The sequence below is a fragment of the Ruegeria sp. HKCCD3925 genome (assembly GCF_057221175.1).
Genome location: NZ_JBWVBI010000008.1, coordinates 57,205 through 112,874, shown reverse-complemented (window position 1 = coordinate 112,874; position 55,670 = coordinate 57,205). Strand labels below are relative to the sequence as shown.

Sequence of the window (55,670 nt, the reverse complement as noted above, 5' to 3'; positions counted from 1 at the left end):
GGTGTTCGGGCCAAATACGTCCCAGATCGTCGAACGATTCGGGTCATTCAGTTCGCGTTCCTCTGTCGAGCTGCCATCAGCGGTCAACACACTTGCATCGCCAGGCGGTGGCCCTCCGCAGGCTGATAAGGCAGCCGTTACCATGATCAAACCTGGAATCGTAATACGGCGCATCGTTGGAAGGTCCCGTGTCACTTGTTTTGCTCTGTCGAGTGATACTCCTAGACAAGGACCCGTACAGCAACAACCCTATTCTTTTATGATCGACTCGCGCGAACCGCACGATCCGTTGAATTCGACTGTGGCATCCTTGCACCAATTTGGGCCGAATGACGTCTTTGCGTTTATGCCAAGCTTGCGCAACGGGGGCAAAAAAAGCGAAACGGTGTCCGTGCTGAGACGCGTGCTTTGCATGTGTCGAGTAGAAAATCTTTGAAACCGAGGGAAACAAGATGAAAAAAGTTCTCTTCGCAACGACCGCACTGATTGCAACCGCAAGTGTTGCAGCGGCCGAAGTAAAGTTCAGCGGTTACGGCCGCTTTGGTCTGGGATACCTGGAAGACCGTACAGGTACCGTTGACGCAATTGGTGGTGGTGAAGCGACCGGCGTAGAAACCGACGAAACCATCCTGGTCTCGCGCTTCCGTCTGAACATCGACGGAATCGTTGAAACTGACGGTGGCGTTCGCTTTGAAGGCCGTGTTCGTCTGCAGGCAGACGAAGATGCCGGCAACGGCGAAGCAAACTCCGCTGGCCTGAACGGCGCACGCTTCTCGGTCATCTTCGGTGGTCTGCGTGTTGACGCCGGTAACGTAGCCGGTTCGTTCGACAACTTGGCAAACTACTACGGTAACGAGCCTGGCCTGGAAAGCTTCATTGGTCAGTACTCGGGCGTCGACTATGACTTCCTGGCGTACTCGTCGACCGGTTCGGGCGCAAACGCTGTGTTCTTCCAGTACGCAGTTGGCGACTTCGCCTTCGGCGCGTCGTATGACCAGCGCACATTTGCTGACGAAGCTGTTGCGGGTGCGGACACTGATGATGCAGACCGCTGGGACATCAGCGCGACCTACACCTTCGGTAACGTGACTGCCGCTCTGGCCTACGGTCAGACCAGCGGTCTGGGCGATGCCGACAAGCAGAGCCTGACCGTTCTGACCCTGGGTGCAGAATTCGGTGACTTCTCCGGTACTCTGTTCGTCGCAGACGATGACGTTGCAAACGATGACCGCAACGGCACCGCATACGGTCTGTCGGCAGCCTACAACCTGGGCGCGGCAACCACTCTGACCTTCGCTTACGGTGACGGTTCGGCAGACGACGATCTGCAGCAGTACGGCATCGGTGCCATCTACGACCTGGGTGGCGGTGCATCGCTGCGCGGTGGTATCGGCAACCAGAAGCGTGGCGACGGCGACAGCCAGCTGCGTGCCGACTTTGGTGCTCAGTTCAACTTCTAAGTTGGTCTGAACCACAAGGTTCAAGGGCAGGTCTTCGGACCTGCCCTTTTCTTTTGCCGCAACATGGTGTTTTGCTGCTGCAAACGCAGAATGAGGAACCCATGTCGCTGCAAGAAATCACCGATCGAATAGCCAAAGCTGAATCTGCGGAAGGACGCGCCGAAGGCTCGGTGCAATTAATTGCGGTTTCCAAGGTGCAACCTAACGACCGGGTCGAAGCCGTGTTGAAACAGGGCCACCGGTGTTTCGGAGAAAACCGTGTGCAGGAAGCCGCTGGCAAATGGCCTGCATTTCGCGAGAGTTTTCCGGACATCGATCTGCATCTGATCGGTCCATTGCAAACAAACAAGGCACGGCAGGCGATTGATCTTTGCAATGCCATCCATTCAGTTGATCGACCAAAGCTCGCCAAAACATTGGCGCGATTGGCACAAGAAATGGGTAAGTGCCCCGATCTTTTTATACAGATCAACACAGGCGAAGAGGATCAGAAGGCCGGTACTCTCCCACAAGATGCTGATGCGTTCATTGCAGAATGCCGCGGCATGGACCTGCCCGTCCGAGGTTTGATGTGCATTCCACCGGTTGAAGAGGAGCCCGCGCTGCACTTCGCGCTATTAGCAAAAATCGCCGAGCGGAATGGGCTGGAGGGTTTGTCGATGGGAATGAGCAGTGATTTTGAATCGGCAATCGCCTTGGGTGCCACACACGTCCGTATTGGGTCTGCCATATTCGGGGCGCGGGTTAAGCCTCAGGGATGATCAGCCGTGTGCCCGGCGTGATTTTTTGGGCAATCCAACGTAGGTGGTCGCGCCTGAATGCGATGCAGCCTTCGGTCGGAAACCGTGGGCGTCGCCATTGATGCAGGAAGATGGCCGATCCCCGGCTGGGTTCTGAATTGGGATAGTTCCAATCGGTTATCAAGATCAGGTCATAAAGCGGATCTGGGCGACGCAGTTTTTCGTGACTGAAATCATGAGGCGCCCGCACCAAATGGTTATACGCATCGTCCTCTACGTCGTCTGACCATAAATCGCGCGGTCCGATCGGTCGTGCCCAATGCGCCGGCCGTGGCATTCGGTCTGCGCGATAGAGCATACCCACAATGTGATGCACACCTGTTGGTGTTGTTCCGTCACCTTCCTGCTTGGTTGGGCTCAAGCCCCCTTTGCCTATAGCGCAGGGGAACAGGTGCCCGAGAAACCGAATGCCACGTGGTGTAAGAACCAGATCGCTTGGTGTCACAGCAGGTGGCCTGACTTTGCCGCTTTGGTCGCCAGATACGCGCGGTTGAAATCTGTTTCACCTACTTTCAACGGAACACGTTCGGTGACGGCGATACCTGTGCGTTCCATCATCGCGATTTTTGCAGGGTTGTTGGTCAGCAGACGGACCGAATTGAAGCCCAGCGATTTCAGGATATCCGAGCCGAGCCTGAAATCCCGTTCATCGTCTTCGAATCCAAGCCGGTGATTGGCCTCGACTGTGTCAAATCCCTGATCCTGAAGAAAATAGGCGCGCATTTTGTTGGCGAGCCCGATCCCACGTCCTTCCTGATTCAGATATAGCAGGACACCCGCACCCTCGTCCCCCATCTGGGCCAAGGCCCCGCGCAGTTGCGGGCCACAGTCACATTTCAGGCTGCCCATGAGATCGCCAGTAAAACAGGCCGAATGCAGCCGCGCGAGGACGGGCTTGTCGCGGTCGGGGCGACCGATTTCAACCGCGTAGTGTTCCTCTCCACCATCTTCGGGGCGGAATACATGCAGGCGCCCGGCCTCCGACACTTCCATCGGCAGGCGTGCGGCGACGACAGGGTGCAGAGCACTGCGATCTGTCAGATGTGGCGCGGCCCGGGCATGGTCAATGCAGGTCAGACCATGATCTGCCGCAAATTCGCGCCCGTCTTGAATAGGGGCGACGACGGCGGCCGGGAGCAAGTGCGCCGACTTGGCCAACGCAATAGCGATCCGGTGCAGATTTGCGCTGCCTTGCCGTTCGGTCATCAGCGGGCCCTTCATCGGGGCGTTCAGATCATCGGACGGGTCGGCCACCGCCTGCACCCAGCTCAGCCCAGCATCCGCCGGGATCATGACGCGAGCAAGATCGCCGTCATATGCACGCGCTTTAAGTGTTTCAGCGCGCCGAACCGTGATGGCGACAACGGGATCCCCGCCCAAGCCGCGCAAATCGGCCAACCTTTGCGGGCTCAGGGTCTCGGTGGCGAATGCGAGTACTCCAAATCCCAGTTCGTCGGTCAGAACAACGGGAACACCCATACGCAGGTCAGCCCGCGCCCGTGCCAGCAATTCGGTGATGTCGGGAGTGAGACTCATGCAGTTTACCTTGAAACGATCAGACCCTGTCCTACCCCGATCACTGGAAAATGTGAAACATTTCCTCGGCGTCAGACACGAGGGCGTGAGACGACTGCAGTAAATCTTGCTGATTGCATTCTTCATACGCAAGTGATGGAAAAGGCTTAGGAGGACCGTACATGGCTCAGCTCAAGAAAATCCTGCTGGTGGATGACGACGAAGACCTGCGCGAAGCGCTCAGCGAGCAACTTGTCATGACCGAAGACTTTGACGTGTTCGAGGCGTCCGATGGCGCGTCGGCAATGGAACGCGCGCGCGAAGCAATATACGATCTGGTGATTCTGGATGTCGGCCTGCCGGATACCGATGGCCGTGAGCTGTGTCGCCTGATGCGCAAGCAGGGCGTCAAAAGCCCGGTGCTGATGCTGACTGGGCACGACAGCGATGCTGACACGATCCTGGGCCTTGATGCTGGCGCTAATGATTATGTCAGCAAGCCTTTTAAATTTCCGGTTCTTCTGGCCCGGATTCGGGCCCAACTGCGCCAGCATGAACAATCCGAGGATGCGGTCTTTGTTCTGGGGCCCTACACCTTCAAACCGGCCATGAAGATGCTGATGACCGAAGATGATCGCAAGATCCGCCTGACCGAGAAAGAGACTAACATTCTCAAGTTCCTCTATCGATCAACTGACGGCGTCGTTGCACGTGATGTTCTTTTGCATGAGGTCTGGGGTTATAACGCAGGCGTTACAACGCACACGCTTGAAACCCATATCTATCGTCTGCGTCAGAAGATTGAACCCGACCCGTCGAATGCGCGCCTTTTGGTCACAGAATCGGGCGGATATCGCCTTGTTGCTTGACTAATGGTGGATTGACTTGGATCAAAGTGATACTCTGTAGGTATCTTTAGATTACTCCCAACCCGCGCATGTCCGGGTTATGACATGCACCTCCCTGTTGGACTGCCGGGCCTGATGGCCCGGCTTTTTTTGTAGGGTGCAACTGTATCGTGCAGGGCGATATCGGCACCGGGCATCCGATTTCATTCAATGAAATCGGACCGGAAACTTTGCAAGTTTCCGTCACCGCCGGGTCAGGCAACATTGCTTTGTTTTTCGATGGCACCTCGCTTGGCGCCGCGCTAACCTGCGGCAACTTCGACAAAGGAACCCCCGGATATGCCCTTCACCCTTGCCACATGGAACATCAATTCGGTCCGCCTGCGCGAGCCTATCGTTCTGAAATTGCTGCAGGAAGAGGCCCCGGATGTGCTGTGTCTACAGGAATGCAAATCGCCGGTCGACAAAATCCCGACCGAAGGGTTCGCCGAGCTGGGCTATACGCATATGATTGCGCGGGGCCAGAAGGGGTATAACGGCGTCGCCATACTGTCGCGCCTTCCGCTTGAGGAAGTAGGGGATAAGGATTTCGCGGGTCTGGGTCATGCGCGACACATTGCGGGGCGGTTGGAGAATGGCGTAACCATTCATAATTTCTATGTCCCCGCTGGGGGCGACGTGCCGGATCGCGAAGTGAACGAGAAGTTTGGCCAAAAGCTGGATTACCTCGCTGACATGCGCGATTGGTTCCATGCGGAAAAGCCGAAAAAGTCCATTCTGGTGGGCGATCTGAATATTGCGCCCCGCGAAGATGATGTCTGGTCGCACAAGCAGTTGCTGAAGGTGGTTTCACATACGCCGATCGAGGTTGAAACGCTGGCCGAGACTCAGGATGCAGGTGGCTGGGTCGATATCACCCGGCAGGATATTCCCGAGGGCCAGCTATACAGCTGGTGGTCTTATCGGGCACGAGATTGGGATGCCGCCGACAAGGGACGCAGGCTGGATCATGTCTGGGCTACGCCCGATATCTCGAACGCGGGTCATTCCAGCCGCATTCTGCGCGACGCGCGCGGATGGGAAAAACCCAGTGATCATGCCCCGGTATTTGCCACGTTTGACGTCTGACCGAAGCAAATTCGCCGAACTCTCCCCTTGGTTTCTGCCGCATTGGACTGCATATAGGGCGCAAGTTCGAACCAGAGAGTATAAGCCATGGACCTTCTGAACGGCGCAGGCAGCCCCCAAGCCACTGATCTGATTAAAGACGGGACCGAGGCCACCTTCATGGCCGATGTGGTCGAAGCCTCACAAGAGGCGCCGATCATCGTTGACTTCTGGGCGCCTTGGTGCGGCCCCTGCAAAACGCTGGGCCCGGCGTTGGAAGAGGCCGTGACCGCTGCCAAGGGTGCGGTCAAGATGGTCAAGATCAACGTGGACGAAGCGCAGATGATTGCAGGACAACTGCGCATCCAGTCGATTCCGATGGTCTATGCATTTCACAAAGGCCAACCGATCGACGGGTTTCAGGGCGCTTTGCCAGGGTCCGAGATCAAGGCCTTCATAGATCGTGTGATCGAAGCCGCGGGCGGTGAAAGCCCGGGTGGTCAACTAGATGATGCTGTGCAAGCTGCCGAAGAAATGTTGACCGAGGGGGCCGCTGTAGACGCGGCACAGACTTTTGCCGCCATACTGGGTGAAGACCCCAATCACGCTGCCGCTTATGGCGGGTTGGTGCGCGCGCATATTGCATCGGGGGATCTGGATCAGGCTGAGGCGATCCTCAATGGCGCTCCTGCCGAGATTTCCACTTCACCAGAGGTTGAAGCGGCCCATGCGCAACTGGAATTGGCCAAGCAGGCTGCAGATGCTGGTCCGGTAGGTGAGTTGACTGCAACAGTTGAGGCCGAGCCAGACAACCATCAAGCCCGTTTCGATCTGGCGCAGGCCCTGCATGCCAATGGCGATGTCGAAGAGGCAGTGGCTCAACTGTTGGAATTGTTCCGCCGCGATCGCGAGTGGAATGATGGGGCAGCAAAGGCGCAGCTCTTCACAATTTTCGATGCGCTCAAGCCCAATGACCCGATTGTTCTGAACGGGCGGCGCAAGCTCAGCTCGATGATATTTGCCTAATCCCCGATCAGAACTAAACTCGGGTACATGATGCATCCTGCCGATTTGCCGGAAACGGTATCCGTTTTCCCTTTGCCCGGAGCGCTGCTGCTGCCACGGTCTCGCCTGCCGCTGCATATTTTTGAGCCGCGCTACCTACAGATGCTGGACGACGCGCTGAAAACGCAAGAACGCCTGATCGGGATGGTGCAACCGAATACCTGTCAGGGGGACGAAACTAAGTTGCACCAGATTGGATGCGCTGGACGGGTCACCCAGTTTTCCGAGACCGAAGACGGCAGGTATCTGATTACGCTGACGGGAATCTCTCGGTTCAGGGTCAAATCAGAGTTGGACAGTTTCACCCCGTATCGCCGGGTTTCGGTGTCTTGGGACGGGTTTGACCGTGATCTGGGCAAGGCCGAGGTAGATGACGGTTTTGATCGGAACAGGTTCCTGCGGCTGTTGGAACGGTTTTTTTCGTCCCGTCAGTTGTCCACCGATTGGGACACAATGAAAGATGCCGATGATGAGCTTTTGGTCAATTCCCTGTCCATGATGCTGGAATTTGACCCGGAGGAAAAGCAGGCTTTGCTTGAGGCCCCTTGCTTACGCACCCGGCGCGAAACCTTGGTGACATTAATTGAATTCGCCATGCGCGGCGGATCGAATGAGGAAAAACTGCAATGAGCGATACCGAACACGCCTTTGACCGCCATATGCTTGAGGCGTTGATTTGTCCGCAGACCCACACGACGCTGCACTATGATGCCGAACGGCAAGAGCTGGTGTCAAAAGCCGCCGCTCTGGCCTTTCCAATCCGCAACGGTATTCCAGTGATGCTAGTGGATGAGGCCCGAGAGCTGGACTAGATCGGGTGGCCCTGCAGCAGTTTCGGCAGGTCTCCGGTCAGACCTGCAGCCTCGCGCACGAAACCTCGGCGCAGCCCGGGCAGCGATCCGACGATACCCATTCCAATATCCCGACCTATGCGGAGCAGGGGATTATCGTTCGAAAACAGCTTGTTGAACACATCAGTCGCCATCGCAAGCGAGGCTGTGTCGAACCGGCGCCACTCTTGATAGCGCTCCAGCACAAGCGTTGATCCGATATCCTCGCCACGTCGTCCCGCAAGGGTCAGAACCTCGGCCAATGCACCTACATCACGCAGACCTGCGTTCAGGCCTTGCCCGGCGATAGGGTGCATGCCATGGGCGGCGTCTCCGACCAAAGCCAACCGGTCCGAGATGAAGGAATTGGCGATGGTCAGGTTCAACGGGTATGTGAACCGGTCACCCTGCAGGCGGATATCCCCCAGGAAATCACCAAAGCGCGGGCGCAGAACTTGTAGGTAATCTGCCTCGGGCAGCGCATTGATCTGCGCGGACGTATCAGTGCGTTCGCTCCAGACGATGGAACTGCGGTTCCCGGTCAGCGGCAGAATCGCCAACGGGCCGGGGGGCATGAAGAACTGATGGGCGATACCGTGATGCGGTAGCTCGTGTTCAATGGCGCAGACCAGAGCGGTCTGGCCATAGTCCCAGCCGGTTCGCTTGATTCCGGCGCGCATAGCGGTCCCGCTGCGGCGGCCATCGCAACCCACCAGAAGGCTGCCGGACAAGGTGGACCCGTCATCCAGTGTAAGTGTTGCCCCGTTTGCCGAGATGTCCTGAGACACGACCGTTTTGCCGCTGATTTCGGTAATCCCGTCTTGTTCGGTCATGGCCTCCAGAAAAGCCCGCCGCAGGTGGCGATCTTCGACCATATAGCCCATCGGGCCTTCTTCGATCTCGGCATGGTCGAAATGCATAAAGAACGGGGAAGGTCCGGCACCGGCATGACCATCCGTTACTTTGATCTCCAGCATAGGCTGGGCGTGCTTTTCCACCTTTTTCCAAACGCCTATCGCGTCGAGCAGACGTTGCGACGCCAATGCAAGCGCATAAGCGCGCCCGTCGAAGGCCGCATTCTTGCGCACTTTCTCTGCCAGAGCGTCAACAACCACGACTGAATGCCCGGTCTGGGCCAGCGCCAGCGCAAGGGCAGGGCCGTTCAGGCCACCACCAACGATCAGGATATCGGATCTGTGTTCCATGTGCTGCAATATGCGCGCCCTTTCGGGATTGTCCATGTGCGGTCCTGTCGCTACCGTCCGATCACGGAATTACTCGGGAGGGGACCGGATGCAAGACTGGCTGACCATGACGGCATGTGATTTGGGCCGTGGTATCGGAATGGGGCAGATCGATCCGGTTGAACTGACAGAAACTTATCTGAGCGCGATTGACGCCCATCCACATCGCGATCGGATCTATGCCCGGGTGACCCACGATCGCGCCCGCGCCGAGGCCCTTGCGGCGCAAGAGCGGGCCAAGCTTGGCCTGCGGCGGTCTTTGTTGGATGGCGTCCCGATCAGCTGGAAAGACCTGTTTGACACGGCAGGCGTAGGGACCGAGGCCGGTTCGGCCCTGTTGGAAGGCCGCGTGCCCGAATCCGATGCGCAGGTAGTGCGGAACGCGACCGCGATGGGTACGGTCTGTCTGGGTAAAACGCATATGAGCGAATTGGCGTTCTCGGGTTTGGGTCTAAACCCTGTGACGGCTACGCCTCCATGCGTGAATGACGAAGAGGCCGTACCCGGAGGTTCGTCCTCAGGGGCAGGGGCCTCGGTGGCGTGGGGGCTTGCTGCAGGCGGCGTTGGCTCGGACACGGGTGGATCGGTGCGGATTCCCTCGGCCTGGAACGATCTGGTGGGGCTGAAAACCACGGCGGGGCGCGTTAGCCTTGAGGGCGTCGTGCCGCTGTGTCTGAAATTCGATACCGTTGGGCCGCTGGCGCGATCAGTTGAGGACGCCGCACATATGCTTGCCGCGCTTGAGGGCACCGCCCCGGCTGATCTGCGCGGGGCGTCATTGATCGGTCGCCGCTTTGCTGATTTGCAGAACGTCGCCAAGGACGATCTGCGCGAAGCTCCAGCCAACGCCTATGATGATGCGCTGGCGCGCCTGAAAGAGGCCGGGGCCGAGATCGTTCCGCTTGACGTGCCTGAGCTGAACGAAGCGATGAGCCTGTCGGGCGTGCTTTATACAACCGAAGCCTACGGCTTGTGGCGTGATGTGATCGAAGCGAACCCCGAGGCGATGTATCCCGAAATCCTTGAACGGTTCCGAATGGGCAAGGCCTATTCCGGCCCCGATTACGTGGCCGCTTGGTCGAAACTAACCGCTTGTCGACAGGCTTGGGATGCGGCCACTGCGGGCTTTGATGCCGTGCTTGCGCCGACGGCCCCGATCCTACCGCCCAATCTCGACCGGTTGATGAATGATCATGACTACTATGTTACCGAAAATCTCTTGGCTCTCCGCAACACCCGGATCGGCAATCTGATGGGGCTTGCGGCACTGACTTTGCCCACGGGAACACCCGGTTGCGGGCTGATGATGTTGGGCTATCCGGGGTCGGAAGAGGCCTTGTTACGGCTCGGGTCAGCAGCCGAAAGCGCTTTGACCTGAATGCCACAATCCCCTGATTCGGCACCTCTTTGTCTGGACGAAGCCCGGGTCGATCTGTAATCTGCCATAAAACGGGGCGCAAAATGACCCCGAAATTGAGGCAGTATCATGAATTTCCCCGAGCGGTTTTCGAACCTACCGGAATACGCATTTCCGCGTCTACGCGCCCTGTTGGATCATCATCAGCCGGGTGGTGAAGTCGTTCACATGACCATTGGCGAGCCCAAGCATGATTTCCCATCTTGGGTGACCGACGTGATCATGGAAAACGCCGCCGGGTTTCAGGGCTATCCCCCGAACGAAGGCTCACCTGAATTGCGCGCAGCGATCACGGGTTGGATCAACCGCCGCTATGGTGTGTCGATGGATGCAGATGCCAATGTGATGGCACTGAACGGCACGCGCGAGGGTCTGTACAATGCCGCAATGGCGTTGTGCCCTGAGAAGAAGAACGGACAGCAGCCAATCATCCTGTGCCCGAACCCGTTTTATCAGGTTTACATGGTCGCCTCGATTTCGGTCGGCGCGCAGCCCTATTTTGTACCTGCAACCGCTGCGACCGGCCATCTACCGGACTATGCAGGCCTGCCCGAAGAGATTCTGAACCGCACTGCAGTGGCTTATATCTGCTCACCCGCGAACCCTCAGGGGGCGGTCGCCTCGCGCGATTACTGGGTCGAGCTGATTCAATTGGCTGAAAAGTACGATTTCCGCATCTTTGCCGATGAATGCTATTCCGAAATCTACCGCGACGCCGCGCCGGTTGGCGCGCTGACCGTTGCGCAGGAACTGGGTGCTGACCCCGAACGTGTCACGCTGTTCAACTCTCTGTCCAAGCGGTCGAACTTGGCCGGGCTGCGGTCGGGGCTGATCGCAGGTGGACCTGAAACAATCAGCCGTGTCAAACTGTTGCGCAGCTATGCGGGTGCCCCTTTGCCCGCCCCGCTGCAGGCCGCCGCCGCCAAGGTTTGGGCGGATGAAGCGCATGTGCAGGAAAACCGCGCGCTGTATCAGGAGAAATACGCCGTCGCGGATGAGGTTTTCGCAGGCGTACAGGGCTACATGCCGCCCGAGGCCGGGTTCTTCCTGTGGCTACCCGTCGAAAACGGCGAAGAAACCGCATTGAAGCTTTGGCAGGAAACCGGCGTACGGGTTCTGCCGGGCGCATATCTTTCTCAAGGTGATCCGGGGCAAAACCCGGGCGAGCAATTTATCCGGGTCGCGATGGTGGCCCCAAAAACAGAGATGAAGCGCGGGCTGATTACACTCCGCGACTGCATCTATTCGTGAGGTACGAGGGCAAAATGGCATCATATAACGCGCGAAACCGTGACCCGCTGCTGGACAGCAACACGCAAGCCGCCATTGAACGGCGTAGCAAAGAACTGATCGGGATCGCTTTGATCCTGTTGGGGTTGGCCGCTGCAGCGATGATCTGGTCCTATACGCCCGATGATCCAAACTGGATGGTTTCGACCGATGCGCCTGTGCAAAACTGGATGGGGCGCGTCGGGGCCTCAATCGCCGCACCGTTGTTTATGATCGTAGGCTGGGGCAGCTTGGGCGTTGCTCTCGTTCTGATCACATGGGGTGTGCGCTTTGCGGGTCATTTAGGTGAAGACCGTGCCATTGCCCGCCTGATTTTTGCGCCGATCTGGATCGCCGTTCTGGCTGTCTATGCAGCGACTCTGGTACCGGGTGCTGAATGGCGGGCGACGCACAGCTATGGCTTGGGCGGTCTATTCGGCGATACAGTGATGGGCGCGATTTTGACTTTGTTGCCGATCTCATCGCATTTCCTGGTCAAGCTGATGTCGCTGGCGATGGCGGTCGGTATGCTGGCTCTGGGTGTATTCGTGTTGGGTTTCGGCAAAGCGGACGTTCGCAATGGCTTCCGGGCGTTTCTGTTGGGACTGGTCATGGCCTATGATCTGTTGATGAACGCGCTGGGACGCGGGGCATCGGCGACAGCGCGGGCAGCACGGGACCGGAAGGCCCAATGGGCCGAGCGCAAGGCCGAACGTGCAGTTCCGGTTCAGGCGGATTTTGACGACGACCTGGCCTACTCTGATCCGGTCTTTGAAGACCCTGAGGTTGAAGCGCAGGAACCTGTCGCCAAGACAGGCCTTCTGGCTCGGATGCCTTCCCTGATCCGTCGCCCTGACCCAATGCCCGAGCCTGAGTTGGTCGAAAACGTTGCGGTCGAAGGGTATTACGACATGCCGGGTGAGGATCGCATCCGGTCCAAGATTTCCGCCGCTGTACGCAATCGTAAAGTGGCCGCTGGTGTGCTAACGCCCGAACCCGATCCCAACTTGCCATTGACCAAAGGGCGGGGCAGGGGACCGGACCCGTTGATTTTGAACTCTGGCGCGGCAGGCGAGTTGCCGCCCGAACCCCCGATGACCTCTGCAGGTTTGCCACCCGAACCACCGCTGACAGCAGGATCTGATGTTGATGCGCTGGCGGCTGACTCCGAGGCTGATAATTGGATGCAGCAGGACTATGTTTCCGAACCGGACTATGATGATGAGACCGTGTTTGATGATGCCCCCGAACCCGCGCTCCAACCGAGACAGGCTGTCAAGATTCCTGTCGCTGAGCCGCGTAAACCTGTAGTAGCTCAACCGGTCCGACGCACTCCTCCGCCTTCGCGCAGGGCGCAAGCCGAAGCACAGCCGACACTTTCTTTCGAGGAACGGCATTCCGACTTCGAACTGCCACCGCTGGGCCTTCTGTCCAACCCTGCAAGCATCCAACGCCATCACCTAAGCGATGAAGCGCTCGAGGAAAATGCGCGGATGCTGGAAAACGTGCTGGATGACTACGGCGTCAAGGGTGAGATCGTCAGCGTCCGCCCCGGTCCGGTTGTGACCATGTACGAATTGGAGCCTGCACCGGGTTTAAAAGCCAGCCGTGTGATCGGTTTGGCTGACGATATCGCGCGCTCAATGTCGGCTTTGTCCGCGCGGGTTTCAACTCTACCGGGGCGCTCGGTTATTGGCATTGAACTGCCCAATGAAAACCGTGAGATGGTGGTGCTGCGCGAAATTCTCGCCAGTCGCGATTTCGGCGATGGTAACCATGCGCTGCCCTTGGCGTTAGGCAAGGATATCGGCGGTGAGTCCGTGGTGGCGAATTTGGCAAAAATGCCTCACCTCTTGATCGCTGGTACGACCGGTTCCGGTAAGTCGGTGGCAATCAATACGATGATCCTCTCGCTGCTTTATAAGCTAACGCCGGATGAGTGCCGCCTGATCATGATCGACCCCAAGATGCTGGAACTGTCGGTCTATGATGGTATCCCGCACCTGCTCTCGCCCGTTGTGACCGACCCGAAAAAGGCGGTTGTGGCCCTGAAATGGGTCGTGGGCGAGATGGAGGATCGCTATCGCAAAATGTCCAAAATGGGCGTGCGCAATATCGCGGGCTACAATGGCCGCGTGAAGGATGCGCTGTCCAAGGGCGAGATGTTCAGCCGCACGGTCCAGACCGGCTTTGACGATGAAACCGGCGAGCCAATGTTCGAGACCGAAGAATTCGCGCCCGAAGCAATGCCTTATATCGTTGTGATCGTCGACGAGATGGCTGACCTGATGATGGTCGCGGGCAAGGAGATCGAGGCCTGCATCCAGCGTCTGGCGCAGATGGCGCGGGCTTCGGGCATTCACCTGATCATGGCGACGCAGCGTCCCTCGGTCGATGTGATCACCGGGACGATCAAGGCGAACTTCCCAACGCGGATTTCGTTCCAGGTGACCTCGAAAGTCGACAGCCGCACCATTTTGGGCGAGATGGGTGCCGAGCAACTGCTTGGGCAGGGCGACATGCTGTATATGGCGGGCGGGGCGAAGATCACCCGTTGCCACGGTCCGTTTGTCTCGGATGAAGAGGTCGAAGAAATCGTCAACCACCTGAAACAGTTCGGTCCGCCGGCCTACATGAGCGGCGTGGTCGATGGCCCGGCTGAGGAAAAGGCTGACAATATCGACGCTGTTCTGGGCCTGAACACGGGTGGCAACACGAACGGAGAAGACGCCCTTTACGACCAGGCAGTGGCGATTGTGATCAAAGATCGCAAATGCTCGACGTCCTACATTCAGCGAAAACTTGCCATTGGCTACAACAAAGCTGCGCGGCTTGTTGAGCAGATGGAGGACGAAGGCGTTGTTTCCGGGGCAAATCACGTTGGAAAACGCGAAATCCTCGTCCCCGAGCAGTAAGATATTTAATAACAAGGGCAGAACGCCTATCTGGGTCCTATGAAACAGATTGCTTTTGCCCTTGCTCTGACACTGGCTGCGCCCGCCGCGTGGGCGGCTGAAAAGCTGCCACTGTCGCAAATCTCTAACTACCTGAACCAGATGAAGACGGTTCAGACCACATTCACGCAGGTGAATGATGACGGATCGCTTAGCACCGGTAAGCTGTGGCTCGAGAGGCCCGGAAAAATGCGGTTCGAATATGATCCGCCCAACAGCGCGGTAGTTTTGGCGCGGTCGGGGACGGTGCAGATCTTTGACCCGAAATCCAATCAGCCGCCCGAACAGTACCCGCTGAAACGCACACCGCTGTCACTGGTGTTGGCGCGGAATGTCAATCTGGGGCAAGCCAATATGGTTGTTGGGCACGATTTTGACGGGACCGCCACGGTTGTGACGGCTCAGGACCCCAAGAACCCGGAAAGCGGGCGGATCGAGTTAATGTTTACATCCAATCCGGTTGAGCTGCGCAAATGGGTGATCCACGATAACGCTGGAAGTCAAACGACCGTACTGCTGGGGCCGTTGACTGAAGGCGGAAACCTCGATTCCAGCGTGTTTTCAAGCAAAACCCGTATCAGGTCAGACGATCGCTGACCTGACAGGGTTTGTTTAGTAACGGCAGTTCGCCAGCTGCGCCTGATACAGTTGCGCTCGGGCGTCTACATCATTCGCAACGTTCAACAGCCAAGATTTGCTGTTGTAGCTGCCGCGCGCGTAGCCGGTTTGCCCTTCGTGATAGGCCAGGTATTGGTTACGCGCGTCGGTGGGATGAATCCCGTTCCGCTCATAGCTTTTGTTCATGTACCAGCCAATGAAATCCGATGCATCACGGATGCGATCCCGTTTGGCGCGGCGTTTGCCGGTTTCGCGCTGATACTGCTCCCACGTGCCATCAAGTGCCTGACCATAGCCGTAAGCACTGCTTTGGCGACCCATCGGGATGACGCCCAGCACGTATTTGTGCGGTGTGCGCGCATCTGCGCGATAACGGCTTTCTTGGTAAATCGTGGCCATCTGAACGTGAACGGGGACACCCCATTTGCGCTCGGTGCTTTTGAAGGCCTTGATATAATCGGGTTTTTCGCGCGCAATGCTGCACGCGTCATTCAGTCTGCTCGGTGGCTGTTTGGACCCGCCACCACAGGATGCCAAAAGCAGCACCCCGAAGAGTACGAAAAGAATTCTGCTCATGTGCCTCGTGCCTTTTTTCTTTATTCTAGCGCAGATTGAGCTCTGAGGAAATCACAATCGTTACAGAATAATAGCGAGAATTATCGGTAATGCGGCGACCGACAATACTGTCGAGACCATGACCATGCCTGCAACCGCGTCGGAATCCACATCAAACCGCTCTGCCAGCAGGTATGAGGTGACGGCGACCGGCGCACACATTTGCAAAACCAGAACTCCGAAAGCTACAGGACCCAGTCCAAAACTGATGGCAAGAGCCCAGCCCAACCCGAAGCACACCGCGAGTTTCAGCAAGGACAACCATATAGCCTGTTGCAGCTTCTGTGTTGTCAGGCGTGCAATCGCGACCCCAAGGGTGATCAGCATCATAGGCACCGCCATCTGGCCCAACAGTTCCAGCGTGTTGGTTAGAAACAGTGGCGTCTGCCATCCACGCCACAGAAACAATGCCCCCAGCAGCGTGGCCCAGACCATCGGCTCGCGCAGAACCTTGCCAAAGGCGCCGCGCCCCGCGACCAGATAGATACCGTAGGTAAAAGAAAACAGAGCCGTAACGGCCAAAAAGATCACCGCGAAACCCAACCCAGCCTGCCCAAAGGCAAAGATGCACAAAGGCAGGCCCAGATTCCCAGTGTTACCGAAGATAAGAGGTGACAGATAGGTCCGCTGCTCAAGCCCTGAGGCACGTACAATGACCCAGAAAACCACCGCCAAAGCAACATGTGATGCAATCGCAGCGAGCGTGAAAACGGTCAATTCACCGCCAGGAATGTCGGTTTGCATCAAAGCTACGAAGATCAGGCTGGGCACTGCAAGCGTCACCGCAAACCGCGTGACAAATTGCAGCCGATACTCGAACCCGAGCTTGACCCACGCAAACCCGATCCCGGCCAGAAGGAACACTGGGGCAACGATTTCGAACACTGTTAGGAGTAGGTTCACAGACTGTTTCCCCGAATTTCAGCTCATTGGTTGGCTTTTCTGCCCGAAAAGATGTACTAAATGCTTTGGGGGCCGAAACAATGCTAAAGACACAAGCCAAGTACCGTCTGGGACAGGTGGTTCGACACCGTAGACACCCTTTTCGAGGGGTTATTTTTGATGTCGATCCGGAATTCTCGAACTCGGAGGAATGGTATCAGGCCATACCCGAAGATAGTCGCCCGCTGAAGGACCAGCCGTTCTATCATTTGCTGGCTGAGAATGATCAATCCTTCTATGTCGCTTATGTTTCAGAACAAAATCTGGTTGAGGACCAATCGGGTGAGCCGGTAGACCATCCCGATATCCCCAACATGTTCGGCCCGTTTCAGGATGGATCTTATCCGCTGCACTTTCAGTTGAACTGAATATGTCCGTCATAATGGCGTGTGTCAGTAGCCTAATGCGCAACCATCTTTACGGGGATCGCTAGCACCTTCCAGAACTCCGTTTGAACAGATTCGAATGGCTTGCGCACCACCCAGAGACGTTTCCGGTATTTGGACAGTGTGCCCCATATCGGATAATTGTTGCAGAACGGCATCGGAATAGCCTCGCTCAATTTTCAGAACGCCCCCATCTGCAAATGCCCGAGGCGCATCGATGGCTTCCTGCAGCTCTATGTCGAAATCCGTGAGATTTGACACTAACCGCGCGTGTCCGGTTGGTTGATAGGCACCTCCCATGACACCAAAGGGCATCGCGATGCGGCCTTGGGCGCGCAACATTCCCGGTATGATTGTGTGCATTGGTCGCTTTCCACCGGCAAGCTCATTTGGATGACCGGGTTCGAGGTTGAAACCCGCCCCCCGGTTCTGCAGCAAAATGCCGAACTTTTCCGAAGCGATGCCCGACCCGAACCCGTGGTAGATCGAATAAATAAGTGAAACGGCCATGCGATCCCGGTCAACCACGGTGATATAGACGGTGTCTTTGTGAACAGACTCGGTCAAGGGAGCGGCGGCAGCCATGGCGCGTTTCGGATTGATCAGCGCGGCAAGTTGGGCGGCTGTCTCAGGTGCAAGAAAATGAGCCATCCGCGTGCTGTGGTCGGGATCGGCGATGAAACGATTGCGTGCGTCGTAGGCCAGTTTGCTGGCCTCGGCTTCGATATGTACGCGTTCAGCCCCCCAAGGGTTCATTGCGGCCAGATCGAAGTGCTTCAAGATATTCAGCAACAGGATTGCCGTCGCGCCCTGACCATTCGGTGGGTGCTCGACCAGTTCGACACCGCCATAATCTCCGCTGACGGGCACAGTTTCATCGCTTTGCACGGCCGCGAAATCCTGCGCAGTCTGTACTCCACCCAGATCGGACAGGGCCGCAAGCATGTCATCGGCAATCTCACCAGAATAAAATGCCTTTTGACCGTGTTGGGCCACGCGCCTAAGAACTTCTGCCTGACCGGGTGCGCGAAAAACCTGCCCGGTTTGCAGGGGTTTGCCGTCAATCAGATAATGATCACGGGCCGCGCCTTGCAGGGTGGATGCGCTGTTCTTCCAATCAAAGGCAACGCGTGGAGCCACCGGAACACCTGACTCGGCATAATGGATTGCGGGTTGCAGGATTGCTTCCAGGCCCAGCCGACCTTCGGTTTTTGCTAGACGGCAGAATGCCTCAACCGCTCCGGGAATTGTCACGGCATCCGGGCTGGTCTCGGGAACCGAATTTGAACCGCGATCCCGCAATGCCTGTGCATCCGCTGCTGCCGCGGCCCGACCCGAACCGTTTAGTGCGCGAACCGTCTGCTCGCCTGCGCGATTGTACAGAACAAAGCAATCTCCACCCAAGCCGGTCATTTGCGGCTCGCAAATTCCCAGAAGCACTGCGCCTGCAATGGCTGCGTCCATGGCATTGCCGTCCTGCTGCAGAATATCCAGCGCGATTTTGGCGGCCAACGGATGGGACGTTGCGCACATCCCTTCGGTTGCCAAAACTTCAGAACGGCCTGTCTTGTGAAAATCGCGCATGGGTCTTTCCTTCTGCAAACACGCAGACACTAAGCCGCAGCTGGGAATTGTCCAATGCTATCAGAGGAAGGAGGTCCTCGGCGCCGCTCACTGGGTGGGGGCTGTGACGCTAGGCGCCGAGGGAAGCTATCTGAGCTACCCCTTACTTATGACCTTTGTTTGCGGCGCGACAATGGTTCGATCTAGGCCTTATTGTGGCCATTTGATGCCTGCTAGGGCATCTCGTCAAAGTCGAACCGCAAGCAGAGCAGGTTCCCGCCGCTTTTGCGTTCATATTGTATGTCGCTGGCAAGTTGATGAATCAGGTGCCAGCCAAAGCCGCCCTCGGGCAGGTCCTGCAAAGCAGTGTCGACAGATGGTGGAGTGCCGCTCGGTATCCGCAATTCGGGCATCGGGTCGCCGGTATCGATGATCTGTATCACCAACTTCTTTGCACATAATGAGCAATCGATTTGAATGTCAGCGGCGGCAACCCCGGCATAGGCATGTTCGACCACGTTGTTGATCGCTTCCGTCAGCGCGATTCTTACGTCATCTGCTTTGCTTTCCGGCAATCCCTGCGCCGCCAGCCGTGCGCTTAACGCCGCGATCCCTGCGCTGGCCTGCACTTGTGTCGCGGGAAAGCTCACCTCCAGGCAGTTTTGTTTGCAATTCGAGCACACGCTGTTCCACCTCTGCCGATCGTCAGTCTGCACCAGCGCCGATCGCCTCATCCAGCGATTTGAACAGTCTGAACACGGTGTCCATGCGGGTCAGGCGGAACACTTTTTCAACGATCGGGCGCAACCCGGCCAGATCCAATCTGCGCCCTTTTTCCAATTGTTTCATCGAGGCGACAATGGCGCCCAGACCGCTGGAATCGATGAATTCAACAGAAGACAAATCCAACACCACCCGTTTGGCATGGGTTTGGGTTTCCGCGCGCATATCTTCCTTGAATTGAATCGCCATTGCGGCATCAATTCGATCACAATGAACGGATATTATCTGTGTCTCGCCGGTGATCTCGCTGCTGAGCCCCATGTTCGTCCGCCTTTGGCAATGCAAAATGATGGTAGAAATACGCTAGACGGTAATTCTTACCATTCGGTATCCATAGGCTGGAAAGTTCAAGGAGATTTCGGATGAACGAGGTTGTGATAGCAGGTGCCGCGCGTACACCAATGGGCGGATTTCAGGGCATGTTTGACGGCGTCGCCGCTGCTGATCTGGGCGGTGCTGCTATCCGCGCAGCGCTGGAGGGTGCTGGCGCTCGGACCGTGGATGAGGTGCTGATGGGCTGCGTCCTGCCTGCCGGCCAGGGACAGGCCCCGGCGCGTCAGGCTGGGTTTGCCGCCGGTCTGGGAGAAGATGTACCTGCCACAACGCTCAACAAAATGTGTGGTTCAGGCATGAAGGCAGCAATGATTGCGTTTGATCAGATCGCTTTGGGCCATACTCAGACCATGGTCGCTGGCGGGATGGAGAGCATGACCAACGCGCCCTATCTGTTGCCCAAGATGCGCGGTGGCGCCCGGATCGGACATGGGCAAGTGGTTGATCACATGTTTCTGGACGGGCTCGAAGACGCCTATGACAAAGGTCGGCTTATGGGCACGTTTGCCGAGGACTGTGCCGAATCCTATCAGTTCACGCGCGAGGCGCAGGACGAATACGCCCTGCGATCGCTTTCGAACGCGCTGTCCGCGCAGGAAAATAATGCGTTCGACCAGGAAATTACACAGGTCAAGATTCAGACCCGTAAGGGCGAGGTTGTGCTGGAGGCGGATGAGCAACCAAAATCGGCGCGGCCCGAGAAAATACCCACGCTGAAACCTGCATTTCGCAAGGACGGAACGGTTACGGCAGCCAATTCTTCTTCGATCTCGGATGGCGCAGCCGCCCTTGTGCTTGCCTCGGCAGAGGCGGCAGAACAGCAGGGCCTGACCGTGCGCGCACGGATTCTTGGCCACGCCAGTCACGCGCAGGCACCGGGGTTGTTCACAACTGCTCCGGTTCCGGCGGCGCAGAAATTGTTGGGCCATATCGGTTGGAAAAAAGAGGATGTCGATCTGTGGGAGGTTAACGAAGCCTTCGCCGTTGTACCCATGGCTTTCATGCACGAAATGGGCTTGTCCCGTGAGATCGTGAATGTGAATGGCGGCGCATGTGCGCTTGGCCACCCGATAGGTGCCTCGGGGGCTCGGATTATGGTCACGCTGCTCAATGCGCTGGAAAAGCGAAATCTCAAGCGCGGTGTCGCTGCAATCTGCATTGGCGGCGGAGAAGGGACGGCCATCGCAATAGAACGCGTTTGACGCTTTGTCTTTTTGCAAATACTCGGGGAATTGGCGGCAGCGCCCGCAGTTCCCCGGATGCAAGGTCTACCAACATGAAAGCCGACTACGACACACTCGCCAAAACCATAGCCGCCTTGACCGACGGTGAAACCGACGAGGTTGCATTGATGGCTACGGTGGCATGCGAAGTGCATCACTCGGACGACCGATTCGACTGGACAGGGTTCTACCGCGTAACTGAGCCCGAAGTGCTAAAGATCGGGCCTTATCAGGGGGGGCATGGCTGCCTAGTAATCCCTTTTGAACGCGGTGTGTGTGGTGCGGCTGCCCGTACAGGGCAAGTGCAATTGGTTTCGGATGTAGATGCTTTCCCCGGCCATATCGCTTGTGCGTCATCCACTCGGTCCGAGTTGGTTCTACCAGTGCGGGATGCGAATGGTAACGTGATCGCTGTCTTTGATATCGACAGCGACCAGCCCGACGCGTTTACCAAAGATGATGCGACTGCACTTGGTGCTATTCTAACGGATGTATTTGCGCGTTAGAGGGTTCCGAGCTATCGCAAAAATGCGCCAAGATCTCGGGACATAATCAGATAGCAAAGCCCGGCCTGAAACGCTGTGATCGTGTATAGCCAAGCCGAGAAACCGAGCTTGCGGGTCTTGTGCCCGAAGATCCAGCGCCCCAGTAGCGCGGCCAAGCTGCCTCCTAGTGCCGCCAACCATAACAAGCGCCGCTCGGGGATGCGTCGCCTTCTACGGCGCGCGCGCAGCTTATCCCAGCCAAACGCCATCAAAGTCAGGGCATTAATGACCCAAAGATAGATTACGGCAATCCACATGGACCGTGCATAGCCAACTAAAATTGCAGAACCAAGTGAAAAAATGCTTGGAAATTTCACCGATTCGAGGCACCGTGAAAAAGTAACAGAAAATTTCACGCAGACTCGGAGCGCAACTTGAATTCGCAAGCCCCTCATAGCGCATCCCTCGGTGCCGATCTGCGCGCACTGCGCAAGGCGCGTGGGCTGACTCTGACCGAGATCGCCAACCGATTGGATCGGTCCGTTGGCTGGCTCAGCCAAGTCGAGCGTGACATGTCCGAGCCGTCGATTTCGGATCTACGCCAGATTGCCGAATGTCTGGGTGTGCCGATGTCGATGCTGTTTGCCCATTCCGCTGCGCCGGTGGATGAGCAAGGGTATATTGTGCGGGCAGGGTCCCGTCGCCCGATGGGCTCTGGCGAAGAAGGGTTGATCGAAGAACTGCTTTCGCCTGACCTGACCGACGATTTCGAGATGGTGCATTCGACCTTTGAGCCGCATTCTCAGATGCAGACCCCGGCAAACCGGCCGACGCAGGAAGTCGGCTATATGGTTTCAGGCCGTCTGGAACTGACGATCGGCTCGCGCAGCTTTCAGGTCGGCCCCGGCGATAGCTTCCGGATCAAGCACGAGCCCTACACTTGGTCCAACCCCTTTGATGAGCCCGCTGTGGCCATCTGGGTCATCGCCCCGCCGGTGTACTGATGAGTTTTGAGGCCTGGACCATATTCGCTCTGTTCTGGGTGGTGTTCGTGACCACCCCGGGGCCGAATGCGGTCAACTGCATCTCAAATGGGATGAGCCTGCCGTTCTCCAAGGCTATGTTGGGTGTCTTGGCTATTTTGACTCAGGCGAGTGTGTTCCTGATCCTCTCGGCTGTGGGAATCACAGCGTTGATTGCCGCGTCGCCAACGGGTTTCTTTGTCGCCAAACTTATCGGGGCCGGGTTTCTGATCTGGATGGGCATTCGCGGTTGGATGAACGCAGCGAAACCCGCTCCGGCATCAGAGCGTCCGGCAAGACATGTTTACTTTCACGCGTTGGCTGTTGCTACGATCAACCCCAAAAGCGTCGCCGGATACCTTGCGGCGTTTTCGCAGTTTGTACAGCCGGATGTACCCATCTGGCAGCAGATGGCCGTGATCATGCCGACGGCTCTGGTCATCACGACGCTCAGCTACACGGGGTTCACGATGCTGGGTGCCCTCATGGGTAAGGCCGCACTGGGGGCGGTGTTCAATATCTGGGTGCGACGCGTAATGGCGACCTGTTTCATCATTTATGGCGTTTTGCTGGGAGCCAGCTCAACGCCTACAGCGAGGGGGTAAGGATATGCATACCGGATCATGTCTGTGCGGCGCGGTCGCTTTTGTTGTTGACGGAGACCTCACGCCACCAAATGCCTGCCATTGCGGGCAGTGTCGCAAACAGTCGGGTCATCTGTGGGCCTCGACCGTAACGCATCAGGACAATCTCAGCTTTACCAGCAGCGAAACGCTGGGCTGGTATCGCGCTTCCGACATTGCCAAGCGCGGATTTTGCCGCGCTTGTGGCTCGTTCCTCTTCTGGCAGCACAATGACGAGGACACGATCGCAATTTCCGTGGGCTCATTGGATGAGCCGACCGGGTTGAAACTCGCCCAGCACATCTTTGTGGCGGACAAGGGCGATTACTATGACATCAAAGACGATCTGCCCCAGCGGGCACACTAATAGGGAACCAAACACATGAGTGATTTTCCAACCAAGGCCCGTGTGGTCATCATCGGCGGTGGCGTTGTTGGCTGCTCGTCGCTTTATCATCTGGCCAAGAAGGGCTGGACCGATTGTGTTCTGCTGGAAAAGAACGAACTGACCGCAGGCTCGACATGGCACGCTGCTGGTAACGTTCCGACCTTCTCGAATTCATGGGCGATCATGAACATGCAGCGCTATTCGACCGAGCTGTATTCGCGTCTGGCCGATGAAGTCGACTATCCAATGAACTACCACGTTTCAGGCTCGATCCGTCTTGCGCACAGCAAAGAACGGATGCAGGAGTTTGAGCATGCCATGTCCATGGGCCTGTATCAGGGTATCCCGATGGAGATGTGGACCCCGGAAGAAGCCAAGGAACGTTATCCCTTCCTTGAGACCCATGATCTTGAAGGCGTTCTGTATGACCCGACCGATGGTGACATTGACCCCGCGCAGCTGACCCAGGCTCTGGCCAAAGGCGCGCGGGATATGGGGCAGAAGATCATCCGCTTCTGCCCCGCAAACGGTGTGACACAGCATGATGACGGCACTTGGACCGTGCATACCGAAAAGGGTGACATTGCCTGCGACTATGTGGTGAATGCCGCCGGTTACTACGCGCAGCGAGTCGGGGAATGGTTCAAACCCTTTGGCGGCCGAACCGTCCCGGCAATGGTCATGAGCCATCAGTATCTGTTGACCGACGAAGTTCCCGAAATCGAAGCGTGGTCGAAAGAAAATGATGGTAAGAAGCTGCCGCTGCTGCGCGATGTCGATATCTCCTACTATTTGCGGCAGGAGAAGAACGGGTTCAACCTTGGTCCGTACGAGCCCAACTGCAAGGGTCACTGGATGACCGAGGATGACCCGATGCCCGAGGATTTCAGCTTCCAGCTGTGGAATGACGATCTGGATCGGATCGAGGACATTGTTACTGACGCTATGGAGCGTGTACCGCTGATGGCAACCTCGGGCGTTGGTCGCGTCATCAACGGCCCGATCCCCTACGCGCCGGATGGTCTGCCATTGATTGGTCCGATGCCGGGTGTGAAAAACGCCTTCGAGGCACACACCTTCACTTTTGGCATCGCGCAGGGTGGCGGTGCAGGCAAGGTGCTGGCCGAATGGATTGTCGACGGCCACACCGAGTGGGACATGTGGGCGGTCGATCCACGTCGTTACACCGACTACACCGATCAGGACTACTGCAATCAGAAGGGCATGGAAGTCTATGGCAACGAGTACGCCATGCACTTCCCCCATCACGAATGGCCTGCCGCACGCGACAAGAAGGTCTCGCCTGTGCACGCCAAGGTCAAGGAATTGGGCGGTGTCATGGGCGCGTACAACGGCTGGGAGCGCGCAAACTGGTTTGCGCAAACCGGCGATGATACGTCACTGGAAGCCACCCATACCTGGGGACGTTCGGGCCCTTGGGAGCAACGGGTCAAAGAAGAATGCGAAGCCGTGCGCGATCACTGCGGGGTGCTGGATCTGCCGGGCTTCTCGCGGTTCTGGATACAAGGCGAGGGGGCGGATGACTGGCTGCGTGGCTTCTGTACCGGAGGTATCCCTAAAGCAGGGCGCATGAATCTGATCTATGTCTCGGATGAAAGAGGGCGCATTCTGACCGAGCTGTCCTGTATCCGTCTGGCTGAGAACAATTTCGTCCTAATCACCGCTGCCACGGCACAGTGGCACGATGGTGATTTGATCCGCAATTCGGTGCCCGAAGGTGTGACCGTTCGGGAAACCACAACCGAGCGCGACACACTGATCGTGACCGGACCGATGACGCGGAATGTATTGTCCGGCATCACCGATGCAGATTTGCAGCAAGGGTGGCTGACCCACCAATTCGCCAAAGTTGCCGGGCAGGATGCCTTCCTGATCCGTGTATCTTTCGCGGGTGAGTTGGGTTGGGAAATCCATGCTGAAAATGATGCGATGCCCGCCATCTACGAAGCTGTGCTGGCTGCCGGAGCGAAACCTTTTGGCATGTATGCGTTGAATTCGCTGCGGATCGAGAAAGGCTATCGCGCGTGGAAAGGCGACCTAAGCACAGATTACTCTCTGCTGGAAGGTGGTTTGGGGCGCTTTGTCAAGCTCGATAAACCACAGGATTTTGTTGGCAAAGCAGCCATTCAGAACGAAAAACAGCAAGGCGTTAAAAAGTCCTTTGTCACTCTGATCGTGGACGCAGGTGAGGTCGATGCGCCTTACATGTCCTGCATCTGGAGCGGTGATGAGATCGTGGGTGAAACCACATCGGGTGCGTGGGGGTATCGCATTGGTGCCTCGGTCGCGCTGGGCATGGTGCGCGCAGACCAGGCTGTCCCGGGAACTGAGCTAGAGGTTGAAATCTACGGTCAGAAATGTCGTGCTGTTGTTCAGGAGGATCAGCCGCTCTGGGATCCTGCAAATGAACGGTTGAGGGCCTGACCCCTACGACAGAAAGGCGCTGATATGACCCGGCAGATGGAAGGCGTATATCTGACTGGCCATGGAGGTCCTGAGGTGTTGGAATGGCGGGAAAGCGTCCCCGTTCCGACCCCCGGTCCAGGGCAGGTTCTGGTGCGCGTCGCCGCTGCCGGGGTGAACAACACCGACATCAACACGCGGATCGGCTGGTACTCGCCGGATGTTACAGAAGCGACGGATGCGGTAGATCAGCAGGTTGAGGCCGGCGGGTGGGGAGGTGCGCTGCACTTTCCCCGCATCCAAGGCGGTGATCTGTGTGGGATTGTTGAAGAGGCTGGACCGGGGGCAGCGTTCAAGCCCGGCCAACGCGTGACCTGTCCTATCAACTTGCCACGCCCGGGGCCGGGTAGACCGCATGGTTTTATCGCGCTTGGTTCAGAAATCGACGGAGCGTTTGCCCAATACTGTCTGGTCGATAGCAATGATCTCTATGATGTGACCGCCTCGCCCCTATCAGACGTGGAAATCGCCGCTATTCCCTGCGCGTTTGGGACCGCAGAAAACCTGCTGACTCGCGCTGGTGTGTCGGCAGGCCACACAGTGCTGATCACAGGGGCTTCAGGCGGTGTGGGCCTCGCCGCGGTCCAGCTCGCGGCGCTACGAGGAGCGACGGTCTGGGGGGTGACAAGTGCTGCCAAGGCGGATGTGGTCAAAGCGCAGGGGGCGTCGGCAACCTTTGACCGGGATGCGCAACTGCCGAAGGATTTGTTCGATGTCGTCATCGATGTGGTGGGCGGCTCGGCTTGGCCCGATCTCATACTGGCGCTGAAACCCGGCGGGCACTATGCGGTGTCAGGTGCAATCGCTGGCCCCATCGTCAGCGCCGATTTGCGAAACATCTATCTGCGCGACATCACAATCCATGGCTGCACCCATCAGCCTCCCGAAGTCTTTGGCCGACTTGTTGTGCTGATGAATGCAGGTCGGATCAGGCCTTTGGTCTCAAAAACCTACCCGTTGCGTGACATTGTTCAGGCGCAAGAGGATTTTATGTCCAAGACCTTGCCCGGGAAACTGGTATTAATACCGTGAAAGGGGGGTAGATGGCTGACATTACGCTTTTAGATGGTTCGATCGGGCAGGAACTGGTGAAACGCAGCGGTGACCAGCCCACGCCTTTGTGGTCAACGCGGGTGATGATCGACAAACCTGACTTGCTGACCGAAGTTCACGAGGCCTATTTCCGCAGTGGCGCGACGATTGCCACCACGAATACCTATGCCATTCACCGCTCGCGGCTGGTGCGTGAGGGGATCGAAGACCAGATGCCACTTCTGATCGAGGCTGCTCTTTCGCGGGCCGAGCAGGCTTGCGCGGGAACTGACGGTCGTATCGCTGGTGCGCTTGGTCCGCTTTTGGCCAGCTACCGGCCCGATCTGAACCCCGACCCAGACGATGCGGCTGAAAAATTTGCCGAGCTGGCTCAACTGATGGCAGACCGGGTTGATCTGTTCCTGATCGAAACCGTGTCCTCGGTTCTGGAAGCCGAAGGTGCGCTTCGCGGTACCGAGAATTGCGGCAAACCCGTCTGGCTGGCATTGTCGGTTATGGATGATGACGGCACACGATTGCGGTCAGGCGAAGCACTGGAGGACATCGCCCCGCTTGTTGCGCGTTACGCCCCCGAGGCCGTTTTGATCAACTGCGCGCGCCCGGAAGCGATTCCGGCTGCACTGGAGATCATCGCAAAGCTGGGTCGCCCGTTCGGCGCTTATGCCAATGGCTTTACTGGTATCAAAGACGGTTTTTTGAAGGAAGCCCCGACGGTTGACTCTCTGGAAAGCCGTCATGACCTAGACCCTGACGCCTATGCGCAGCATGCCATGGGCTGGGTGGCGCAGGGCGCGACGATTGTTGGCGGTTGCTGCGAAGTTGGACCCGATCACATTAAAACCCTTGCCGACAGTTTATGCGCGGCTGGGCACACAATTGTTTGAGTGTGCCTCATGTCGATCCGCAACAAACCTGAACGGCGAAAAGATCGGGATCAGCAGCATTTCGATATTCTGGTTGCACCCGGTTTCGTGTTGCTTGAATTGGCCTCGTTGGTCGATGTGTTGCGCCTGGCCAACCGGGTTTGCGCGCATCCTCCGTTCACATTCACTTACCGGTCCCGAAAGGGGGGGCCTGTTGAAAGCAGCAGTTGCGCGACGGTGTCGACCGAAACCATACCTGCGCAGCCCGATGCGGATTATCTGTTTGTGATCGGAAACTCGGATCCGGATCAGCCAGAGCTTTCTTTAGGTCGCGTCGTGCCCGACTATACGTACCGGGGAGCCCAGGTCTTTTTGCTGGCCGAAGCGGCAAGCAGGTACATCGATGAAAACGGCGCTGATCATATGGCAACCCATTGGGAAAACGCCTCTTTCTTACGCGAACGTGGCGCGCGTTTTGAGGCCAAGCTTTCAATTGCGACCGAACAGGGTTCGGTGGTCACCTGCGCGGGAATGGAGGCAACGACGGATGTGGCACTGGCGGTGATTGGGCGGCACATTTCGGGTGCCGCCAAGATGACAGTTGCGGATATCATGCTGCACGAGAACATCCGCGATTTCTCATCCATGCAGCCGTTTTCGGGCGCTCGGAATACAGCCACAGGTGACGCAAAGCTGGATCAATGTATCAAGCTGATGCAGGCGAATATCGAAGAACCGTTACCGATCAATCAGATCGTTGACATGTTACACGTGTCGAACAGATCGCTTGAGCGCAAGTTCAAGGCAACTTTCGCAACCACTCCAAACGGATTCTACCGAGAAATGCGCTTGGCCAAAGCCAACAACCTGCTTTTGAACACAACGATGAGCGTGCGGGAAATCGGCTTGGTGTGCGGCTTTCCAAACGGATTCTCATCCGTTTACAAAAGCGTCTTTGGCGTCACTCCGTTTGTTCTGAGACGTCAAAAAAGACGTGCAGAATATAGGTGATTTTCGCGATTGAGATGACGTTTTTGACGCTTTTTTTGTCGATCCTTCATGGCATTTTGCAAAAAACCTGAGACAGCGGAGACATCAGGATGGTTGATCTTCCCACCAAGGCCCGTGTGGTCATCATCGGCGGCGGCGTCATCGGATGCTCGGTCGCGTATCACCTTACCAAGAAAGGGTGGACCGATGTTGTGCTGCTTGAGCGCAAGCAACTGACCAGCGGCACCACATGGCATGCTGCAGGTCTGATTGCGCAGCTGCGCGCGACCGCAAACATGACCAAGCTGGCTAAGTACAGTCAGGAACTATATGGCGCACTTGAGGAAGAAACTGGCGTTGCCACAGGGTTCAAGCGTTGCGGATCGATCACGGTGGCGCTGACTGAAGAGCGCAAGGAAGAGATCTATCGTCAGGCCGCCATGGCACGTGCTTTCGGGGTTGAGGTCGAAGAGATCGGCAATGATCGTGTGCAAGAGCTGTATCCCCATCTCAACCTCGAAGGGGTCAAGGGGGCGGTTTATTTGCCTTTGGATGGGCAGGGTGATCCGGCAAACATTGCACTGGCTTTGGCCAAAGGTGCGCGCCAACGCGGTGGCATCGTCAAGGAACGTGTGAAAGTCACCGATGTCGTCAAGCAGGGCCGTCAGGTGACCGGCGTGGACTGGATTGCGGACGATGGCAGTGCCTCGGGCCATATCGAATGCGACATGGTGGTGAACTGTGCGGGCATGTGGGGCCACGAGGTTGGTAAGATGGCAGGTGTGAACGTGCCGCTTCACGCCTGCGAACATTTCTATATCGTGACCGAAGGGATCGACGGGCTGACCCAACTGCCGGTGCTGCGCGTACCGGATGAATGTGCCTACTACAAAGAGGATGCCGGAAAAATCCTGCTGGGCGCGTTTGAGCCAAATGCAAAACCCTGGGCGATGAACGGCATCCCCGACAGTTTCGAATTCGACCAGTTGCCAGAGGATTTCGATCACTTTGAACCAATACTCGAAGCGGCCTGCAATCGGATGCCGATGTTGGCCGAGGCGGGGATTCACACCTTCTTTAACGGCCCCGAATCCTTTACGCCGGATGATGCCTATCACTTGGGACTCGCCCCCGAGATGGATAACGTTTGGGTCGCTGCAGGGTTCAACTCGATCGGTATTCAGTCGGCGGGTGGTGCCGGTATGGCACTGGCCGAGTGGATGGACTCGGGCGAGAAACCGTTCGATCTGGGCGATGTTGACATCAGTCGCATGCAGCCGTTTCAGGGCAACAAGCAGTACCTCTTTGAACGTTCGAAAGAGACGCTCGGCCTGCTTTACGCCGACCACTATCCCTATCGCCAAAAGGCCACCGCGCGCGGTGTGCGCCGGACACCGTTTCACCATCACCTGATCGAACAGGGTGCCGTGATGGGCGAATTGGCTGGGTGGGAGCGCGCCAATTGGTTTGCCAACGAAGGGCAGGAACGGGAGTATCAATACAGCTGGAAACGGCAGAACTGGTTCGAGAATTCGGCTGCCGAACACCGTGCCGTGCGCGAAAATGTAGGCATGTATGACATGTCGTCCTTCGGCAAAATCCGCGTCGAAGGGCCGGATGCCGAGAAATTAATGAACTATATCGGCGGCGGCGATTATTCAGTGCCCAATGGCAAGATCGTCTACACCCAATTCCTAAACCGTAGCGGTGGGATCGAAGCAGATGTCACGGTCACACGGTTGACTGAGACCGCCTACCTGGTCGTCACCCCCGCGGCGACCCGATTGGCGGATCAGACCTGGATGATGCGTCATGCAGGCGGCTTCAATGTGGTTATCACCGATGTCACCGCTGGCGAGGGCGTTTTGGCCGTCATGGGGCCGAATGCGCGTGCATTGCTTGAAAAGGTTTCGCCCGCTGATTTCTCGAACAGGACTAACCCCTTTGGCACGGCGCAACAGATTGAGATCGGTATGGGTCTCGCTCGCGCCCACAGGGTGACCTATGTGGGTGAGCTTGGGTGGGAGATCTATGTGTCGTCCGACATGGCAGGTCATGTTTTTGAGGCGTTGCACGAAGCCGGACAAGATATGGGCCTGAAACTCTGCGGCATGCACATGATGGACAGTTGCCGGATCGAGAAGGGTTTTCGCCATTTCGGTCATGACATCACCTGCGAGGATCACGTGGTCGATGCGGGATTGGGATTTGCCGTCAAAGTGGACAAAGGCAGCGATTTCATTGGTCGCGAGGCGGTGATGGCCCGGAAGGAAAGCGGGCCCAAGAACCGGCTTGTCCAGTTTAGACTGACTGATCCCGAACCACTGTTGTTCCACAACGAACCAATCGTGCGCGATGGTGAATATGTAGGTTACCTTAGCTCGGGCAATTATGGTCACACGCTGGGTGGTGCCATTGGTCTGGGCTATGTGCCCTGCGAGGGCGAAAAGCCTGCAGACGTGCTGGCCTCGACCTATGAGATCGATGTCTGTGGTGTGAAAGTCCAGGCAGAGGCGTCGTTGAAACCGATGTATGATGCGAAATCCGAGCGGGTCAAAGTCTAGAAAATATCGACAGGGGTAGGCTCTGCCCCACCGTCCGTACCAGGCAACGCTCGCGAGAGTATTTGTGGCCAGATCAACAAGGGATCACCTGCTCATCTGGCCAACAATATCCATGAGCGTGAGACAGCGCTTCGCATGTAGGTTGGCTGCAGAACGCGCGACCTATCAGAAACTTTGATGCCTTGCTTCACAGTTTTGATAGTTCCCAAGCCCATCTGATTTGCCGTAGAGAAACACGGTATCAGTCGGAGACTCGCTGTGGCAGACACCCGCGTACCACCAAACAATACCGATACGCCCAAAGGGCTGGTTCTGGCCGTGATGGCCTATGTGCTTTGGGGCTTCCTGCCGCTCTACATGAAAGCAATGGAACATATTGGCCCGATCGAAGTTGTCGCGCATCGGGTGATCTGGTCGGTGCCGGTGGCCGGGCTGCTGCTGATAGCGCTCGGGCGGACCGGCGATCTGAAAACTGCACTTCGCAATCCCAAAATGTTAGGTATGGCGGCAATTACAGCGGCGCTGATCTCAGTCAACTGGGCGATTTATGTCTGGGCGATTTCATCGGGGCATGCGCTGGACGCGGCTTTGGGCTATTACATCAACCCTTTGTTCAGCATTGCGTTGGGTGCGATATTGCTGCGCGAACCTCTGAACCGAACACAGTTGGTTGCGGTCGGGTTGGCCGCTTTGGGGGTGTTGGTGCTGGTGTTTCAGGCGGGAAGCTTACCCTGGGCGGCTTTGGGCCTGATGTTCAGTTGGGGGTTTTATGCGTTCTTCAAGCGCTCCCTACCGATCGGGCCCAACCAAGGGTTTTTGTTGGAAGTCCTGATTCTACTGATACCCGCCCTGGCCTACGTCACCTGGCTTGGAACAAGTGGTGTCGGGCATTTTGGAGCAGCCGTGTCAGACACTGCGCTGCTTGCAGGCGCGGGGCTGGTGACTGCAATTCCGTTGCTGCTTTATGCCAATGGGGCCAAACTGGTGCGTCTGTCGACGATGGGTATCCTGCAGTACATCGCGCCCACGATGATTTTTATCACCGCGATCACGTTGTTCGGAGAGCGTATTGATCAGGCAAGATTGATCGCGTTCCCCCTGATCTGGGCCGGGTTGATTGTATATTCGATCCCGATGATCCGGCAAATACGGTCTCAGGCCTAGCGAATGAGCTGGGCAAGCTGTTCCGCCCAGATTGCATAGGCCTTGGGACTTGGATGATATCCGTCCGGCGCGGCGAGCGCCGGGTCATCGGGCAGGTTCAGCGCCAGATGTGAAACTTGCGGATATGCTGCAGCCACCTTCTGCAAGCCGTGATCCAGCCTTGCAGCCTGTTGCCCCAAAAACCAGGCCAGAGGCTGAGGCAGAGCGGGAAAACGCGCCATCTGAGGAACCGCAGACACGATCACCTGCCGGGCTTTCATCGGCCCGGTCAGAAGGTCCAATAGGCGTGCTTGGTGGTCCTCAAAGCTCTGTCTACTTACCGCTCGGGTCACGTCGTTCACACCCAGCGCCGTTATGGCCACATCAAACTGTTCGGAAAGCCCTTGCAGCTGCTCAATTGTGTTTTGAGTGGTATGCCCGGTGGCCGCCTCAAGCCGCCATTCCACGGTATAACGCTTTGCCAATCGGCCGACCAGTTGCCCGGATAGCGCCTGGCCTTGTGTGCCCGCCCCAACGCCAGCGGCCGAGCTGTCCCCGGTGATCAACAAGCGCAGTCTGGGCCCGCGCCCTGCACACCCTTGGCGGGGACCAGTCGGTTCTGGCAGAAATTGCGCATTGCGTCTTACCGCGAACCCCTGAATGGCCAGAATAGGCAAAAGCGGAATTCTGAGAATCTGATCGGCGGCAACAGGCAAAGGAACCGTTAGCTCAGCGCATCTTTGAACTTTAGAAAGCGCGCATCTTTCATGACTCGTGCCATCATGGCTTCGCGCAAGGCTCCGACGGTCTTGTAAGGACGCATGACGACCTCAAATTCCTGAATAAGTCCGTCTGCGTTCAGCGTGATCAAGTCTACACCCACGGCGTCCAAGGCACCGACTTTGCATTGAAACTCCAATGCCCAATCGTCGCCGTCGCCCATGATCCGACGATACTGAAATTCGGAAAACACCTGACCCACATGACCCAGAACCGCTGCAACAGGTTCACGCCCGGTCCAGGTGCTGTAGTAAGTGGGTGGTGAAAACCGCACATCTTCGGCCAGCAACTCTTGGATCAGGCCTTCATCGCCTTTGGCCACCACTTCTTGCATTCGTTTGATCGTCGGGTGCATACCGTCTTCCCTCTTGTTGACCAAAGAGTTGCTGAACCTTTTCACTCACGCAAGGACGACGTTGCGGGAGGGGGCCGCCTGAGATAGGCAAGCGCGCATGAGCGAAACTTATGATCCCCCAAACTCCCCTCTGGATGTGCTGTTTGAAGACACGCAATTGATCGTGGTGAACAAGCCGGCGGGTTTGTTGTCCGTGCCGGGGCGGGGCGCGCATCTTGCTGATTGCCTGCTGACCCGCTTACAAGTTGCGTTTCCACAAGCGCTGCTGGTGCATCGGTTGGATCGGGATACATCCGGTGTAATGGTGTTTGCACAGACGCCGCATGCCCAGCGGCATCTGGGGCTACAGTTCGAAAATCGCCAGACCCGCAAAACTTATGTCGCGCGCGTATGGGGGCGGGTAGAACCAAAGACGGGAACGGTTGATCTGCCGCTGATCGTCGATTGGCCCAATCGCCCCCGTCAGATGGTCTGTCACGACACCGGCAAGCCTGCTGTTACGGATTGGCGCGTGGTTAAATACGAGGGCGAGACAACGCGTGTTCGCCTGTCTCCCAAGACCGGACGATCGCACCAGTTGCGGGTTCATATGCAGGCGCTGGGGCATCCTATCTTGGGTGATCCGTTTTATGCCGATGGCGTGGCGCGCGACTTCCCGCGGTTGATGCTTCATTCGGAAGAACTGCGCCTCAAAAATCCCGAAGGCGGGGTGTCGATGAAATTTCGCGCGCCAGCCAAATTCTGATTCTAGGCGTTACTGGTCCAAAGCATCTTCAGGTTTCCCAGCGAAAACCGCCGGGTGCGTTTGACCGGGCGTATAACTTGGCGTTCCCGTGCGGCAGCAATTTCACGTTCGATTTCGAATCCGCGCAAAACGTGATCTTGGGACCAGCGATCCAGTTTTAAGGTCATCATGACGTGATTGTCGAGGTAGGGCATGGTCACTCTCCTGAGTTGCAATTGCCCAATCTTCGCCCAACACTCCTGACACCACCTTGTCAGGGGGGTGTGCTAAGTTGTCAGCAGATCTTTAGGAGACCCGGATGCGCCGATCGACACGTCTGTTCGAAATCATTCAGATCTTGCGTGCTGCTGAAGCGCCCGTGACGGCCGATGCGTTGGCCGCCAAGCTCGAGGTTTCGGTGCGCACCGTCTACCGCGATATTGCCGCGTTGCAGGCCCAGCGTACGCCAATCGAAGGCGAAGCGGGTGTTGGCTATCTGATGCGGCGCGGGTATGATCTGCCTCCGCTCAATTTCGACGCCGAAGAGGTTGAGGCCCTCTGGGTGGGCCTGTCGATGCTGGCCCGCACGGGTGACAGCACCTTGCAACAGGCCGCTGACCGAGTTTGTCGGAAGATCGAGGCCCTGCGCGCGCCAGCCGACTGGCTACAGGTTGCGCCCTGGGGTGCACCGATGGATGATCCGGAAAAGGGATGTGTGCCCGTCGTGAACTATCGCGAAGCGATCCGGGCTGAACGTAAAATTCGCATCACCTACGTGAATTCGGAAGATGAGCGTACCGAGCGCACGATACGGCCCGTCGCCCTGATCTACCATATTGAATGCACCATGCTGGCCGCGTGGTGCGAGCTGCGAAACGGGTTTCGCCATTTCCGCACAGATCGGATCTGGGCATGCGAACTGACCGAGGATCATTTCTGCGGGCAAGGGGAACCTCTGCGCGCGATCTGGCAGGAGCAGAACAGCTGGGATAGCTCCAAAGGGGTCGCCTGAATGGCAGGTATTCGCCGATTTCACTCAATTGTTGCTTGAGGGTCTTTGTTCTCACTGTGTTATACTAAGCGGAACGAAACAAACCCGGTGAACGGGTACGTGAGCAGAAGGTGATTCAATGACGATTTCCAAATGTGTACTGACGGTTGGACTGTGTTCAGCCCTGTTTTTGGGGGCGTGTACCGACCCGGGCACTCTCAGCGTGCAGAACGATCCCAACCAGAATGCCAAGCAAGGCGCGTTGCTGGGTGGTCTGATCGGCGCTGGTGTGGGCGCAATTGCCAATGACTCTGATCCACTGTTGGGGGCGTTGGCCGGTGGTGCCATCGGTGCCGCAGGCGGTGGCGTGATCGGCAACCAACTTGACCGGCAGGCTGCAGAGCTGCGGCAGCAGTTGGCAAATGACGGCATCACGATCGTCAACGCGGGTGATCGCCTGATCGTCACGGTTCCGAATGACATCACCTTCGACACCGACAGTTCCACCGTGCGCCCGGCCTTGCGTGCCGATTTGGTGAAGGTGGGGCAGAATTTGGTTAACTACCCGAATTCGAATGTCCAGATTATCGGTCATACTGACAGTGACGGAGAGGCGTCCTACAACCTCGGACTGTCTGAACGCCGCGCCAATGCGGTGGCTGATATTCTGCAGGCCAATGGTGTCAGCTACGCCCGTATCACTACTGTCGGGCAAGGTGAAAACAACCCGATCGCATCGAACCTGACACCCGAGGGGAAAGCCCAGAACCGGCGGGTCGAGATTGTGGTGGTTCCCAGCGACAACACCTGATCACGCGTCTCGCGCACAATGACTGCGCGTCATCGGGCCTTTGGTTCGATGGTGTCTCGGGATAACTAAGGGGAAACACCAAAGCGGAGTTTCCCCATGTCCCAACCGATCCTTCTTGGCCTTTCCGGCTCGCTACGGCAGGATGCGACCAACCGTAAATTGCTGCGCGAAGCTGCACGCCTGTTCGAACCCGGCACGTTCATTGAGGCTGATCTCAATCTGCCGCTTTATGACGGCGATCTCGAAGTTGGCGAAGGCATACCTGAAACCGTGCAGGTTTTGGCCGATCAGATTGCCCAGGCCCACGCGGTGATCATATCAACGCCGGAATACAACAAAGGGCCGTCGGGTGTTCTAAAAAACGCGCTGGACTGGGTCAGTCGGACGAAAGGCAAGCCATGGATGGATAAACCGCTCGCCGTCATGTCTGCGGCTGCGGGCCGGGCCGGGGGGGAGCGGGCGCAAATGATCTTGCGGTCCTTCATGGTCCCCTTTCAGCCACGCATTCTGCAAGGTCCCGAGCTTCACTTGGCGGACAGCTCGAATGAATTTGATGCAGGCGGGCGGCTGTCTAACGACCGCTACGAGCATACGCTGCATAACCTGATGCAAAAGCTGCGGGCAGAGGCCGGGTTTTAATCACCTTTGCTTGCCGGTCTGCACCGCAACTTCTAGGTTATGCGGATGAAGGATCAAGACCAGATAGAGACTCAGGCCGATGTCGTAGATCCTGCCCGAGCGGCTGCACTGCAGGTAGCATTGGGGCGGGAACCGACGATTGAGGCAGGCTCAGTACTACCTCCCTTCTTTCATCAGCTCTATTTCTGGTCGCCGCATGTGCCGAGCGATCTGGGGCGTGATGGACATCCTCGGGTAGGCCAAGGTCTGATCCCCGATATGGGACTACCAAGGCGCATGTGGGCAGGTGGGCGACTGCAGTTTCATCAGCCCTTTGTGGCAGGGGTCGCAGCCGAGCGTCGGACGGTCAGAGAAAGCGCCGTGGCAAAGACAGGACGTAGCGGACCGTTGGCATTTGGCACACTGCGTCACGAGATTTGGCAAAAGGGCGCGCTGAGCGTGACCGAATGGCAGGATCTGGTTTATCGTGAAGATCCCTCATCAGACGCACCGGCTCCAAAAGTTCCGATGGCTCGAACGGATGAGTTGGATCACCGCATTGTTGAATTTGATACAACCCTGTTGTTCCGCTATTCGGCGCTGACGTTTAACGGACACCGGATCCATTACGATCTTGACTATGCACGCGACGTGGAAGGCTATGCCGGGCTGGTTGTCCATGGGCCTCTGCTGGCCCAATTCCTCATGTTGTTCGCAACCGATCTGATGGGGCCTCTGGCGGAGTTTACGTTTCGCGCATCGTCGCCGCTGATGCATTTCGAATCGGCGACCCTGTGTCGGGATGGTCAGGAGTTTTGGGTGCGTGGACCCGGAGGCCGACAATGCATGTCAGCCAAGGCAATACCGCAATCAGAGTGAAGCTTCGGGCAGAAAATCCTGCGGGATTCTATCGCGTCCTTCCAGCATCAAGTCGGCCATGACCTCGGCCACCTTCGGTGCCATACCAAAACCGATCTTGAATCCCCCATTGGCGATAAACTGCCCTTTGTGCAGGGGATGCGCGCCCAGCATCGGCGCGCGGCTTTTGCTGCGGGGGCGGACACCGGCCCAGCGTTCGATTACTTCCGCCCCGTGCAGGACCGGCACGGCACGCATGGCGCGGTCCAGTACATCGTCCAGAGCGGCATCTGTGCTAGTCGGATCGTCGTATTCGCGTTCTGATGTCGAGCCAATGGCCAGCGTACCATCGGCATGAGGCACGATGTGAACGGCATCGGCAAACAACTGTGGTACGTCACCCGCATAAAATCGCAGCAACGCCGCCTGTCCTTTCACGCCGTTACCGATTGTCTTGCCAAACGCCTTGCTGAGCTCTTGCAGACCCGCAAGTCCAGTGGCGTGTACGACTTGTCCCTTGTCGGGCGCTTCGGCGGTAACTTCTACTCCCATTACGGCAAGCGCGGCCACCAGCGCCACGCAGGCACGCCTTGGGTGCATGCGCGCGCTTAGTGTATCGTGGACGACATATCCCGTCGGGCTGGGTGGGCACCAGGCACCAATCTGATCTACCAACCGGACGCGCCAATCAGCCTGACCCTGCCAGAGTGTTGCAGCCGTTTGTTCACGCGCTTGGGCCAGCTCCAAACCGCGTGCGTCTGGTATGGGTTGCAGACGCCCAAGACGTGCGTAGCCGGGCGATACACCACCGGTGGCCTCGACTTGTTTCCAGAACGGTTCAGCCATGATTAAACTTTCAAACTGGAACGCCTTTTTGGTGTTCCAGTTTTCGGGCACATGTGGGGCCAGCGCGCCAACAAGCCCTCCACTGGACCCCGCGCCCGGACCAAATGGGTCGACGATCTGGACCTTCGCGCCGCGCCGTGCGCAGGTCCAGGCGATGGAGAGGCCAAATATTCCTGCGCCCCGCACCGTCACATCGACCATTGCCAATCCCCTTTTCGTTGTTCAGTGTCGCGCCGCTTAGCTACAGGATTCCCCGATGGCAGACCAGCGTGCCGAACTTACTTGGACGGAAGACCAGATCCCGGTCTCGAATCGGTTCGATGACCCCTATTACTCGTTGCAGAACGGGTTAGAGGAAACGTGTCATGTGTTTCTGGCAGGCAACGATCTGCCAACGCGCTTTGTACCGGGGTTTCACATCGCTGAACTAGGCTTTGGCACCGGCCTGAATCTGTTGACCGCGTGGTCGGCGTGGGAAGCAGCAGGGCAGACTACACCTTTATGGTTCACCAGCTTCGAGGCCTTTCCGATGGCGCCTGACGATATGTCGCGTGCTTTGGCGGCCTTTCCCGAGGTGGCACCGTGGGCCGATCGCTTATTGGAAACATGGAATGGGCAGAAATGCGTGCTGGACACGTTGCATCTTGAGGTCATGGTCGGAGACGCGCGCCAGACCTTGCCCACATGGGCAGGTGAGGCAGATGCGTGGTTTCTGGATGGCTTCTCACCCGCAAAAAACCCCGAGCTGTGGGGGGCTGAACTGATGCAGCAGGTGGCGGAGCACACGATTCAAGGCGGTACAGCGGCAACCTATACTGCCGCGGGTTTCGTGCGTCGGGGCCTATCCGACGCAGGTTTTGATGTTACCCGCAGCCCCGGCTTTGGCCGTAAACGGCACATGACCCGGGCGGTGAAGCAATGAACCAGAAGAACAACGTCAACGCCGGTATAGCGCTTATGGTCAGCGCGACGATCGTGTTTGCTTTGCAGGATGGGATTTCGCGCCATCTGGCCGGTACCTACAATACGTATATGGTGGTGATGATCCGGTACTGGTTCTTTGCCGCATTCGTGATTGCTCTGGCTGCGAGATCTAGCGGAGGTTTGCGGGCGGCGGCGCAAACCAGCCAGTTGGGACTCCAGATATTCCGGGGTGTGTTACTGGCCGCAGAAATTTGTGTCGCCGTTTTCAGCTTTACCATTCTGGGCTTGATTGAAAGCCAGGCCGTTTTCATCAGCTATCCGCTGCTGATCGCTGCCCTCAGCGGCCCGGTTCTGGGTGAGAAAGTCGGCTGGCGTCGCTGGGCTGCCATCGGGGTCGGCTGCATCGGGGTGTTGATCATCCTGCAGCCCGGTGCCGGTGTGTTCAACCCTTGGGCTGTGATCCCGCTGATCTCGGCGTTTATGTTCGCGATTTATGGCCTGCTGACACGGTATGCGGCTCGGCGGGACAGTACTGCGACCAGTTTTTTCTGGACTGGGGTGGCTGGTGCAGTCGCAATGACTGCTGTTGGTGTCTGGTTTTGGGAACCCATGGCCAGCAGCGATTGGTTTTGGATGGGGTTGCTTTGCATCGCAGGCGCTCTGGGACACTGGCTATTGATTAAGTGCTACGAAATGGCTGAGGCCAGCGCCGTGCAACCCTTTGCCTATTTCCATCTGATGTGGAGCGCAATTCTCGGCATCACGATCTTCCACGAGACCCTGCGCCCCGAGGTTGTTCTGGGCGCAGCTTTGGTGATCGCGGCGGGCCTGTTCACCTTATGGCGCGAACGACGAAAGGGTTGAACCGGTTAGTTCCTTTGAGAATGGCACTGGTAAAGCTGGCCGCCCAAGCCGAGCGCGATAGACCGGCAGGCTTTCGGCGACACGCATGACATAGTTGCGCGTCTCCTTGAAAGGAATGGTCTCAATCCAGTCGATCACGTCCACCTGGCCCCGGCGCGGGTCGCCATAGCGTTCCATCCACGAAATCGGCCGTCTTGGCCCCGCGTTATATCCAGCGGCCATCATCACGACATTGCCGTTGAAGTCCTCTGCAAGCGTTGCAAGATAATTCGCCCCCAGCTTTGCGTTATATTGCCAGTCCGAGGTTAGGCGCGCGGTTTTATGGCCACCCAGAATACCCAAATCCTGAGCCACAAGTTTGGCGGTAGCGGGCATGACCTGCATCAAACCGCGCGCGCCTGCGCCACTGATGACTACCGGATCGAACTCACTTTCGCGTCGGGCAATTGCCAGCGTCATTTCCTTCGCCATGGGAAGTCCCATATCTGCGACCGGGTGCACTGGGTAATAAGCGGCAGGCAAAACAACACCGGTTGTTGCCGCGCGCTTGGCGATCATGACGGCCAGATGCGGTTCGTTCAGTTCGATCACCAGGTCCCCCAGCTGAGCGGCTTGGGTTTGATCGAGACCTTCCACCAAATGGGTCAGAAACCGTTCTGAAAGGTTTCCCTCTCCTGCGCGCTGCAACAGCAATCCAGCCTCCAACACGCTTGAGTCAGCGAATGCGGCTTGTTTCCAATGCGGCGCGCGGCGTGGGTTGGCCAATTCGCTGTCAAACGGACGGCCGATTTGTTCCGCCGCCAGCAACCCGTAGAACGAGGTCTGATAGTTCGCGCCTTCGGCATAAGCCTCGTGCGCCTTGTCAGCATCCCCCTGCGCCGCATAGGCGCGGCCCAGCCAATATCCACCTCGACCCTTCGAAATCGGCGATTGCACCGCCTCCGAGAAATTCTGGAAATGCCGCACCGCCGTGGCCGGATCATTCAGCTTGCGCAGCGCCAGAAATCCCGAGAGCCACTCCAAATCAGCATAGCCATAGCCCATTTCGGGGGTCATGTGGTGATTGGCGGCAATCGCATAGGCGCGTTCGGCATCTCCCGTGCGCATCTCAAGACGTGCCAGTCTGCGTCGCCCTTCCGCCCATTTGTCGGGTTCACCCAGCGATTTCGGTCCGGTCGAGCGTGCCAACATCAGGTCAATGGCGCTGTCGTCCAGTTCTTTGCGATCCCGCCACACGAAACGATCAAATGCCAGGCCAGGGTCTTTGGCCAGTGATTCCGGCACTGCGGCGACTTTGCCGTCCACTCCGTTTTCGCGCTTTTGCAGGGCAATGCGCGCCTCGGCCAGTTTGCGCTGATCAGAGTTGACCAGGGGCAGCATCCGCCCGGCGCTGACAAGATGCCCATCCCACAACATCCGATCCAACCTGGCCTCGTGATGTGGTCTCAGAAGCTTCCCGAAGTTCTCAAGATAATCCTTTTGTAGGCCCGACCCCATCGGCATGGTTCGCCAAGCGGTTACGACGTCGGCTTCTGCTTCACCATTGCGGCCTTGGCTTTTCAAGGCCACGGCATAATTCAAAGCACCTTCTGCTGTTTGCGGAGGCAACCCTTCGTAGAATTTCAGAACTCGATTCGGATCGGCCCCGGTGAATGATGGCTCGCTCTTACGGCGCAGCCAGGCCAAACCGGGCCAATCCGGGCGCCGCTCAAGAAACACCAGCACATCGCCCGAGCTGCCAAAACCTTCGCGTAGCCAATGCCAGACAATAATGTCCCGCGCCACCGATCCACGCTGGCCTGCAACGCGCAGCGCGGCATTCCAATCGCCCTTGCGCATCTCATAGAGCCCCGCGCGCAAATCCTGCGTCGCATCCGCACGAGTGGCATGCGGCTGTAGCATCAGCGCCAGAATCATCGCTATTCCAAGCGACAGAATACGTCTCATCCCTTGCATTCCCCAACAAACCAAGGATACAGCCATGCAGGATAAACCTTGCGCCGCCGGGATCAACTCACAAACCCTTAATCGTGACAGACCGGTGCGCAAAAAACACCTAAGGAGCGTTCCATGTTTAAAGGCTCAATGCCAGCCCTGGTCACCCCGTTCAGCAACGGCGCGTTGGACCTGGAAACGCTCAAACACCTGGTGGAATGGCAAATACAGCAAGGTTCGACCGGTCTGGTTCCGGTTGGTACGACCGGCGAAAGCCCGACCCTCAGCCATGAAGAACATGAAACGGTTATCGCCGAAGTGGTGAAGGCTGCAGCAGGTCGCGTGCCTGTCATCGCAGGCGCGGGCTCCAACAATACTGTCGAGGCAATTCGGTTTGTTCAGTTTGCGCAAAAAATCGGTGCGGATGCGGCGCTGGTCGTAACCCCCTATTACAACAAGCCGACCCAGAAGGGGCTGCTGGCGCATTTCCAAACTCTGCATGACAGTGCTGATATCCCGATCATCATCTACAATATCCCGGGTCGTTCGGTCATCGACATGACTCCTGCAACGATGGGTGAGTTGGCGAAACTGCCGCGCATCATCGGAGTCAAGGACGCGACCGGAGATCTGGCGCGCGTCAGCCAGCAGCGTGCAAGCTGTGGTGCGGATTTCTGCCAGCTATCCGGGGAAGACGCGACTGCACTGGGCTTCAATGCTCATGGCGGAGTGGGCTGCATCTCGGTCACCGCAAACGTGGCTCCGAAGCTCTGTGCTGAATTCCAGCAGGCAACGCTGAATGGCGACTACGAAATGGCGCTGGAGTATCAGGACCGCCTGATGCCCCTGCACGAAGCGATCTTCATCGAGCCCGGTCTGGTTGGCGCAAAATACGCGCTCAGTAAACTTGGCCTGTGTAGCACCGAAGTGCGCTCGCCTCTGACCGAGCTGGAAGACAGCACCAAAGCCGCTATCGAAGCAGCAATGGCGCATGCTGGATTAATCTGAAATCAATATACGGACTCGTAAGGGCGGCCTCGAAGATCGAGCGCCGCCCTTTCTAATTCGGGATCCAAACTTCATCTGGCTAGAAATACCTCGGTGAGGCGCGGCTTGCCGCGACAGGGGCAGAGCCCCCATCAACGCTTGCCGTAGTACAACCCAACCACATGCTCTGCTTGCGCGAAGAACAACCAGCGTGAAACAGCAACGCCGGTGACATGCGACAACACCGCCACAAGCGCAAAGACATGCTTGATCAGAACGCCGCCAAAAGGGATCAGAAGCAGCAGTAAAGGCAGCACAAAAGCCAGACCAAAAGATATCATCCGTAGTTTCTGCGCATGCTTCCGACCGACCACATGCACAAACTCACACAGCAGATAGTTTGTACCTGTATGAGGTGGTTCGAATGCGCGGACAGCGCCTCGCTCACCAAGCCCTGTCGCGGTTGCCAGCGTGGTTCCCGATCGGGACAACGCATCGTCGCCCTTGGCCCAATAGGCAAGCTGTACAGCGCCGGCAATAGCCAGCAACCAAGGGGCAAGCGCTTCCGCTCCGGCCAACAAAGCACCGCCTGCAAGGCTGAACGACAAGAACATGGCCGGTGTCAGGTTCATGTTCCAGCGAGGGATGGTCTTGAGCTGCGTGTAGATCATCGATGTGGTGAAGACCGTGGCCAGCGAGAATGCCGCCCCGATCCAGCCCAGCACACCCCAGCGTTGGCCTAGAAAGACCGCACCAATGGCATAGAGCCCCATGACGAGCAGCGCGATGACCGCGCACCAGCCCTCGCGGCTGAGCCAGCTTGAGCGCCACTGGGTGAAGGCTTTCCAGGCGCGCTCGGGGTGGCCGAGGTGGAAGGTCGACGCGAGCAAACCTCCGACGGACAAGCCATAGGCAATTGCGAAAAACACAAACGCGACCCAGCCCGAGACGTCAGGTATGCCGAGCCCCAGGAAGAACAAGAGTCCAAATCCGAGGCCGGACAGGGTGGTAAAGATGATAACGGAAGGTGCCGGGTGCATCAGAGCTTCTCCAGGGTCTTGTCGAGCCAGCCGAGGAAACCCTTGGGCTCTTCGGCGACCGGGGCCAGCAGAGGGGCCAGGATGTCAATCTGCTCCTCAATTTTGTCCTTGGGTCGGGGCGGCAGGTACTTGTTGACGGGTTTGGTGCCCTGTTCAGGCATCAGGTCCATGCCGCCACGTTCGACGACCAGCTTGCTGACATCACTGCCAGGGTCGCCGAGATCGCCAAAATGCCGGGCACCCGCCGGGCAGGTGCGCACACAGGAGGGCACACGATCCACCTCGGGTAGGTTCTCGTTGTAAATCCGATCGACGCAAAGCGTGCATTTCTTCATTACGCCTTCGGCCTGATCCAGCTCGCGCGCGCCATAGGGACAGGACCATGCGCACAGGCCGCAGCCGATACAGTCACTTTCGTTGACCAGAACGATTCCGTCCTCGACCCGCTTGTAGCTGGCACCGGTGGGGCAGACGGTCACGCAGGGTGCGTCTTCGCAATGCAGGCAGGATTTGGGGAAGTGGATCAACTGGGCGTTCCCTTCGGCGGGTTGCACCTCGTAAGAGTGCACCCGGTTCAGGAAAGTGCCTGAAGGGTCAGCACCATAAGCATCCTGATCCGACAGTGGCGCGCCGTAGTTTTCGGTGTTCCAGCCTTTGCATGAAATGACGCAGGCATGGCAGCCAACGCAGGTGTCCAGATCAATGACCAGACCCATCTTGCGTTCGGTTGATTGGGGGAGCTGGGTCATGACTGCCTTGCCTCTGCGATTGTGGTCAGGGCGGGCTGGGGCTCTGCCCCAGACCCCGAGATATTTATAGCCAGATGAAGAACGGATCGGGTCATTTGCCCACCTTCCAGGCCAAATCCTTTGGCCCTTGCCCGACCGGCGATTTGATTGGAGCGAATTCTGGCTGGCTTTCAGCATCGCTTGGAGCGGCGGCCTTTTCGATTTTTACCTTCAGATCGAACCAGGCGGCCTGACCGGTGATCGGATCAGAGTTTGCCCAGCGCAGGCCGTCACCTTTGGGGGGCAGCAGCTCGTGGATCAGGTGGTTGAGCAGGAAACCCTTGGTGGCCTCGGGGGCGTCTTTCTGCAAGGCCCAGGCCCCTTTGCGCTTTCCGATGGCATTCCAAGTCCACACGGTATTGTTGTTCAGCGCAGCCATCTCCATGACGGGTACCGTGATCTCGCCATGTGGAGAGCTGACTTTGGCCCAATCGCCGTCTTGCAGCCCGTGTTCACGCATCAGCTTGGTCGGGACGTATAGCGGGTTGCGCCCATGCAGCTGACGCAACCAGGCGTTTTGTGTGCCCCAACTATGATACATCGCCATTGGCCGCTGGGTCAGAGCGTTGACGGTGAAGCCTTCATTGCCGGTCTGATCGGTTTCGTACCAAATGGGCAGGGGGTCCATTGTATCTTGGATCTGCGCGCGCAGGTGATCTGGGGGCTGGCGTTCCCCGTAGCCTTCGGCGGCCAGTTGGAATTTACGCATCGGCTCGGAATAGAGCTGGAATAGATAGGGCTGTGGGCTGTCATAGATACCCATGCCCACAGCCCAGTCTTGATAGGCAGTGTTCCAAGGTTTGTAGTAATCCGCACCTTCGGGAATATGCGCGACATAGAAGCCACCATTCTCGATGTATTGGTTCAATTGGTCGGGGTTAACCTCGCCACGACCTTCCTTGTCGCCGTTTTCGCCCCGGAAACCGGCAAGCGGTCCAATCCCCGGCTTGCGTTCGTGGTTGACGATATAGTCGGCGTAATCCGTCCACTTGGCGCTGCCATCATCGTTGGTAAAGCCGGGCAGGCCCATGCGGTTGGCCAGATCGATCAGAACCGACTGGAAGCCGCGTACGTCGCGGTCGGGTTCAATCACCGGCCAGCGGATCGCGTCTGCCGCTGCCTCGGCCTCGCAGATCGGGCGGTCCAGTAGCGAGATACAGTCATGTCGTTCCAGATAGGTTGTATCGGGCAGGATAAGGTCGGCATAGGCCACCATTTCCGAGGAATAAGCATCGGAATAGATGATATGCGGGATCACGTAGTCGCCGTTCTCATCCTTGTCCGTCAGCATCTCCATGACACCCTTGGTGTTCATGGTCGAGTTCCAGGACATGTTCGCCATGTACATGAACAACGTGTCGATCTTGTAGGGATCGCCCGCATGTGCGTTCGAGATCACCATATGCATCAGCCCGTGGCTGGACATCGGGTTTTCCCATGTAAACGCTTTGTCGATCCGCGCCGGGCTGCCGTCTTCTTTCAGCGCCAGATGCTCGGGGCCGCGAACAAACCCCAGATGCGGCCCGTCCAGCGGTGTATTCGGCGTCACCTTACAATGCGGAGTCGGATGCGCCTCAACTGGCTTGGGATAGGGCGGCTTGAAGCGGAAGCCGCCGGGGACTTCGACCGTTCCAAGCAGGATCTGCAACACATGCAGGGCGCGGCAGGTCTGGAAACCGTTCGCGTGGGCCGAAACGCCGCGCATCGAGTGCATCGCGACGGGGCGACCAATCATCTTCGAGTGTTTCTCGCCCCGGAAATCGGTCCATTCATGGTCCAGTTCGAACGCTTCATCAAAGGCCACACGGGCCAGCTCGCCAGCAATCGCGCGAATGCGGGTCGCTGGTACGCCGCATTTTTCTGCGATTGCCTCGGGGGCGTATTCATCCGCCAGATACCGTTCTGCCATGTGGTGGAAGACGGGGCGGTGGGTGACACCGTCCTTTTCGTAGGTCGCTGATAGGTCAGGGCGGACGCCGGGGGTGTCGAAAGCAGTCAGCTTGCCGGTATTGCGGTCGATGACCAATGGCTTGCCGTCATCGTCTTTCAGGAACAGACCCTTTTCCGGACCGTCGGATGCGTTGATCAGGACCGGCGCGTTGGTGTAGCGACTTAGGTAATCCAGATCGATTTTGCCTGCCTTCATCAGCACATGGATCATCGACAAGATGAACAGGCCATCGGTACCGGGGGTGATGCCGACCCAATCATCTGCCACGGCGTTATAGCCCGAGCGGATCGGATTTACCCCAATCACCCGGGCACCGCGCGCCTTGATCTTGCCGATGCCCATTTTAATCGGGTTGCTGTCGTGGTCTTCTGCAACGCCGAACAGCATGAACAGCTTGGTGTGATCCCAGTCGGGCTGACCGAACTCCCAGAATGCACCGCCCATCGTGTAGATGCCACCGGCTGCCATGTTGACCGAACAGAACCCGCCATGGGCCGCATAGTTACAGGTGCCGAAATTCTGTGCCCAGAAACTGGTGAAGCTCTGGCTCTGATCACGGCCGGTGAAAAAGGCCAGTTTCTCAGGGTTGTCTTCGCGGATCGGTTTTAGCCAACCGACAGCGATCTCGAGCGCCTCGTCCCAACTGATCTCTTCGAACTCGCCAGACCCACGCGGGCCGACGCGTTTGAGCGGTGCGCGTAGGCGCGACGGGGCGTTCACCTGCATAATCCCCGCGCTGCCTTTGGCGCAGAGAACGCCCTTGTTTACCGGATGATCCCGATTGCCTTCGATATAAGCGACCTTCCCATCCTTCATGTGCACGTTGATACCGCAGCGGCAGGCACACATGTAGCATGTAGTCCGGCGGATCTCGTCTGACACGGGTGGGGATAGGTTGAGGTTCGGTTGTTGATTCACGCTGTCTCTCCCTGTGGCGGATCGCCTTGGTACCTGTACGTGTTGAACACACTGGAGCGTAAGCACACCGGGCTCAACCATATAGAGGAAGAGAGTGCAGGCACCCCCTTCCTCTGCTTTTCTTTAAGCGGACCGGTCGAACCCGGTCCGACTTATGTTTTTGACAGCAATCAAACCTGCTGCAGACGCATGTCGCTTGCGTCGATACCTGCAACCTCAACCGGCTTCTTCATCGCGTCGCGACGGAAGGGTTCACCCAGTTCCTGGTTGATCATTGCTTCGATCAGGGTGGTGATGCCGTTCTTCTGATCCTCGATCGCCTGGCTCAACGCCGCTGTCAGTTCATCCTGAGTGCGCGCGATGACGCCTTTCAGGCCACAGGCGTTGGCGATGCCGGCATAGGACACTTTTGTGTCCAACTCGGTGCCGACGAAGTTGTCATCGAACCACAGGGTCGAGTTGCGCTTTTCCGCACCCCACTGGTAGTTGCGGAACACAACCTGAGTGATGGCTGGCCATTCTTCGCGACCGATGGCGGTCAGTTCGGTGACTGCAATGCCGAAGGCACCATCGCCAGAGAAGCCGACAACTGGTACATCCGGGCAGCCGATCTTCGCGCCAATGACCGAAGGCAGACCATAGCCACAGGGGCCGAACAGGCCGGGGGCCAGATACTTGCGGCCTTCTTCAAACGAAGGATAGGCGTTGCCGATGGCGCAGTTGTTGCCGATGTCGGACGAGATGATCGCCTCTTTCGGCAGCGCGGATTGGATCGCGCGCCATGCTTTGCGCGGGCTCAGCCAGTCCGGCTTGGCAGCGCGAGCGCGCTCGTTCCAGGTGGTGCCCGGATCGTCCTGCTCGTGGTCCATCGAGGTCAGCTCTTGCGCCCAACGCGATTTGGTTTCGGCGATTTTCGCCTTGCGCGCGTCGCGGCCTTCGTCACCGGCTGTGTCGGACAGTTGGTTCAGGATGCTGGTGGCAACGCTCGCCGCATCGCCCACGATACCAACCGAAACCTTCTTGGTCAGGCCGATGCGGTCGGGGTTGATGTCGACCTGAATGATCTTTGCATCTGCAGGCCAGTACTCCATGCCGTAGCCTGGAAGGGTCGAGAACGGGTTCAGGCGGGTGCCGAGGCACAGAACAACGTCTGCTTCCTTGATCAGCTGCATACCGGCTTTCGAGCCGTTATAGCCCAGCGGGCCAGCGAACAGTGGGTGCGAACCGGGGAAAGCGTCATTGTGCTGGTAGCCAACGCAGACCGGAGCGTCCAGACGCTCGGCCAGTGCTTTCGACGCTTCGATGCCGCCTTTCGACAGAACGGTGCCTGCACCGTTCAGAATAACGGGGTTCTTTGCGTTCGACAGCAGAGCGGCAGCTTCGGATACGGCCGATGCACCACCCGAAGGCAGTTCAAACTCAACAACAGCAGGCAGCTCGATGTCGATCACCTGAGTGAAGAAGTCGCGCGGAACGTTGATCTGCGCAGGTGCCGAAGCGCGCTTGGCGTTCATGATCACCCGGCTCAGAACCTCTGCCATGCGGCTGGGGTCACGCACCTCTTCCTGATAGCAAACGCAGTCTGCGAACATGCGCATCTGCTCCATTTCCTGGAATCCACCTTGACCCATGGTCTTGTTTGCGGCCTGCGGAGTGACCAGCAGCAGCGGAGTGTGGTTCCAATAGGCAGTTTTGACGGCGGTCACAAAATTGGTGATGCCGGGGCCGTTCTGGGCGATCATCATCGACATCTTGCCGGTTGCGCGGGTGTAGCCGTCAGCCATCATGCCGCCGGACCCTTCGTGGGCACAATCCCAGAAAGTGATGCCTGCTTTGCCAAAGATGTCGGAGATCGGCATCATGGCCGAGCCGATGATACCGAACGCATGTTCGATGCCATGCATCTGCAGGGTTTTTACAAAGGCTTCTTCAGTGGTCATCTTCATCTGCGTAATCTCCGATCATAGAAGGATGGAACGGGGGTTTTGCACCCAGTTTTCTGATCGGTTTTGGCGTACGGGTGTCTGTGGCGTTAGGGCCAGAACCGGTAGCGGTTTAAGTCCAGAGTGCTTAAGAACGCCGGATCGCTTCAGCAATCTGTTGGATTCCCGGTTCGATACGATCCGACGAGATTGAAGAGTAGCCCAGCCGATAAAAGTTCTTTGGCCTGTTCTGGCTTGAAAAAAATGCCTCACCCGGTTCGATATGGACGCTTTGGCGCTGCAGGTCTCGGGCCAGTTTGCTGGTGTCTACATGCAGCGGCGCTTGCATCCAGATCGATGATCCGCCCAGCATCCCGCGCCCAGCAACAGTCAGACCATATTGTCCAATCGCCTCCTCAATCGCTTCGCGACGGCGTTGCAGCGTTTTAGACATGCGCCGGATCTGAGCATCATAGTGGCCGAGCGATAGGAAGTAGGCTGCGGTTCGCTGCATGTGGCCAGGAGGGTGACGCAAGACCAGAGATCGCAGGGCGCGCGCTTCACGGATAAAGGGTTCGGACCCGACCATGTAGCCCAATCGAAGCCCCGGAAACAGCGACTTGGAAAAGCTGCCCACGTAGATCACCCGCCCATCGCGATCCATTGACCTGAGCGCCGGTGACGGGGCCCCGAGAAATGACATTTCGAATTCATAGTCATCCTCGACGATCATGGCATCCAATTCGCGGGCACGACGCAGCAGTGCATGTCGGCGGTCCACCGGCATGGTCGCGGTTGTCGGGCTCTGGTGGCTGGGGGTGGTGAATATGACGTCGGTATCGTCAGGGATTGTTTCCGGGGGCAACCCGTCCCGGTCGACCTTCAGATAAGACAGCTTGCATTCCGAGTGAATCAGAAGATCGCGCAGGGCGTAATAGCAGGGGTCCTCGATCGCTGCCCTACGGTTCCGGTTCAGCAATATGCGAGACGCCAGCCAAAGGGCGTTCTGAGCGCCCAGGGTGATCAAGATTTCTTCGGGCCGGGCTACAATTCCGCGGCGGGGAAGAGTATGCCGGGCGATGAATTCAAGCAGCAGCGGGTCATCTTGATCGACATAGTCTCCGGTCAAAGAATCAAAGTCCTTATGTCCCAACGCCCGAACTGCGCAGAGACGCCAGTTTGCATGATCGAACAGCTTTCTGTCGACTTGGCCATAAATGAAGGGATAGCGGTAGTCACGCCAGTTGCTGGGTTTTGTCAGCACATCACCGCCCGAGAAACGGCGGGCAAACGCCTGATCCCAGTCAACCACTTCGGTGTCGCGCCGCACTGGCGTGTAGGTCGGCGGCACTGGCGCATTTTCTGAAACATAGTATCCCGACCGGCCTTTGGCGGTCAGGTAATCATTGGCCAGCAGTTCAGTATAGGCAAGCGTGACCGTAATCCGGCTGACACCCAAATGGGCAGCAAGTTTACGGGACGAGGGCAGCTTTTCCCCAACGTGGAAGCGTCCTGACAGAATGCCTTCGGCGATCAACTGTTGCAGCTGCGCCTGTAAGGTGCCTTGCCCATTGCGTTCCAAAAAGAATGTGTCGACCGAAATACCCATTGCCTCGTTATAGGTTGGACCTAAGGCGGAGGCAATCTGGACTTATGGCCCTGCGAACCATGTTGGGAGTTTTACGCACACGCGTGGTTGACGCAGGATACAAATTAAACTAAATATCCAGAAATCTAGTTTAATGGAGATAAAGGATGTGGGAAGAAGCTGCCGCAGGTTTCTCTGCCATGGGCTCGGAAGCCCGATTGAAGGTTCTTAAGACCTTGGTTCGTGCTGGGGAAGCAGGCCTGACCGTTGGAGAAATTCAGACGAGGACAGGAATCGCACCCTCGACTCTGGCGCATCATCTGCGGTTTCTGGCTGCTGGCGGAGTAGTTGAGCAAGAGAAGATCGGGCGTAGCACGATCAACCGCGCGTGCTTTGACGAATTGAGAAACCTGGCGCAGTTCATCCTTAGTGAATGCTGCGCAGACGAAATCGGAAAGGCCGCAAACGATGGCTGAACTAACACAAAACCCCAAGCCACTTGCCAGAAACCTGATCGACCTGATCAAAACGCCCTGGGCTCTGATCGTGGTCATACTGGCGCTGGTGGCCGTTCTTGATCCGGGCAACTGGACCGAGGTTGTGAGTTTTGCAGCCAAAGCGCTTGCGCATACGGGCCAGTACATCCTGTTTGCTGTTCTGCTGCTATCATACCTGAAGGCAACCGGGGCCGAAGTCATGGTCGCCCGTGCATTTGAGGGTCGCGAGACACGGATGATCTTTCTGGCTGCGTTGTTTGGCGGGCTGGCCCCATTTTGTTCCTGCGAAGTGATCCCATTCATCGCAGGCTTGCTGGCTCTGGGTGCGCCATTGTCGGCCGTGATGGCATTCTGGCTCAGTTCACCGTTGATCGACCCCCCGACGTTGCTGATTACTGCGGGTGCGCTGGGTTGGCCGTTTGCTATTGGTAAAGCAGTTGCCGCTGTCGCGTTGGGTTTGTTCGGCGGGTTTGCGGTGCGCACCCTGATGCGCGGAGGTGCCTTTGCGCAGCCGTTGCGTGAATACAAACCCGCTGGTTGCTGCGGTTGCGGACCAAAGCAAGATGACAAACCCGTCTGGAAGTTCTGGCAAGACCCTGACCGTCGGACGCGCTTTCGGGCCGAATTCGTTCATAACGGTCTGTTCTTGCTCAAATGGCTAGCGTTCGCCTACGTGCTCGAGGCGCTGCTGGTCAGCTATGTTCCGGCAGACCTGATCGCCCGGGTTGTTGGTGGTGAGGGTGTTGTGCCAATTGTCATCGCTGCCTTGGTCGGAATGCCTGCCTATCTGAACTCCTACGTCGCACCACCGCTTCTTGCGGGTCTGATGGAACAGGGTATGAGTGCGGGTGCTGCAATGTCGTTCATGGTGGCCGGCGCCGTCAGTTCGATACCTGCGATGGCGGCCGTGTGGTCACTGGTGAAACCGCGCGTCTTTGCCACCTATCTGGGATTGGGCATCAGCGGCGCTATCGTAGCAGGCATCCTGTTTCAAATGATCTAAACAAAAAACCGCCCGGTTGAGCCACCGGGCGGTTTTGCTTTTCTAGCTAGCTTCGCAATATCGTGGCAGTTTGAACCGATACCTTGGCTCTCCACTTTCAACGAAAACCCGTTTCTCGATACAGGCTTGGGTTCCAACTGTCTGAGCAATCGGCCCTTCGGTCGAAGTGATTGATGCTGCTGAGCCATCCGGCAAGCGCACCGAAGCAATGACCCCGTTCTTGAGATCGCCATTGATCGGTGTCGCCGACAAAACCGCGACGGTGAGAAACGCCTCGTGCTCGTGCTTGCCGTCGTCATTCAGCAACAGCAAGCCAGCGACTATCGCAATCATCACTACGGCACCTGTAATGGCCAACCACCAGGATTTCAGGAACACATAGATTGAAACGGCACGATGCGCGTCGAAGAATAAGGATAGAACCTTTAGCATCAAATCACCCAAAAAATCGGGTCCCGGCTATTCGAGGCCGGGACCATGCGCATCTCAGGGGCGCAGATCGTCTTCGTCTTCTTCATCACCACCACCCTTGGGCAGGTTGAAGAAGCTATCCGCATCGACGATGGGCTCTTCGTCTTCCTTCTCGTTGGTGTCCTCGGACAACGAGAATGTCTCGAGACCTTCGATCGCGGTCGGGATCTTGGGCGCTGAATCCATCTCAAGCGACTGTTCGGTCGAGACCAGTTTGCGACGCTCATCATCGCTCATCACGCCACCTTCGGCTGCTTTCTTGGCCGCGGCCTTTTGCACGATGGCATCCAGTTCGGATTGTTTGCACAGACCCAGGGCAACCGGATCGATCGGCTGCATGTTCGAGATGTTCCAGTGCGTCCGCTCGCGGATCGACTGGATGGTCGGCTTGGTGGTGCCGACCAGCTTGGCAATCTGGCCGTCGCTGAGTTCCGGGTGGAACTTGACCAGCCACAGGATCGAGTTCGGACGGTCCTGACGCTTGGACAGCGGGGTGTAGCGCGGACCACGGCGTTTCTCTTCGCCTGATGCCGCTGGATTGAATTTCAGCTTCAGCTTATGCAGCGGGTTGTTTTGCGCGGTGTCAATTTCTTCCTGAGTCAGCTGGTTGTTGGCTATCGGGTCAAACCCTTTGACACCTGCAGCCACATCACCATCCGCAATACCCTGCACTTCCAGCTCGTGCATGCCTACGAAATCCGCGATCTGCTTGAAGCTGATCGTGGTGTTGTCCACCAGCCATACGGCGGTTGCCTTGGCCATAAGCGGTTTTGCCATCAGCCCGTCTCCTATAAATACATCTGTCCCGTCGCCGGAATTCGGCGGCCCCGAAGCTATGGGGCAGGTTTCCGTTGTCGGGGAACTTGGGGCCTATATAGTCGCGACAGCTAAAGAAGGGAAGAGGCGAATGCGCTGGGCGATTTTGTGGGTGCTGAGTGCCATGGCTGCGATGGCCGAGGGCGAAAAGGCGGGCGATTTTGACTACTACGTCCTGTCGCTCAGCTGGTCGCCCAATTGGTGCGCCCGCGAGGGCGATGCGCGCGGATCGGATCAGTGCAACGCACGACACGATCACGGATGGATATTGCATGGTCTCTGGCCGCAATTCCATCAGGGTTGGCCTTCGTACTGTCGCACGACCGAAGCGCCACCCGCACGCCGCATGACGCGGGAAATGGAGGATATTCAGGGCTCATCCGGGTTGGCCTGGCATCAATGGAAAAAGCACGGCACCTGTTCGGGCCTCAGTGCACCCGACTATTTCGCCCTGTCGCGGCAGGCTTATGCAGGAGTTGCGCTCCCCGAAGTGTTCCGCAAGCTGGACGCGACGGTCAAACTGCCCGCTTCGGTGGTGGAAGAGGCCTTTCTCAAGGCCAATCCCACGCTCGAGCCTGACATGATCACCATCACCTGTAAGCAAGGCTATATCGAAGAAGTCCGCCTGTGCTTGTCCCGCAATCTTGACCCGGTGCCCTGTGGCCGCGACGTGATCCGTGATTGCACCGCTAAAGACGCGGTGTTTGATCCGATTCGTTAGAGTTTTTTGTTCTGGCAGTCGCGCGCATAATCCAGCGCTTTGGCGGTGCCTTTCAGATCAATCGCCATGACGGTTTGACCTTCGGGATTGTAGACGGTCATGGTCTTGTTCTGCGCAATCGAGGTGACGAAACTCCGGTCCGTAAAGAACACCGTCGCGCCGGGCACGCGATCCTGCTTGAACCCGATGGCGGTGGCATCAAAGCTCTTGCCGTCCAGCTCAAACCGGATTGGGTATTGTTCCCCCGGTTTAATGTCGCCCCAAGCCTTGTTGTAAACGGTGAAATACCCGCGATTATCCAACGCGTCATAGCCTAGCCGCACCACCGAGAGGTCCTGATACACGGTTTGTATCAGGCACCCATTGCCAAGATTGGGGTCCATCATGATGTTCCAGCCTTCGACAAAACCTTTGTCGATAAGTTCCTGCGACAGGGCAGCAGTGGCGGCGAAGGCGGCTAAGGTGAGTGCGAGAAGGCGGGTCATTATGTGCTCCAAGTCTTTCGCTCAGTGGAATTTAACTCTGTTCGTTTTTCAAGCTAATTTGAGATTTGAATCTAGAGGACACCAAAAACACTTATCCGCCAAGATCATTGCAAACTACCCGTCTTGGTCAAGATCGTCTCGGTGCCGTTTGACAGGCGGAAAACACATCCTTGGGTCCTGGGAAGTTTTA

General features: G+C 57.5%; 58 protein-coding genes (2 of these 58 only partly in view). 34 read left to right on the top strand and 24 right to left on the bottom strand.

Annotated elements, in window-relative coordinates; translation table 11 throughout:
• Positions 1–174 carry the start of a DUF3576 domain-containing protein gene (locus AC2TEM_RS18425; protein ID WP_170398884.1) on the bottom strand. It extends 309 nt beyond the left edge of the window, so 174 of the gene's 483 nt are visible here — the first part of the coding sequence; it begins with the start codon at positions 172–174; the stop codon falls past the left edge of the window.
• A 278-nt stretch (positions 175–452) separates the two neighbouring features.
• Here AC2TEM_RS18425 and AC2TEM_RS18420 point away from each other — a divergent pair, with 278 nt between their 5' ends.
• On the top strand, positions 453–1,460 hold the full coding sequence (locus tag AC2TEM_RS18420; RefSeq protein WP_170398881.1) for a porin: 1,008 nt from the start codon (positions 453–455) through the stop codon (positions 1,458–1,460).
• A 101-nt stretch (positions 1,461–1,561) separates the two neighbouring features.
• On the top strand, positions 1,562–2,221 hold the full coding sequence (locus AC2TEM_RS18415; protein WP_170398878.1) for a YggS family pyridoxal phosphate-dependent enzyme: 660 nt from the start codon (positions 1,562–1,564) through the stop codon (positions 2,219–2,221).
• On the opposite strand, the gene AC2TEM_RS18410 is transcribed toward AC2TEM_RS18415, so the two are convergent.
• Together AC2TEM_RS18410 and ribA are read right to left on the bottom strand one after the other, a co-directional pair.
• Positions 2,205–2,705 (bottom strand): L,D-transpeptidase family protein, encoded by a 501-nt coding sequence (locus AC2TEM_RS18410; protein ID WP_170406691.1) that lies wholly within the window; start codon positions 2,703–2,705, stop codon positions 2,205–2,207. The genes AC2TEM_RS18415 and AC2TEM_RS18410 overlap by 17 nt on opposite strands.
• Positions 2,702–3,796 (bottom strand): GTP cyclohydrolase II, encoded by a 1,095-nt coding sequence (gene ribA, locus AC2TEM_RS18405; protein WP_170425856.1) that lies wholly within the window; start codon positions 3,794–3,796, stop codon positions 2,702–2,704. The genes AC2TEM_RS18410 and ribA overlap by 4 nt, the downstream gene beginning before the upstream one ends.
• A gap of 161 nt (positions 3,797–3,957) precedes the next feature.
• Here ribA and AC2TEM_RS18400 point away from each other — a divergent pair, with 161 nt between their 5' ends.
• From AC2TEM_RS18400 to AC2TEM_RS18380, 5 genes are all read left to right on the top strand, one after another.
• Entirely contained in the window at positions 3,958–4,644 is a 687-nt protein-coding gene (locus AC2TEM_RS18400; protein ID WP_170398869.1) for a response regulator transcription factor, read from the top strand.
• 318 nt (positions 4,645–4,962) lie between these two features.
• Positions 4,963–5,751, top strand: a complete 789-nt coding sequence (locus tag AC2TEM_RS18395; protein WP_170425855.1) for an exodeoxyribonuclease III — start codon at positions 4,963–4,965, stop codon at positions 5,749–5,751.
• An 87-nt stretch (positions 5,752–5,838) separates the two neighbouring features.
• Positions 5,839–6,756, top strand: a complete 918-nt coding sequence (locus tag AC2TEM_RS18390; RefSeq protein WP_170425852.1) for a thioredoxin family protein — start codon at positions 5,839–5,841, stop codon at positions 6,754–6,756.
• 27 nt (positions 6,757–6,783) lie between these two features.
• On the top strand, positions 6,784–7,425 hold the full coding sequence (locus AC2TEM_RS18385; RefSeq protein ID WP_170398861.1) for an LON peptidase substrate-binding domain-containing protein: 642 nt from the start codon (positions 6,784–6,786) through the stop codon (positions 7,423–7,425).
• Positions 7,422–7,607 (top strand): Trm112 family protein, encoded by a 186-nt coding sequence (locus AC2TEM_RS18380; RefSeq protein ID WP_170398842.1) that lies wholly within the window; start codon positions 7,422–7,424, stop codon positions 7,605–7,607. Before AC2TEM_RS18385 ends, AC2TEM_RS18380 begins: the two co-directional genes overlap by 4 nt.
• Here AC2TEM_RS18380 and AC2TEM_RS18375 read toward each other — a convergent pair.
• Positions 7,604–8,830 carry an FAD-dependent monooxygenase gene (locus AC2TEM_RS18375; protein WP_170425850.1) on the bottom strand — a complete coding sequence of 409 codons (1,227 nt, stop codon included), beginning with the start codon at positions 8,828–8,830 and terminating at the stop codon, positions 7,604–7,606. The genes AC2TEM_RS18380 and AC2TEM_RS18375 overlap by 4 nt on opposite strands.
• Before the next feature lie 88 nt (positions 8,831–8,918).
• Here AC2TEM_RS18375 and AC2TEM_RS18370 point away from each other — a divergent pair, with 88 nt between their 5' ends.
• The 4 genes from AC2TEM_RS18370 to AC2TEM_RS18355 all read left to right on the top strand — a co-directional run bounded on the left by AC2TEM_RS18370 (position 8,919) and on the right by AC2TEM_RS18355 (position 15,106).
• A complete protein-coding gene (locus tag AC2TEM_RS18370; RefSeq protein ID WP_170425848.1) occupies positions 8,919–10,247 on the top strand; it encodes an amidase family protein in 1,329 nt (442 codons plus the stop codon).
• Positions 10,248–10,355: 108 nt separating this feature from the next.
• Complete coding sequence (locus AC2TEM_RS18365) at positions 10,356–11,537, top strand: aminotransferase class I/II-fold pyridoxal phosphate-dependent enzyme (protein ID WP_170425846.1); 1,182 nt, start codon at positions 10,356–10,358, stop codon at positions 11,535–11,537.
• 14 nt (positions 11,538–11,551) lie between these two features.
• Positions 11,552–14,470, top strand: coding sequence for a DNA translocase FtsK (locus tag AC2TEM_RS18360; RefSeq protein WP_170425844.1), 2,919 nt, complete (start codon positions 11,552–11,554; stop codon positions 14,468–14,470).
• A 39-nt stretch (positions 14,471–14,509) separates the two neighbouring features.
• On the top strand, positions 14,510–15,106 hold the full coding sequence (locus tag AC2TEM_RS18355; RefSeq protein WP_170398828.1) for a LolA family protein: 597 nt from the start codon (positions 14,510–14,512) through the stop codon (positions 15,104–15,106).
• Positions 15,107–15,121: 15 nt separating this feature from the next.
• Here the strand turns inward: AC2TEM_RS18355 and AC2TEM_RS18350 are convergent, their stop codons facing one another.
• Together AC2TEM_RS18350 and AC2TEM_RS18345 are read right to left on the bottom strand one after the other, a co-directional pair.
• Positions 15,122–15,703, bottom strand: a complete 582-nt coding sequence (locus AC2TEM_RS18350) for a transglycosylase SLT domain-containing protein (RefSeq protein ID WP_170425842.1) — start codon at positions 15,701–15,703, stop codon at positions 15,122–15,124.
• 60 nt (positions 15,704–15,763) lie between these two features.
• Positions 15,764–16,645, bottom strand: a complete 882-nt coding sequence (locus AC2TEM_RS18345; RefSeq protein ID WP_170425840.1) for an AEC family transporter — start codon at positions 16,643–16,645, stop codon at positions 15,764–15,766.
• 80 nt (positions 16,646–16,725) lie between these two features.
• Between AC2TEM_RS18345 and hspQ the strand changes: the two genes are divergently transcribed.
• The gene (hspQ, locus tag AC2TEM_RS18340; protein ID WP_170398818.1) at positions 16,726–17,052 is read left to right on the top strand and encodes a heat shock protein HspQ; all 327 of its coding nucleotides are present in this window, start codon (positions 16,726–16,728) and stop codon (positions 17,050–17,052) included.
• A gap of 24 nt (positions 17,053–17,076) precedes the next feature.
• Here hspQ and ggt read toward each other — a convergent pair whose 3' ends face one another.
• The 3 genes from ggt to AC2TEM_RS18325 form a co-directional block, all read right to left on the bottom strand.
• A complete protein-coding gene (gene ggt, locus AC2TEM_RS18335) occupies positions 17,077–18,654 on the bottom strand; it encodes a gamma-glutamyltransferase (RefSeq protein ID WP_170425838.1) in 1,578 nt (525 codons plus the stop codon).
• A gap of 212 nt (positions 18,655–18,866) precedes the next feature.
• A complete protein-coding gene (locus AC2TEM_RS18330) occupies positions 18,867–19,283 on the bottom strand; it encodes an ATP-binding protein (protein WP_480790441.1) in 417 nt (138 codons plus the stop codon).
• A 55-nt stretch (positions 19,284–19,338) separates the two neighbouring features.
• The gene (locus AC2TEM_RS18325; protein WP_170398809.1) at positions 19,339–19,677 is read right to left on the bottom strand and encodes an STAS domain-containing protein; all 339 of its coding nucleotides are present in this window, start codon (positions 19,675–19,677) and stop codon (positions 19,339–19,341) included.
• 101 nt (positions 19,678–19,778) lie between these two features.
• Between AC2TEM_RS18325 and AC2TEM_RS18320 the strand changes: the two genes are divergently transcribed.
• Both AC2TEM_RS18320 and AC2TEM_RS18315 read left to right on the top strand, forming a co-directional pair.
• Positions 19,779–20,951 (top strand): acetyl-CoA C-acyltransferase, encoded by a 1,173-nt coding sequence (locus AC2TEM_RS18320; protein WP_170425834.1) that lies wholly within the window; start codon positions 19,779–19,781, stop codon positions 20,949–20,951.
• Between the two features lie 74 nt (positions 20,952–21,025).
• Positions 21,026–21,478, top strand: a complete 453-nt coding sequence (locus tag AC2TEM_RS18315) for a GAF domain-containing protein (protein ID WP_170425832.1) — start codon at positions 21,026–21,028, stop codon at positions 21,476–21,478.
• Between the two features lie 11 nt (positions 21,479–21,489).
• Here AC2TEM_RS18315 and AC2TEM_RS18310 read toward each other — a convergent pair whose 3' ends face one another.
• The gene (locus AC2TEM_RS18310) at positions 21,490–21,873 is read right to left on the bottom strand and encodes a DUF1294 domain-containing protein (protein ID WP_480856347.1); all 384 of its coding nucleotides are present in this window, start codon (positions 21,871–21,873) and stop codon (positions 21,490–21,492) included.
• 18 nt (positions 21,874–21,891) lie between these two features.
• Here AC2TEM_RS18310 and AC2TEM_RS18305 point away from each other — a divergent pair, with 18 nt between their 5' ends.
• The 9 genes from AC2TEM_RS18305 (at position 21,892) to rarD (ending at position 32,608) form a co-directional block, all read left to right on the top strand.
• Positions 21,892–22,461 (top strand): XRE family transcriptional regulator, encoded by a 570-nt coding sequence (locus AC2TEM_RS18305; protein WP_170425828.1) that lies wholly within the window; start codon positions 21,892–21,894, stop codon positions 22,459–22,461.
• Positions 22,461–23,084 carry a LysE family transporter gene (locus AC2TEM_RS18300; protein ID WP_170425826.1) on the top strand — a complete coding sequence of 208 codons (624 nt, stop codon included), beginning with the start codon at positions 22,461–22,463 and terminating at the stop codon, positions 23,082–23,084. The genes AC2TEM_RS18305 and AC2TEM_RS18300 overlap by 1 nt, the downstream gene beginning before the upstream one ends.
• Before the next feature lie 4 nt (positions 23,085–23,088).
• A complete protein-coding gene (locus tag AC2TEM_RS18295) occupies positions 23,089–23,469 on the top strand; it encodes a GFA family protein (protein WP_170425824.1) in 381 nt (126 codons plus the stop codon).
• Between the two features lie 15 nt (positions 23,470–23,484).
• Complete coding sequence (locus AC2TEM_RS18290) at positions 23,485–25,935, top strand: GcvT family protein (RefSeq protein WP_170425822.1); 2,451 nt, start codon at positions 23,485–23,487, stop codon at positions 25,933–25,935.
• A gap of 24 nt (positions 25,936–25,959) precedes the next feature.
• The gene (locus tag AC2TEM_RS18285) at positions 25,960–27,006 is read left to right on the top strand and encodes an alcohol dehydrogenase family protein (RefSeq protein ID WP_170425820.1); all 1,047 of its coding nucleotides are present in this window, start codon (positions 25,960–25,962) and stop codon (positions 27,004–27,006) included.
• An 11-nt stretch (positions 27,007–27,017) separates the two neighbouring features.
• On the top strand, positions 27,018–27,911 hold the full coding sequence (locus AC2TEM_RS18280) for a homocysteine S-methyltransferase family protein (RefSeq protein ID WP_170425818.1): 894 nt from the start codon (positions 27,018–27,020) through the stop codon (positions 27,909–27,911).
• 9 nt (positions 27,912–27,920) lie between these two features.
• A complete protein-coding gene (locus tag AC2TEM_RS18275) occupies positions 27,921–28,901 on the top strand; it encodes a GlxA family transcriptional regulator (RefSeq protein ID WP_170406633.1) in 981 nt (326 codons plus the stop codon).
• An 89-nt stretch (positions 28,902–28,990) separates the two neighbouring features.
• A complete protein-coding gene (locus AC2TEM_RS18270) occupies positions 28,991–31,444 on the top strand; it encodes a GcvT family protein (protein WP_170425815.1) in 2,454 nt (817 codons plus the stop codon).
• A gap of 258 nt (positions 31,445–31,702) precedes the next feature.
• Positions 31,703–32,608: an EamA family transporter RarD gene (gene rarD / locus AC2TEM_RS18265; protein ID WP_170425813.1), complete on the top strand. Its 906-nt coding sequence runs from the start codon at positions 31,703–31,705 to the stop codon at positions 32,606–32,608.
• Here rarD and AC2TEM_RS18260 read toward each other — a convergent pair.
• Positions 32,605–33,264 carry an SGNH/GDSL hydrolase family protein gene (locus AC2TEM_RS18260; protein ID WP_170425811.1) on the bottom strand — a complete coding sequence of 220 codons (660 nt, stop codon included), beginning with the start codon at positions 33,262–33,264 and terminating at the stop codon, positions 32,605–32,607. The genes rarD and AC2TEM_RS18260 overlap by 4 nt on opposite strands.
• A gap of 47 nt (positions 33,265–33,311) precedes the next feature.
• Entirely contained in the window at positions 33,312–33,722 is a 411-nt protein-coding gene (locus AC2TEM_RS18255) for a nuclear transport factor 2 family protein (RefSeq protein ID WP_170398766.1), read from the bottom strand.
• A gap of 97 nt (positions 33,723–33,819) precedes the next feature.
• Between AC2TEM_RS18255 and AC2TEM_RS18250 the strand changes: the two genes are divergently transcribed.
• Positions 33,820–34,467, top strand: coding sequence for an RluA family pseudouridine synthase (locus AC2TEM_RS18250; RefSeq protein ID WP_170425809.1), 648 nt, complete (start codon positions 33,820–33,822; stop codon positions 34,465–34,467).
• A 2-nt stretch (positions 34,468–34,469) separates the two neighbouring features.
• Here AC2TEM_RS18250 and AC2TEM_RS18245 read toward each other — a convergent pair whose 3' ends face one another.
• Complete coding sequence (locus tag AC2TEM_RS18245; protein WP_170398761.1) at positions 34,470–34,661, bottom strand: hypothetical protein; 192 nt, start codon at positions 34,659–34,661, stop codon at positions 34,470–34,472.
• Between the two features lie 104 nt (positions 34,662–34,765).
• Between AC2TEM_RS18245 and AC2TEM_RS18240 the strand changes: the two genes are divergently transcribed.
• The 4 genes from AC2TEM_RS18240 (at position 34,766) to AC2TEM_RS18225 (ending at position 37,745) form a co-directional block, all read left to right on the top strand.
• The gene (locus AC2TEM_RS18240; RefSeq protein WP_170406614.1) at positions 34,766–35,458 is read left to right on the top strand and encodes a helix-turn-helix transcriptional regulator; all 693 of its coding nucleotides are present in this window, start codon (positions 34,766–34,768) and stop codon (positions 35,456–35,458) included.
• A gap of 118 nt (positions 35,459–35,576) precedes the next feature.
• Positions 35,577–36,248 (top strand): YiaD family glycine zipper/OmpA-like lipoprotein, encoded by a 672-nt coding sequence (locus tag AC2TEM_RS18235; RefSeq protein ID WP_170398755.1) that lies wholly within the window; start codon positions 35,577–35,579, stop codon positions 36,246–36,248.
• A gap of 96 nt (positions 36,249–36,344) precedes the next feature.
• Complete coding sequence (locus tag AC2TEM_RS18230; RefSeq protein WP_170425805.1) at positions 36,345–36,887, top strand: NAD(P)H-dependent oxidoreductase; 543 nt, start codon at positions 36,345–36,347, stop codon at positions 36,885–36,887.
• Positions 36,888–36,932: 45 nt separating this feature from the next.
• A complete protein-coding gene (locus AC2TEM_RS18225) occupies positions 36,933–37,745 on the top strand; it encodes an HTD2 family dehydratase (RefSeq protein ID WP_170425803.1) in 813 nt (270 codons plus the stop codon).
• Here AC2TEM_RS18225 and AC2TEM_RS18220 read toward each other — a convergent pair.
• Positions 37,737–38,771, bottom strand: a complete 1,035-nt coding sequence (locus AC2TEM_RS18220; RefSeq protein ID WP_170425801.1) for an NAD(P)/FAD-dependent oxidoreductase — start codon at positions 38,769–38,771, stop codon at positions 37,737–37,739. The genes AC2TEM_RS18225 and AC2TEM_RS18220 overlap by 9 nt on opposite strands.
• Before the next feature lie 55 nt (positions 38,772–38,826).
• Between AC2TEM_RS18220 and mnmC2 the strand changes: the two genes are divergently transcribed.
• Entirely contained in the window at positions 38,827–39,492 is a 666-nt protein-coding gene (gene mnmC2, locus AC2TEM_RS18215) for a tRNA (5-methylaminomethyl-2-thiouridine)(34)-methyltransferase MnmC2 (protein ID WP_170425799.1), read from the top strand.
• Positions 39,489–40,358 (top strand): DMT family transporter, encoded by an 870-nt coding sequence (locus AC2TEM_RS18210; RefSeq protein ID WP_170425797.1) that lies wholly within the window; start codon positions 39,489–39,491, stop codon positions 40,356–40,358. Before mnmC2 ends, AC2TEM_RS18210 begins: the two co-directional genes overlap by 4 nt.
• On the opposite strand, the gene AC2TEM_RS18205 is transcribed toward AC2TEM_RS18210, so the two are convergent.
• The gene (locus tag AC2TEM_RS18205; RefSeq protein WP_170425795.1) at positions 40,332–42,305 is read right to left on the bottom strand and encodes a lytic transglycosylase domain-containing protein; all 1,974 of its coding nucleotides are present in this window, start codon (positions 42,303–42,305) and stop codon (positions 40,332–40,334) included. The genes AC2TEM_RS18210 and AC2TEM_RS18205 overlap by 27 nt on opposite strands.
• A 123-nt stretch (positions 42,306–42,428) precedes the next feature.
• Here AC2TEM_RS18205 and dapA point away from each other — a divergent pair, with 123 nt between their 5' ends.
• Positions 42,429–43,301, top strand: coding sequence for a 4-hydroxy-tetrahydrodipicolinate synthase (gene dapA, locus AC2TEM_RS18200; RefSeq protein ID WP_170406596.1), 873 nt, complete (start codon positions 42,429–42,431; stop codon positions 43,299–43,301).
• A gap of 131 nt (positions 43,302–43,432) precedes the next feature.
• Here the strand turns inward: dapA and AC2TEM_RS18195 are convergent, their stop codons facing one another.
• From AC2TEM_RS18195 to pdxR, 5 genes are all read right to left on the bottom strand, one after another.
• Positions 43,433–44,320: a DmsC/YnfH family molybdoenzyme membrane anchor subunit gene (locus tag AC2TEM_RS18195; protein WP_170609201.1), complete on the bottom strand. Its 888-nt coding sequence runs from the start codon at positions 44,318–44,320 to the stop codon at positions 43,433–43,435.
• Positions 44,320–45,069, bottom strand: coding sequence for a 4Fe-4S dicluster domain-containing protein (locus AC2TEM_RS18190; RefSeq protein WP_170425789.1), 750 nt, complete (start codon positions 45,067–45,069; stop codon positions 44,320–44,322). Before AC2TEM_RS18190 ends, AC2TEM_RS18195 begins: the two co-directional genes overlap by 1 nt.
• A gap of 91 nt (positions 45,070–45,160) precedes the next feature.
• Entirely contained in the window at positions 45,161–47,977 is a 2,817-nt protein-coding gene (locus AC2TEM_RS18185) for a molybdopterin oxidoreductase family protein (protein ID WP_170425787.1), read from the bottom strand.
• A 170-nt stretch (positions 47,978–48,147) separates the two neighbouring features.
• Positions 48,148–49,923: a sulfoacetaldehyde acetyltransferase gene (gene xsc, locus AC2TEM_RS18180; RefSeq protein WP_170425785.1), complete on the bottom strand. Its 1,776-nt coding sequence runs from the start codon at positions 49,921–49,923 to the stop codon at positions 48,148–48,150.
• Between the two features lie 124 nt (positions 49,924–50,047).
• Positions 50,048–51,508: a MocR-like pyridoxine biosynthesis transcription factor PdxR gene (gene pdxR, locus AC2TEM_RS18175; protein WP_170398719.1), complete on the bottom strand. Its 1,461-nt coding sequence runs from the start codon at positions 51,506–51,508 to the stop codon at positions 50,048–50,050.
• A 146-nt stretch (positions 51,509–51,654) separates the two neighbouring features.
• Here pdxR and AC2TEM_RS18170 point away from each other — a divergent pair, with 146 nt between their 5' ends.
• Both AC2TEM_RS18170 and AC2TEM_RS18165 read left to right on the top strand, forming a co-directional pair.
• Positions 51,655–51,963 (top strand): ArsR/SmtB family transcription factor, encoded by a 309-nt coding sequence (locus AC2TEM_RS18170; protein ID WP_170398716.1) that lies wholly within the window; start codon positions 51,655–51,657, stop codon positions 51,961–51,963.
• The gene (locus tag AC2TEM_RS18165; protein WP_170425783.1) at positions 51,956–52,987 is read left to right on the top strand and encodes a permease; all 1,032 of its coding nucleotides are present in this window, start codon (positions 51,956–51,958) and stop codon (positions 52,985–52,987) included. Before AC2TEM_RS18170 ends, AC2TEM_RS18165 begins: the two co-directional genes overlap by 8 nt.
• A gap of 42 nt (positions 52,988–53,029) precedes the next feature.
• Here the strand turns inward: AC2TEM_RS18165 and AC2TEM_RS18160 are convergent, their stop codons facing one another.
• Positions 53,030–53,419 carry a hypothetical protein gene (locus AC2TEM_RS18160; RefSeq protein WP_170398710.1) on the bottom strand — a complete coding sequence of 130 codons (390 nt, stop codon included), beginning with the start codon at positions 53,417–53,419 and terminating at the stop codon, positions 53,030–53,032.
• Between the two features lie 54 nt (positions 53,420–53,473).
• Complete coding sequence (locus tag AC2TEM_RS18155; RefSeq protein WP_170398707.1) at positions 53,474–54,235, bottom strand: DUF1013 domain-containing protein; 762 nt, start codon at positions 54,233–54,235, stop codon at positions 53,474–53,476.
• A 130-nt stretch (positions 54,236–54,365) separates the two neighbouring features.
• Here AC2TEM_RS18155 and AC2TEM_RS18150 point away from each other — a divergent pair, with 130 nt between their 5' ends.
• Positions 54,366–54,995 carry a ribonuclease T2 gene (locus tag AC2TEM_RS18150; protein ID WP_170425781.1) on the top strand — a complete coding sequence of 210 codons (630 nt, stop codon included), beginning with the start codon at positions 54,366–54,368 and terminating at the stop codon, positions 54,993–54,995.
• Here the strand turns inward: AC2TEM_RS18150 and AC2TEM_RS18145 are convergent.
• On the bottom strand, positions 54,992–55,480 hold the full coding sequence (locus AC2TEM_RS18145; RefSeq protein WP_170406567.1) for a hypothetical protein: 489 nt from the start codon (positions 55,478–55,480) through the stop codon (positions 54,992–54,994). The genes AC2TEM_RS18150 and AC2TEM_RS18145 overlap by 4 nt on opposite strands.
• A gap of 104 nt (positions 55,481–55,584) precedes the next feature.
• A protein-coding gene (locus AC2TEM_RS18140; RefSeq protein WP_170398699.1) for a histidine phosphatase family protein crosses the window boundary here: on the bottom strand, positions 55,585–55,670 show its 3' portion. The gene runs 496 nt beyond the window's last position; 86 of the gene's 582 nt are visible here — the last part of the coding sequence; its start codon lies off the right edge, out of view; its stop codon occupies positions 55,585–55,587.

Bases quoted from the DNA above. Each gene is read 5' to 3' on its own strand.
- AC2TEM_RS18420 (WP_170398881.1), top strand. From the start codon at position 453: ATGAAAAAAGTTCTCTTCGCAACGACCGCACTGATTGCAACCGCAAGT.
- AC2TEM_RS18415 (WP_170398878.1), top strand. From the start codon at position 1,562: ATGTCGCTGCAAGAAATCACCGATCGAATAGCCAAAGCTGAATCTGCG.
- ribA (WP_170425856.1), bottom strand. From the start codon at position 3,796: ATGAGTCTCACTCCCGACATCACCGAATTGCTGGCACGGGCGCGGGCT.
- AC2TEM_RS18400 (WP_170398869.1), top strand. From the start codon at position 3,958: ATGGCTCAGCTCAAGAAAATCCTGCTGGTGGATGACGACGAAGACCTG.
- AC2TEM_RS18395 (WP_170425855.1), top strand. From the start codon at position 4,963: ATGCCCTTCACCCTTGCCACATGGAACATCAATTCGGTCCGCCTGCGC.
- AC2TEM_RS18390 (WP_170425852.1), top strand. From the start codon at position 5,839: ATGGACCTTCTGAACGGCGCAGGCAGCCCCCAAGCCACTGATCTGATT.
- AC2TEM_RS18385 (WP_170398861.1), top strand. From the start codon at position 6,784: ATGATGCATCCTGCCGATTTGCCGGAAACGGTATCCGTTTTCCCTTTG.
- AC2TEM_RS18380 (WP_170398842.1), top strand. From the start codon at position 7,422: ATGAGCGATACCGAACACGCCTTTGACCGCCATATGCTTGAGGCGTTG.
- AC2TEM_RS18375 (WP_170425850.1), bottom strand. From the start codon at position 8,830: ATGGAACACAGATCCGATATCCTGATCGTTGGTGGTGGCCTGAACGGC.
- AC2TEM_RS18370 (WP_170425848.1), top strand. From the start codon at position 8,919: ATGCAAGACTGGCTGACCATGACGGCATGTGATTTGGGCCGTGGTATC.
- AC2TEM_RS18365 (WP_170425846.1), top strand. From the start codon at position 10,356: ATGAATTTCCCCGAGCGGTTTTCGAACCTACCGGAATACGCATTTCCG.
- AC2TEM_RS18360 (WP_170425844.1), top strand. From the start codon at position 11,552: ATGGCATCATATAACGCGCGAAACCGTGACCCGCTGCTGGACAGCAAC.
- AC2TEM_RS18355 (WP_170398828.1), top strand. From the start codon at position 14,510: ATGAAACAGATTGCTTTTGCCCTTGCTCTGACACTGGCTGCGCCCGCC.
- AC2TEM_RS18350 (WP_170425842.1), bottom strand. From the start codon at position 15,703: ATGAGCAGAATTCTTTTCGTACTCTTCGGGGTGCTGCTTTTGGCATCC.
- hspQ (WP_170398818.1), top strand. From the start codon at position 16,726: ATGCTAAAGACACAAGCCAAGTACCGTCTGGGACAGGTGGTTCGACAC.
- ggt (WP_170425838.1), bottom strand. From the start codon at position 18,654: ATGCGCGATTTTCACAAGACAGGCCGTTCTGAAGTTTTGGCAACCGAA.
- AC2TEM_RS18325 (WP_170398809.1), bottom strand. From the start codon at position 19,677: ATGGGGCTCAGCAGCGAGATCACCGGCGAGACACAGATAATATCCGTT.
- AC2TEM_RS18320 (WP_170425834.1), top strand. From the start codon at position 19,779: ATGAACGAGGTTGTGATAGCAGGTGCCGCGCGTACACCAATGGGCGGA.
- AC2TEM_RS18315 (WP_170425832.1), top strand. From the start codon at position 21,026: ATGAAAGCCGACTACGACACACTCGCCAAAACCATAGCCGCCTTGACC.
- AC2TEM_RS18300 (WP_170425826.1), top strand. From the start codon at position 22,461: ATGAGTTTTGAGGCCTGGACCATATTCGCTCTGTTCTGGGTGGTGTTC.
- AC2TEM_RS18295 (WP_170425824.1), top strand. From the start codon at position 23,089: ATGCATACCGGATCATGTCTGTGCGGCGCGGTCGCTTTTGTTGTTGAC.
- AC2TEM_RS18290 (WP_170425822.1), top strand. From the start codon at position 23,485: ATGAGTGATTTTCCAACCAAGGCCCGTGTGGTCATCATCGGCGGTGGC.
- AC2TEM_RS18285 (WP_170425820.1), top strand. From the start codon at position 25,960: ATGACCCGGCAGATGGAAGGCGTATATCTGACTGGCCATGGAGGTCCT.
- AC2TEM_RS18280 (WP_170425818.1), top strand. From the start codon at position 27,018: ATGGCTGACATTACGCTTTTAGATGGTTCGATCGGGCAGGAACTGGTG.
- AC2TEM_RS18275 (WP_170406633.1), top strand. From the start codon at position 27,921: ATGTCGATCCGCAACAAACCTGAACGGCGAAAAGATCGGGATCAGCAG.
- AC2TEM_RS18270 (WP_170425815.1), top strand. From the start codon at position 28,991: ATGGTTGATCTTCCCACCAAGGCCCGTGTGGTCATCATCGGCGGCGGC.
- AC2TEM_RS18255 (WP_170398766.1), bottom strand. From the start codon at position 33,722: ATGCACCCGACGATCAAACGAATGCAAGAAGTGGTGGCCAAAGGCGAT.
- AC2TEM_RS18250 (WP_170425809.1), top strand. From the start codon at position 33,820: ATGAGCGAAACTTATGATCCCCCAAACTCCCCTCTGGATGTGCTGTTT.
- AC2TEM_RS18245 (WP_170398761.1), bottom strand. From the start codon at position 34,661: ATGCCCTACCTCGACAATCACGTCATGATGACCTTAAAACTGGATCGC.
- AC2TEM_RS18240 (WP_170406614.1), top strand. From the start codon at position 34,766: ATGCGCCGATCGACACGTCTGTTCGAAATCATTCAGATCTTGCGTGCT.
- AC2TEM_RS18235 (WP_170398755.1), top strand. From the start codon at position 35,577: ATGACGATTTCCAAATGTGTACTGACGGTTGGACTGTGTTCAGCCCTG.
- AC2TEM_RS18230 (WP_170425805.1), top strand. From the start codon at position 36,345: ATGTCCCAACCGATCCTTCTTGGCCTTTCCGGCTCGCTACGGCAGGAT.
- AC2TEM_RS18225 (WP_170425803.1), top strand. From the start codon at position 36,933: ATGAAGGATCAAGACCAGATAGAGACTCAGGCCGATGTCGTAGATCCT.
- AC2TEM_RS18220 (WP_170425801.1), bottom strand. From the start codon at position 38,771: ATGGTCGATGTGACGGTGCGGGGCGCAGGAATATTTGGCCTCTCCATC.
- mnmC2 (WP_170425799.1), top strand. From the start codon at position 38,827: ATGGCAGACCAGCGTGCCGAACTTACTTGGACGGAAGACCAGATCCCG.
- AC2TEM_RS18210 (WP_170425797.1), top strand. From the start codon at position 39,489: ATGAACCAGAAGAACAACGTCAACGCCGGTATAGCGCTTATGGTCAGC.
- AC2TEM_RS18205 (WP_170425795.1), bottom strand. From the start codon at position 42,305: ATGAGACGTATTCTGTCGCTTGGAATAGCGATGATTCTGGCGCTGATG.
- dapA (WP_170406596.1), top strand. From the start codon at position 42,429: ATGTTTAAAGGCTCAATGCCAGCCCTGGTCACCCCGTTCAGCAACGGC.
- AC2TEM_RS18195 (WP_170609201.1), bottom strand. From the start codon at position 44,320: ATGCACCCGGCACCTTCCGTTATCATCTTTACCACCCTGTCCGGCCTC.
- AC2TEM_RS18190 (WP_170425789.1), bottom strand. From the start codon at position 45,069: ATGACCCAGCTCCCCCAATCAACCGAACGCAAGATGGGTCTGGTCATT.
- xsc (WP_170425785.1), bottom strand. From the start codon at position 49,923: ATGAAGATGACCACTGAAGAAGCCTTTGTAAAAACCCTGCAGATGCAT.
- pdxR (WP_170398719.1), bottom strand. From the start codon at position 51,508: ATGGGTATTTCGGTCGACACATTCTTTTTGGAACGCAATGGGCAAGGC.
- AC2TEM_RS18170 (WP_170398716.1), top strand. From the start codon at position 51,655: ATGTGGGAAGAAGCTGCCGCAGGTTTCTCTGCCATGGGCTCGGAAGCC.
- AC2TEM_RS18165 (WP_170425783.1), top strand. From the start codon at position 51,956: ATGGCTGAACTAACACAAAACCCCAAGCCACTTGCCAGAAACCTGATC.
- AC2TEM_RS18160 (WP_170398710.1), bottom strand. From the start codon at position 53,419: ATGCTAAAGGTTCTATCCTTATTCTTCGACGCGCATCGTGCCGTTTCA.
- AC2TEM_RS18155 (WP_170398707.1), bottom strand. From the start codon at position 54,235: ATGGCAAAACCGCTTATGGCCAAGGCAACCGCCGTATGGCTGGTGGAC.
- AC2TEM_RS18150 (WP_170425781.1), top strand. From the start codon at position 54,366: ATGCGCTGGGCGATTTTGTGGGTGCTGAGTGCCATGGCTGCGATGGCC.
- AC2TEM_RS18145 (WP_170406567.1), bottom strand. From the start codon at position 55,480: ATGACCCGCCTTCTCGCACTCACCTTAGCCGCCTTCGCCGCCACTGCT.